At 41.8% G+C, this 57671-nt stretch carries 53 protein-coding genes and 1 other RNA gene (1 of these 54 cut by a window edge); 35 read left to right on the top strand and 19 right to left on the bottom strand.

The features are described from left to right. The 9 genes from DXA54_RS06860 to DXA54_RS06900 all read left to right on the top strand — a co-directional run. On the top strand, positions 1-402 hold the final stretch of the coding sequence (locus tag DXA54_RS06860) for a decaprenyl-phosphate phosphoribosyltransferase (RefSeq protein ID WP_008651477.1). It extends 474 nt beyond the left edge of the window; only the last 402 of its 876 coding nucleotides appear in the window; its start codon lies beyond the left edge, outside the window; it ends in the stop codon at positions 400-402. Next, a complete protein-coding gene (locus DXA54_RS06865; protein WP_371682934.1) occupies positions 402-1010 on the top strand; it encodes an HAD family hydrolase in 609 nt (202 codons plus the stop codon). The genes DXA54_RS06860 and DXA54_RS06865 overlap by 1 nt, the downstream gene beginning before the upstream one ends. A gap of 101 nt (positions 1011-1111) precedes the next feature. Beyond that, positions 1112-1468, top strand: a complete 357-nt coding sequence (locus tag DXA54_RS06870; RefSeq protein WP_008651478.1) for an SMR family transporter — start codon at positions 1112-1114, stop codon at positions 1466-1468. A 7-nt stretch (positions 1469-1475) separates the two neighbouring features. Beyond that, positions 1476-2444 carry an NAD-dependent epimerase/dehydratase family protein gene (locus tag DXA54_RS06875; RefSeq protein WP_008651479.1) on the top strand — a complete coding sequence of 323 codons (969 nt, stop codon included), beginning with the start codon at positions 1476-1478 and terminating at the stop codon, positions 2442-2444. Between the two features lie 18 nt (positions 2445-2462). Further along, positions 2463-3251 (top strand): glycosyltransferase family 2 protein, encoded by a 789-nt coding sequence (locus DXA54_RS06880; protein ID WP_008651480.1) that lies wholly within the window; start codon positions 2463-2465, stop codon positions 3249-3251. Between the two features lie 24 nt (positions 3252-3275). Continuing rightward, positions 3276-4346, top strand: a complete 1071-nt coding sequence (locus tag DXA54_RS06885; protein ID WP_120079129.1) for a glycosyltransferase family 4 protein — start codon at positions 3276-3278, stop codon at positions 4344-4346. Between the two features lie 21 nt (positions 4347-4367). Next, positions 4368-4910, top strand: a complete 543-nt coding sequence (locus DXA54_RS06890) for a glycosyltransferase (RefSeq protein WP_032852928.1) — start codon at positions 4368-4370, stop codon at positions 4908-4910. Then, a complete protein-coding gene (locus DXA54_RS06895) occupies positions 4907-5464 on the top strand; it encodes a glycosyltransferase family 4 protein (RefSeq protein ID WP_032852929.1) in 558 nt (185 codons plus the stop codon). Before DXA54_RS06890 ends, DXA54_RS06895 begins: the two co-directional genes overlap by 4 nt. Positions 5465-5901: 437 nt before the next feature. After that, positions 5902-6135, top strand: a complete 234-nt coding sequence (locus DXA54_RS06900) for a DUF4248 domain-containing protein (protein ID WP_004296628.1) — start codon at positions 5902-5904, stop codon at positions 6133-6135. A 59-nt stretch (positions 6136-6194) separates the two neighbouring features. Here the strand turns inward: DXA54_RS06900 and DXA54_RS06905 are convergent, their stop codons facing one another. From DXA54_RS06905 to DXA54_RS06915, 4 genes are all read right to left on the bottom strand, one after another. Beyond that, the gene (locus DXA54_RS06905; RefSeq protein WP_008020284.1) at positions 6195-6638 is read right to left on the bottom strand and encodes an N-acetylmuramoyl-L-alanine amidase; all 444 of its coding nucleotides are present in this window, start codon (positions 6636-6638) and stop codon (positions 6195-6197) included. Positions 6639-6654: 16 nt separating this feature from the next. Continuing rightward, on the bottom strand, positions 6655-6753 hold the full coding sequence (locus DXA54_RS28175; protein WP_004303901.1) for a smalltalk protein: 99 nt from the start codon (positions 6751-6753) through the stop codon (positions 6655-6657). Between the two features lie 70 nt (positions 6754-6823). Next, entirely contained in the window at positions 6824-7312 is a 489-nt protein-coding gene (locus DXA54_RS06910; protein ID WP_004296631.1) for an HU family DNA-binding protein, read from the bottom strand. 256 nt (positions 7313-7568) lie between these two features. Next, positions 7569-9896, bottom strand: a complete 2328-nt coding sequence (locus tag DXA54_RS06915; protein ID WP_120079130.1) for a DUF3987 domain-containing protein — start codon at positions 9894-9896, stop codon at positions 7569-7571. A 152-nt stretch (positions 9897-10048) separates the two neighbouring features. Between DXA54_RS06915 and DXA54_RS06920 the strand changes: the two genes are divergently transcribed. From DXA54_RS06920 to DXA54_RS06945, 6 genes are all read left to right on the top strand, one after another. Continuing rightward, complete coding sequence (locus tag DXA54_RS06920; RefSeq protein ID WP_004303898.1) at positions 10049-10408, top strand: hypothetical protein; 360 nt, start codon at positions 10049-10051, stop codon at positions 10406-10408. 137 nt (positions 10409-10545) lie between these two features. Further along, complete coding sequence (locus tag DXA54_RS06925; protein WP_004303897.1) at positions 10546-11052, top strand: DUF805 domain-containing protein; 507 nt, start codon at positions 10546-10548, stop codon at positions 11050-11052. A 126-nt stretch (positions 11053-11178) separates the two neighbouring features. Then, entirely contained in the window at positions 11179-13437 is a 2259-nt protein-coding gene (locus tag DXA54_RS06930; protein WP_120079131.1) for a hypothetical protein, read from the top strand. 4 nt (positions 13438-13441) lie between these two features. After that, a complete protein-coding gene (locus DXA54_RS06935; protein WP_008651496.1) occupies positions 13442-14014 on the top strand; it encodes a sigma-70 family RNA polymerase sigma factor in 573 nt (190 codons plus the stop codon). A gap of 4 nt (positions 14015-14018) precedes the next feature. Next, positions 14019-15086: a RyR domain-containing protein gene (locus DXA54_RS06940; RefSeq protein ID WP_004310255.1), complete on the top strand. Its 1068-nt coding sequence runs from the start codon at positions 14019-14021 to the stop codon at positions 15084-15086. Between the two features lie 22 nt (positions 15087-15108). After that, on the top strand, positions 15109-15402 hold the full coding sequence (locus DXA54_RS06945; protein WP_004303891.1) for a RyR domain-containing protein: 294 nt from the start codon (positions 15109-15111) through the stop codon (positions 15400-15402). On the opposite strand, the gene DXA54_RS06950 is transcribed toward DXA54_RS06945, so the two are convergent. The 3 genes from DXA54_RS06950 to DXA54_RS06960 are packed head-to-tail and all read right to left on the bottom strand — an operon-like array spanning position 15377 to position 20985. Then, entirely contained in the window at positions 15377-18658 is a 3282-nt protein-coding gene (locus DXA54_RS06950) for a CHAT domain-containing protein (protein ID WP_008651499.1), read from the bottom strand. The genes DXA54_RS06945 and DXA54_RS06950 overlap by 26 nt on opposite strands. A gap of 20 nt (positions 18659-18678) precedes the next feature. Beyond that, the gene (locus DXA54_RS06955; protein ID WP_004310258.1) at positions 18679-19347 is read right to left on the bottom strand and encodes a hypothetical protein; all 669 of its coding nucleotides are present in this window, start codon (positions 19345-19347) and stop codon (positions 18679-18681) included. Between the two features lie 21 nt (positions 19348-19368). Further along, positions 19369-20985 carry a formylglycine-generating enzyme family protein gene (locus tag DXA54_RS06960; protein ID WP_008651502.1) on the bottom strand — a complete coding sequence of 539 codons (1617 nt, stop codon included), beginning with the start codon at positions 20983-20985 and terminating at the stop codon, positions 19369-19371. Positions 20986-21080: 95 nt separating this feature from the next. Here DXA54_RS06960 and DXA54_RS06965 point away from each other — a divergent pair, with 95 nt between their 5' ends. Next, positions 21081-21455, top strand: coding sequence for a RidA family protein (locus DXA54_RS06965; RefSeq protein ID WP_004303886.1), 375 nt, complete (start codon positions 21081-21083; stop codon positions 21453-21455). Here the strand turns inward: DXA54_RS06965 and DXA54_RS06970 are convergent. Then, the gene (locus DXA54_RS06970; RefSeq protein WP_004303885.1) at positions 21423-22913 is read right to left on the bottom strand and encodes a bifunctional folylpolyglutamate synthase/dihydrofolate synthase; all 1491 of its coding nucleotides are present in this window, start codon (positions 22911-22913) and stop codon (positions 21423-21425) included. The genes DXA54_RS06965 and DXA54_RS06970 overlap by 33 nt on opposite strands. A 131-nt stretch (positions 22914-23044) precedes the next feature. On the opposite strand from DXA54_RS06970, the gene DXA54_RS06975 reads away from it, so the two are divergent. Further along, a complete protein-coding gene (locus DXA54_RS06975) occupies positions 23045-24370 on the top strand; it encodes a PhoH family protein (RefSeq protein WP_004296645.1) in 1326 nt (441 codons plus the stop codon). A gap of 119 nt (positions 24371-24489) precedes the next feature. Here the strand turns inward: DXA54_RS06975 and DXA54_RS06980 are convergent, their stop codons facing one another. The 4 genes from DXA54_RS06980 to DXA54_RS06995 all read right to left on the bottom strand — a co-directional run bounded on the left by DXA54_RS06980 (position 24490) and on the right by DXA54_RS06995 (position 27292). After that, positions 24490-25467, bottom strand: a complete 978-nt coding sequence (locus DXA54_RS06980; protein WP_004296646.1) for a dihydroorotate dehydrogenase-like protein — start codon at positions 25465-25467, stop codon at positions 24490-24492. Between the two features lie 23 nt (positions 25468-25490). After that, positions 25491-26159, bottom strand: coding sequence for a YggS family pyridoxal phosphate-dependent enzyme (locus tag DXA54_RS06985; RefSeq protein ID WP_004296647.1), 669 nt, complete (start codon positions 26157-26159; stop codon positions 25491-25493). Positions 26160-26165: 6 nt separating this feature from the next. Beyond that, on the bottom strand, positions 26166-26645 hold the full coding sequence (locus DXA54_RS06990; RefSeq protein ID WP_004296648.1) for a DUF4494 domain-containing protein: 480 nt from the start codon (positions 26643-26645) through the stop codon (positions 26166-26168). Positions 26646-26728: 83 nt separating this feature from the next. Continuing rightward, positions 26729-27292, bottom strand: a complete 564-nt coding sequence (locus DXA54_RS06995) for an HdeD family acid-resistance protein (RefSeq protein WP_004296649.1) — start codon at positions 27290-27292, stop codon at positions 26729-26731. 137 nt (positions 27293-27429) lie between these two features. On the opposite strand from DXA54_RS06995, the gene tpx reads away from it, so the two are divergent. Next, entirely contained in the window at positions 27430-27930 is a 501-nt protein-coding gene (gene tpx, locus DXA54_RS07000) for a thiol peroxidase (RefSeq protein ID WP_004296650.1), read from the top strand. Between the two features lie 198 nt (positions 27931-28128). After that, a complete protein-coding gene (locus DXA54_RS07005) occupies positions 28129-29013 on the top strand; it encodes a DUF3078 domain-containing protein (protein WP_004296651.1) in 885 nt (294 codons plus the stop codon). Between the two features lie 170 nt (positions 29014-29183). Here DXA54_RS07005 and DXA54_RS07010 read toward each other — a convergent pair whose 3' ends face one another. From DXA54_RS07010 to DXA54_RS07025, 4 genes are all read right to left on the bottom strand, one after another. Next, positions 29184-29828, bottom strand: a complete 645-nt coding sequence (locus DXA54_RS07010; RefSeq protein ID WP_004296652.1) for a DedA family protein — start codon at positions 29826-29828, stop codon at positions 29184-29186. A 30-nt stretch (positions 29829-29858) separates the two neighbouring features. Further along, positions 29859-31310, bottom strand: a complete 1452-nt coding sequence (locus DXA54_RS07015; RefSeq protein WP_004296653.1) for a tetratricopeptide repeat protein — start codon at positions 31308-31310, stop codon at positions 29859-29861. A gap of 102 nt (positions 31311-31412) precedes the next feature. Further along, complete coding sequence (locus DXA54_RS07020) at positions 31413-33152, bottom strand: glutamine--tRNA ligase/YqeY domain fusion protein (protein WP_004303881.1); 1740 nt, start codon at positions 33150-33152, stop codon at positions 31413-31415. Between the two features lie 48 nt (positions 33153-33200). After that, positions 33201-34013: a PstS family phosphate ABC transporter substrate-binding protein gene (locus DXA54_RS07025; RefSeq protein ID WP_004303880.1), complete on the bottom strand. Its 813-nt coding sequence runs from the start codon at positions 34011-34013 to the stop codon at positions 33201-33203. Between the two features lie 177 nt (positions 34014-34190). Between DXA54_RS07025 and pstC the strand changes: the two genes are divergently transcribed. From pstC to DXA54_RS07055, 6 genes are all read left to right on the top strand, one after another. Continuing rightward, positions 34191-35387 carry a phosphate ABC transporter permease subunit PstC gene (gene pstC / locus DXA54_RS07030; RefSeq protein WP_004303879.1) on the top strand — a complete coding sequence of 399 codons (1197 nt, stop codon included), beginning with the start codon at positions 34191-34193 and terminating at the stop codon, positions 35385-35387. Between the two features lies 1 nt (position 35388). Continuing rightward, positions 35389-36264 (top strand): phosphate ABC transporter permease PstA, encoded by an 876-nt coding sequence (gene pstA / locus DXA54_RS07035; protein WP_004303878.1) that lies wholly within the window; start codon positions 35389-35391, stop codon positions 36262-36264. Between the two features lie 8 nt (positions 36265-36272). Then, entirely contained in the window at positions 36273-37031 is a 759-nt protein-coding gene (gene pstB, locus DXA54_RS07040; RefSeq protein WP_004303877.1) for a phosphate ABC transporter ATP-binding protein PstB, read from the top strand. A 55-nt stretch (positions 37032-37086) separates the two neighbouring features. After that, positions 37087-37776: a phosphate signaling complex protein PhoU gene (phoU, locus tag DXA54_RS07045; RefSeq protein ID WP_004296659.1), complete on the top strand. Its 690-nt coding sequence runs from the start codon at positions 37087-37089 to the stop codon at positions 37774-37776. A 375-nt stretch (positions 37777-38151) separates the two neighbouring features. After that, on the top strand, positions 38152-38754 hold the full coding sequence (locus DXA54_RS07050) for a riboflavin synthase (RefSeq protein ID WP_004303876.1): 603 nt from the start codon (positions 38152-38154) through the stop codon (positions 38752-38754). Positions 38755-38786: 32 nt separating this feature from the next. Next, positions 38787-39332: a nitroreductase family protein gene (locus DXA54_RS07055; protein WP_032843709.1), complete on the top strand. Its 546-nt coding sequence runs from the start codon at positions 38787-38789 to the stop codon at positions 39330-39332. 213 nt (positions 39333-39545) lie between these two features. On the opposite strand, the gene DXA54_RS07060 is transcribed toward DXA54_RS07055, so the two are convergent. The 3 genes from DXA54_RS07060 to rnpB form a co-directional block, all read right to left on the bottom strand. After that, a complete protein-coding gene (locus DXA54_RS07060; protein WP_008651518.1) occupies positions 39546-42830 on the bottom strand; it encodes a S41 family peptidase in 3285 nt (1094 codons plus the stop codon). 51 nt (positions 42831-42881) lie between these two features. Continuing rightward, positions 42882-44201: a YihY/virulence factor BrkB family protein gene (locus tag DXA54_RS07065; protein ID WP_004296663.1), complete on the bottom strand. Its 1320-nt coding sequence runs from the start codon at positions 44199-44201 to the stop codon at positions 42882-42884. A 112-nt stretch (positions 44202-44313) separates the two neighbouring features. Beyond that, an RNA gene (rnpB, locus tag DXA54_RS07070) (RNase P RNA component class A) lies at positions 44314-44699 on the bottom strand. A 98-nt stretch (positions 44700-44797) separates the two neighbouring features. On the opposite strand from rnpB, the gene DXA54_RS07075 reads away from it, so the two are divergent. From DXA54_RS07075 to DXA54_RS07120, 10 genes are all read left to right on the top strand, one after another. Then, a complete protein-coding gene (locus DXA54_RS07075) occupies positions 44798-45778 on the top strand; it encodes an NlpC/P60 family protein (RefSeq protein WP_008651519.1) in 981 nt (326 codons plus the stop codon). Positions 45779-45782: 4 nt separating this feature from the next. Further along, positions 45783-46934 (top strand): dipeptide epimerase, encoded by a 1152-nt coding sequence (locus tag DXA54_RS07080; RefSeq protein WP_008651520.1) that lies wholly within the window; start codon positions 45783-45785, stop codon positions 46932-46934. Positions 46935-47153: 219 nt separating this feature from the next. Then, positions 47154-48689, top strand: a complete 1536-nt coding sequence (locus DXA54_RS07085) for a trypsin-like peptidase domain-containing protein (RefSeq protein WP_004296667.1) — start codon at positions 47154-47156, stop codon at positions 48687-48689. 184 nt (positions 48690-48873) lie between these two features. Next, entirely contained in the window at positions 48874-49734 is an 861-nt protein-coding gene (locus tag DXA54_RS07090; RefSeq protein ID WP_002561589.1) for an RNA polymerase sigma factor RpoD/SigA, read from the top strand. A 134-nt stretch (positions 49735-49868) separates the two neighbouring features. Beyond that, complete coding sequence (locus DXA54_RS07095) at positions 49869-50492, top strand: murein L,D-transpeptidase catalytic domain-containing protein (protein ID WP_008651521.1); 624 nt, start codon at positions 49869-49871, stop codon at positions 50490-50492. Between the two features lie 77 nt (positions 50493-50569). Further along, positions 50570-50971, top strand: coding sequence for a hypothetical protein (locus DXA54_RS07100; RefSeq protein WP_120079132.1), 402 nt, complete (start codon positions 50570-50572; stop codon positions 50969-50971). A gap of 90 nt (positions 50972-51061) precedes the next feature. Further along, positions 51062-52255 (top strand): clostripain-related cysteine peptidase, encoded by a 1194-nt coding sequence (locus tag DXA54_RS07105; protein ID WP_004310275.1) that lies wholly within the window; start codon positions 51062-51064, stop codon positions 52253-52255. 57 nt (positions 52256-52312) lie between these two features. Then, on the top strand, positions 52313-52858 hold the full coding sequence (locus tag DXA54_RS07110; RefSeq protein WP_120079133.1) for an RNA polymerase sigma factor: 546 nt from the start codon (positions 52313-52315) through the stop codon (positions 52856-52858). Between the two features lie 62 nt (positions 52859-52920). Beyond that, complete coding sequence (locus DXA54_RS07115) at positions 52921-54093, top strand: FecR family protein (protein ID WP_004310276.1); 1173 nt, start codon at positions 52921-52923, stop codon at positions 54091-54093. A gap of 148 nt (positions 54094-54241) precedes the next feature. After that, entirely contained in the window at positions 54242-57667 is a 3426-nt protein-coding gene (locus tag DXA54_RS07120) for a TonB-dependent receptor (protein WP_008025355.1), read from the top strand. Positions 57668-57671: the final 4 nt, after the last annotated feature.

Raw genomic sequence — 57671 nt, forward strand, 5'->3', positions numbered from 1 at the left:
TCTCAATGGATTGTGTTGATGACATTTCTTCTCGCTTTATTTCTTGCTTTTGCTAAACGTAGAGATGACGTTGTTATGTATGAGGAAAGTGGGGTAAAGGTCCGTTACAATATTAATCGATATAACTTGCAGTTTATGAATCAGGCAATTACAATAGTGTCGGCTGTTACAATGGTATGTTATATTATGTATACGGTATCACCTGAAGTACAGGAACGAATGCATACCTCTTATTTGTATGTAACATCAATATTTGTATTAATTGGATTATTACGTTATATGCAACTAACAATTGTGGATGTGAAAAGTGGGAGTCCTACCAAAATTCTAATGTATGATCGGTTTATTCAACTGTCTATCCTTGGCTGGCTTTTGACTTTTTTTGTCCTAATCTATTTGTGATGAGTATGCTAGAGGGAAAGAAAAATATTGCCGTATTTGATTTTGATGGTACAATTACAAATAAAGACACTTTACTGTATTTTATTCTTTTTACAAAAGGATATTGGGCTTTTATGGTGGGTTTCTTGTTGCACTCCCCTTTATTAATAGCATTTAAGTTAAGGTTGTATCCTAATTGGAAGGTCAAACAAGCTCTTTTCTCATATTTTTTTGGTGGCATGGATTATAAGGAATTCCAACGATGGGGAGAAATTTTTGCTGATGAAGTGGAAAAAATAGAGCGTGAATCGACTGTCGATAAATTAAAGAATCATTTGAAAAATGGTGATAAAGTGTATGTGATAAGTGCTAGCATAGATGATTGGGTCCGCCCATTCTGTTGCTCGCGTTTGGGAGTAACTGCTACTATAGGAACTAAAGTTGAAGTTGATCCTGGTGGAAAACTGACTGGGCGTTTCTTGACGAAAAATTGTTATGGTCCCGAGAAAGTAAATCGTTTATTGGAAATAGAACCTGATAGAAAAAATTATTTTTTATATGCTTATGGGGATAGTCGTGGCGACAAGGAAATTTTGGAGTTTGCTGATAGAGGCATAATGATACGATGAACATTTAAATAGTATTGTCTTATAAATGAAGTTTATGTCTAATAATGTCTATTGTTTAAATTTACTAAAACAAATTTATATCATTTATATATTATAATAATATGAATATCATACTGATTTTAGTCAGTGTTTTACTGAATTGTACTGCACAACTGTGCATTCGCAAAGGTATGTTGCTTGTGGGAGAAACGGGAATGAGTAATATGACTACAAATATAGGTGCGATGATAACAAATCTTTGGCTTTGGGGAGCTATGATTTGCTATGCACTTAGTATTTTTCTTTGGATGGCGGTTCTTTCAAAAGTAGAAGTTAGTTTTGCTTATCCATTCTTAAGTGTAGGATATGTTGTAGCGGCAGTGGTGGGATATTACTTCTTTGGTGAAGCACTCTCGGTAATTCGGATTGTTGGTATTGTAATTATTTGTATTGGTGTGTATTTAATTTCAAGAAGTTAAAATAGTAATGAAGTATTATATTTTTGGAGGAGATGGTTTCGTTGGGCGTTACTTGAGCAATGCGCTGATTGAGCGTGGGGAGAATGTGGTAGTTGGTGATATCCTTTCTACACTTGATGAACGTATTAATAAGAAAGCCAAGTTTATAAATGTAGACATTCGTGATAAGTCTGCTATACGTAAGATTGATATAATGCCCGATGATTTGGTAATCAATCTGGCGGCGAATCAGTATCACACTAAGGTTCCAAAAAATCGTAAAGAATATTTTTACAGTACTAATTATGTTGGTACTAAGAACATTCTAGAAGTGATGGAAGAAAAGAATTGTATGCGCTATTTGATGTTTACTACTGATATGACGTATGGTAGGCCACAATATCTTCCAGTGGATATAAAACACCCGCAAAATCCTTTTGGTCCTTATGGACAAAGTAAAAAAGCGTGTGAAGAAATCTGTCGGGAATATCGACAAAAAGGTATGAATATTACTATTTTCCGCCCTCGTATGATCAATGGACCAGGCCGCCTAGGTATTTTAGTAAAGTTATTTAAGTTAATTGATATGAATTTACCAGTACCAACAATTGGTAATGGCAAGAATCATTACCAAATGATTTCAGTATTTGATTGCGTTAGCGCTATTCTTTGCGCTATAGACAAAGGATTACCTAACAAAGAATATAACTTAGGCTCTAAGAATCCGCCTGATATTCGTACCCTATTGCAGGGGGTTGTTACGTCAGCGGATAAACATTCTATAGTAATTCCAACGTCTGGTAAACTCGTAAAGTTAGTGTTAGGATTATTAGATAAATATGGTTTTACATTAATGTATCCAGAACAGTTTATGATTGCGGACGAAGAGTATGTTCTGGATATTCAGGAAACTGAAAAAGATCTAGATTGGCATCCACAGTATAGTGATGAGGACATGCTGAAAGAGGCATATAAGATGTATAAAAAGAAGAAATAAGATTTTACATACTCAAATATGAATAATAACTTTCCTCGTGTCTCAATAATAACAGTTTGTTATAATGCTGTATCTGCCATACAAAGAACTATATTGTCTGTACTTAGTCAGACTTATGAAAATATAGAATATATAATTATAGATGGAAAAAGTACAGATGGTACCTTAGCAATTATAAAGAAATACGAAAGCAGGATATCTTTTTGGTTATCAGAGCCGGATAATGGTATATATGATGCTATGAATAAAGCTATCAATAATGCCACTGGAGAGTGGGTTCTTTTTATGAATGCGGACGATGAGTTTGTTGATAATAAAGTAGTAGAACGTTTTGTTTTTGTTGTAAAAACTCATAAAAATTATGCTGTCTATTATGGTGATACGATTCTCCGTTATGCCATAGGAGATAGACCAGTGAAAGCTTTGGGGTTGAAAAGTATGCGTTATATGATGGCTTTCTCACATCAAAGTGTGTTCATTCGAACTGATTTGATGAAGGGGAAAAAGTATTCTCTTAAATATAAGCTTGCGTCTGATTATGATTTTCTACTTTCAATTTATCTCGCAGGGGAACGATTTTATTATTTGAAATATTATGTTTCGAGAGTGAGGATTGATGCAGGTGCTAGTTTCTCACATTTTATAGAATCGAAGAAGGAAGTACTGCAGATTCATAAGACAAATGGATATGGAAGGTGGGAGGCTTATTGTTATTATTGGAAGGCGGTATTACGCTTTAGGTTAAGCAATATGCTAAAGAGCATAATCCCAAAAGGATTGATAAAATTGTTACTCAAGATTGAATAAATAATAAAAAGATTTGTAGTAGTGATGAGAATACTTGTTGTTTCTTTTTCTGTTAATGGTGCAATGGGGGATAATTTTTTCTTGCTAACAAAATTCTTTTCAAAAGAGCATGAAGTATTTGTTGTGACTAATAAAAATATTGGGTATGAACTATTAGGAACGAAGAATATATGCAACATCCCTTTTGATAGAAAAAAACCTTTAGATTTCGTAAATCCATTGTCATACTATTGTATTTATAAGTATGTTCATTCTCTCGATTTTGATGTGTGTTTCATTCATAGTCCGCATCCGGTTAACAGATTCATCTATAGAATAGTAGACCATAAAAAAATTATTTCTTTTGTTCATGATCATATTCTTCATTCGGGTGTTAGACAATTAGATGCTTATCTTTTGAAGGCTCAATACAAAGATTATTTTAAATATAGCGCAAAAATAATTGTATCATGTCATTTTATGAAAAATGATATACTGCGACTTGGGCTGATAAAGGATGAAAAAAAAATAGCAGTGAATTATTTGGGTTTAATTGAGAATTTGGTATATCCTAAAAATGAAAATAAGATTTTAGATATAGATGTGTTATTTTTCGGTAGAATAGAATATTATAAAGGTCTTGATATATTAGTAGAAGCGGGAAAGCAGATGAAGAATGTGAAATTCATGATTGCTGGAAAAGGGGATATAAGTCAAATTTTTGGAATAGATTCGCTGCCGTCAAACTTTGAACATGTTAATAAGTATGTGCCTGATAATGAGTTGGCAGGATTGATTCAACGAAGTAAAGTAATAGTATTACCTTATAGAGATGCCACAGGTACGCAGACGGTACAGAGTGTGTTCTATTATGAAAAGCCAGTGGTAGCAACAAATACAGGCTGTTTCCCTGAATATATAGAAGATGGAGTAGATGGTATTATTGTACCAGCTTTAGATATTGTGGCCTTACGGCAAGCTTTGGAGAAACTTTTAGGAAATGATGAGCTAAGAAAAACTATGGGGAAAAATGGTTTCAAAAAGCTTGCAGTGAAGTTCTCTAATGATGAAATTTACAAGAAATACATTTCGATATTTGGCTCGATTTGTAAATAAGAAACAGTTCGAAATAGAATTATGAAAATTTTGCATGTTGGTCAAATGATCGGTGGGCTTGATATTTATATCCGAAACTCTATTGTATATGCAGAAAGTGGTTATGAATATGTTATTGTTCATGGAGATAAGGATAATAACAAACCGATAGAGAAATATGGAAGAGAAATAAAGGAGTATAGAATAAAACTTTATCGGGATTTAAATTTGTGGAATGATTTAAAGGCTATTGTGCAGACTGTGAGAATCATAAAGAAAGAACGTCCTGACTTGATTCATTGTCATAGTGCTAAAGGTGGAATTGTTGGGCGGGCAGCTGGATTCTTGACTCATACGAGAACTTTTTATACACCTCATGCTTTTTCTTTTTTAAGTGCACAATCCGTGGTAAAAAGAAATATCTTTTTGTTTATTGAATGTATCACGAAGTTTAATGCTCGTCTTCTGGCTTGCTCAGAGTCTGAAAAAATAATGGGAGTGAATATGGTGCATTATAAAAAAGATAGGGCTTTTGTTTGGAATAATGCTGTGCCTGATGCTATAAATGAATTGAAAAAAAAATGAGACTGGACAAATATATTTGTTATATAGGGAGACCATCATATCAGAAGAATCCTATTTTTTTAGTAGAAGTGGTGAAAGAGGTTCATACTTTACATCCAGAGGTGGGATTCTGTTTATTGGGAGTAGGTTATTATTCACCAGATCTGGATAGGATGAAAGTAAAGATTGCTGAATATGGTTTGGATAAAGTAATAGAATTGTCTCCATGGCTTAGCCATAAGGAAACATTGGAATGCGTAAAGAACTCAATGTTTTACCTGACTGTAGCCCGATATGAAGGGTTACCTTTGGCAGTGATTGAAGCTATGTCTTTAGGGAAAGCAATAGTTGCATCTGATGTGGTTGGGAATAGAGATTGTGTAGAGGATGGGTATAATGGAAGATTACTTCCTTTTAAGAAAGAGTCTTTTTTGAAGGCCATATGTGAATTGGTAGAAGATAGACAGAAAAGAGACTGGTACGGAGAAAATTCACGAACTCTTTTTGAAAAGAAGTTTCTGATAACTAATAGAATTAAAGAATTAGAAGCTATTTATCAATCATTCTCTTTATAAAATTCTTCAATTATTGGGAACTACAAAATGTACAGTCCTATCATATAAAATATATTGTGATTATCATTAAAAATGAGTATCAAATGAATTAGTATATGAATGTTAGACAAGAATTAGGTATAAAATAAAATGTTGAGATGTAATAAACACGTGAGTGTTTCGTATGTGAGATGAAAAAAATGTAGGTCCCTAGCTTCATGCTGTAAACAGTATGATTCTCCTACATTGTGGATTGGAAATCGTACGACGGTACATTTCTGATCTACGCCCTGACATCGGAGGTTAAAGCCGATGTGAATTTCCCACTATATCAACTGTCTGTGAAGATCGTTGATATTTTTTTACTCTCATTATACTGGATAATAATATCAGTTTTCTTTGTTTATATGTTGAAATATTTGTAACTTTATAGCATAGAAAATAGTAATAAAGAAACGATGGAACATTCAGACTTTGTAGTGAAATGTTATAATAAACAAGAGTTAGCCCAGATGTATTTTCCTGATTTGACAATTCGTGCTTCGGTCAATAAACTTCGGAGGTGGATGAGGAGATGCAAGCCATTGATGAATGAGATACTGTCTACTGACTTTCATCCGAAGACAAAGGCATTTTCTGTGAGAGAAGTGCGGCTTATTACTTATTACTTGGGAAAGCCGGGAGAACTATAAATGATATAAACATAAAAAACTACGGGAGACTGCACTTTCGCGAGCTCCCGTAGTTCTTTTTATATATTCATATACTCTTTTCGACTGTCAAAACAGGGACAAGCCTTATGAATCGAAGCACTAAGTTGATAATGCCCCAGGATTTGCGCATCCGGATACTGATGTTTGAGAATCGTCAACAAGTCAAGTAGCGCGAAGCGCTGCGCCTGTGTTCTCGTATCCGCCGGACGACCTTCTTCATCCAACCCACCTTCATAGCAAATTCCAATACTATGCCGGTTGAAACCTCGCACATGCGCACCGGGCTCTGATACCGGGCGACAATGGTGAAGTTCCCCATTACGGGTGATGTAAAAATGATACCCTATGTCCTTGAAACCTCGTTGCAGGTGACATTGTCGAAGCTGCTCTACGGTGAAGGAAACATTGCAGCGCGTCGCGCTGCAATGAATCACCAACAACTTAATCTCACGTGGGAGATAGTTTTCTTCTGAATTTTCCATATCGGTCAGCAGGAGATTAATGTCCCACGCAGGACGTTACACCGATAGCCGAAATGATCGAAGTCGCGATAGTTACAATAAACTGGAGAATGTTTTTCCAAAGTTGCTTTTTCATATAAATTTGAATTAAAGAATAAATACTACTGATACATTATGAACTCAAGAACCAGTCAACAACCGGTTGATTAAGCTGCCGGGTCCGGAGCTTCCCCGCTGCCGGAACCTCCCTGATTATCATCACCGCCATCATCAGGAAGCGGATCTTTATCCGAATCAGTGGAAGAATCACTTTTATACAATGTATAATCCAATGTCTTACACAACTTGCGGAGATCACTACCCGGATAGAAGAGCACTTTGCCCTTATCAATGCATGATGCCTTGAATTCCTTTGCCGTATCGGTAGGAGTACCGGTCTTGATACTCATACGGAAATTACCCAGGTCACCCATCTGGACGATATTTCCTTCATCCAGTACATTGACGATTTCGAGCAAAAACTCACCGATACAACCTTCCAGTTCCCCTTTGGAATAAGAAGAGCGTTCAGTGATACGTTTACAAACTTCCTTGACCGTCACTTTACGACCGCTACGCGCCACTGCATAAAATTTCGGAGTTTCACTAGGTTTCAACAGGTTCTTACGAGCCATGAGAGTGTAATTCTGTGCCATAACTTTTAATTTTAAATCATTAATTTTTAATTGTTTAATTGCCTTGTAATCGATTACATGACAAAAGTACTACATCGGGAAAGCGGCATGACGCATAATGACGCACACAGGCGCACAGATAAAAAGAAAAAACATCGGGAGATTTGTATCGAAACTTCCCAATGTTTGATTTCAATCATTGAGATGTTTTTTTCAAATCTCCCGATGTTTTTCCGGACTCTTCAAAAGGACAAAAGGACAAAAAGGACAGATGTGACTATTGCTCATTCATCTTGGTATAGGAACCATGGGATATCTTATTGATCTTTACTCCATTAAGCGATTTTAGCAGACGTGTTACCTTACGATGGTTGAAATCGTATTTTGCGCCAATCTGAATCGCTTCATCTGTCGTGAAACTGTCGGGCAACTCTTGAACAAAATTACGAATAGTGTCCGGATTCTTCAGTGGACGGACCGAAGGAGACGGCATGGATGAGTGCAACAACCGGCTATGCTCGTAACAACATAGAACGATTTGAAGAGAACGCTCAAAATCAGCGTCCGTGCAATAAATCTCGGGAGAAAGATCGGTTGCTTCAAATTGCCGGATACGGGTCTGGATCATACTGATACGCATCACCAGAAAAGCATAGCGTTTCACTACGGCTTGGAGGTCATCGTTGCCTTCCAATGCCACCTCGGACAGCATACGTGAGAAAATCTCATTCAGACGGTTCCATTGCAGGCGGTTGAAATGAAAAAGAACCGGATGAGCCAGACAGAAGTGATATAATTCGGAGACACGATGCGCAATCGGTTTGAAAGAATCTTCCAGTGAGACGCAGTCGTCGCCCATTTCTTTCCAGTGCGGAGCTTCGCGGAAAGTGTAAATCAGGGTGCGGCTGGGCAATCCGTTTTCGTAGCTGCTCAATAGGCCGTCTATTTGTCCGGGAGTACCCGTCAGCAACAAAGCCAATTTGGGATGGCGTATATAGATCGGAATGAGGCCGTTGGCTTTGTAGGAAGAATCTATATTTTCGTGCTCAAAAGCCTTGCGGAGCATATCGTCGAAATTGCCACAATCCAGATGATTGGCTGTGGATAGCGTTTGTGCCTCCGTGTCGAAAATGATGCTTCCCTGTGGACCGTTGTCCTGCATCTGCATTTGCATGCGGGTATAGCTGGTAGTAGCAGGAATGAATAGCATTTTGAAAGGAGGTCGTTGCGGTTCTTCGGAGCATGCTTCTCCTTTCTTTTTCTGTTTTTGATATTCTGATTGCCAGTTATTATGTACAGTTTGGTAGTTTTTCATCATAGATTCACTGGTAGACAGGATTTCTGAATGTATTTCTTCCAACAGGTATCGTCCGGTTTGGGCGATACTTTTACCACTGGCGGCAGGCGAAAGTATGACACTGAATATATGCGTGGAGTATTTTTTATGATTATAAATTCCGAAAGTCTGCGGAAGTGCTGCGCTCAAGGCCGTGAGATCGGAAAGGAGAGCGACATCTTGTTCGCGTTCGCTTCCGTCTTCAATGATACAGTCATTTAATAGGTCGGGAAGATTATTGTACAAACTGCGGGGAAATAAAGGGGTTCCTTTTCGGAATTCTTCTCCCAGCCAATAGGCTTCGTCGTCGGTATCGGAATTTTCTGCAGTACTATATTGTCTTTTTGTCCTTATGTCCTTTTGAAAAGAAGGGTCGCTGGCCGGAGAGGAAGCGGGTGCATGTTCATTAACTTGTTTATATCCAGACGATAAAACCTTTGTTAGCTCTTCGGAACGAAAATCTGTGTGCTCGAAAAATAGAGAAAGTTCGCGTAATATGCTTTTCTGGGGATAGTGTCGGCGGCAGGCTTCGCAGGCAAGTTTGAAGACGTTGGAATGGCGCTGACCGGCTGTTAGCGGATGAAAGAAAATATAGGACGAAATAAATTGGGCGATTTCTTCTTCAGACACGTTTTCCGGAGTATTATCCTGAAGGGGAAAGGGAGGAAGCACTTCATTTTCAGAGAAAGTGTTTGTTTCTTCTTTTATAAGTGGCTCCAACACAAATGCCTGATAGAGCGCCGCAACATATCCGTTGGGGGAATAACTGAAATAACACAGGCGACTTTCGTCCTTGCATGCCGGGTCACTCTCCAATCCCAGCAGTTGATTGTAGTAGCGGCTCACTAGTTGCTGCCCTTCACGATGGCGGTTTTCGATACCTTCTACATAGGCGAAAACTTTCACTCCGTCGGTAGGGCTTTCTATTGCCGCTACTGTGTGGGGATCTGCCGCACAACGTTGGATGACTTGAAGACGATCTTTTACATGATCGTAATCAAGTCCGACAATATGGCTGGGGAGAAGAAAGTTTTTGATAGCGTGCGCTCCGTCGAATGTGCCTGCCGGAGTGAAGCAGGGGAGTTGGTTTTTCAGCTTCTGTGCCGCGGCATGGTCTCCTTCTGCATAGTACCGCCGAATAGCGTTTATGATGGAGGCATAGATCGGATGAATGCACATAATAATGACTTCAAGGAAAGACATGACTCGGGGCTTTTTTGAATACACATTTTCGTAAACCGAGACTTTGATTTCTTCTAAAACTTTCATATAAAATTGTTTTTGTAAGATTGAGCTACCTGACTATCAGATAACGGGAACAAAGGTCGGGATATTAAAAATAGGGTTGCTTCCCTATGTGGATAGCACTTGATAAAGCAAATAAAAAATGAAATATTATAATTTATTAATCATAGAATGACATGGCAAAAGAAAAACAGGAACCTTATGAGTTTTTAAGCAATTTGGTATTGGCTTTAATGGATATGGATCGTATTTTCAGTAACAGTTTTTTCATAAGCGAATTCGCTATCTCTCCTAAAACATTAGGGGAGATAAGGCGGGGAGAGGATATGTGCATTTATCAGTATGTACGGGTGATCCGGTGTATGACGAAATATCTTCATTTGATTATTCAGCTGGATATGTTGCTGAAGGAGTTAAGAATCGTACTGTCTTCCCATTGTGACTTGGTGGTCGCTACGGTTCCGCATCGTTCTTGCGGAACTTGTCAGCCGACAGAATGGGTGGCAGTGATGCATTGGGATGGAGTGAAATTGTGATTTCTACAGAAAATAGGGCATTTTTTCAATCTTTTTGCCCGATTTCTTTCTTTATTTAATTTTTTTTATATCTTTGCTTTCATATTGAGAAACACGGATAAAAACTCACTTATTTATTCATATAAATTTAATAAATTATGTTCAAAGCTCCTTTCTCATTTGACGGGCGTATTCGTAGAATTGAATATTTCCTGTCGGGCATTATCGGTGGTATAGTTTCCAGTATTGCATGGGCACTTGGTGTAGGTACATTTATTTTGGGTGCTGCCAGCGGATCGGCCGGTGGATCAGTATTTGGTTTATTGATCGGTCTTGCTGCTATGATTGCTTCCATTTGGTTCTCTTTGGCACAGGGTGTGAAACGTCTGCACGACTTAAACAAATCCGGTTGGCTGATTTTGTTGTGCTGTGTGCCTATCATTGGTTGGATTTTTGCATTGTATATGTTGTTTGCAGATGGTACGGTAGGTCCTAATCCTTACGGAGCAGATCCGAAAAACCGTATGCCATATCAGGCACAGCCTGCTTCTGTAAATGTGACTGTAAACGTTTCAAGAGAAGAGGTGAAAGTTGACAAGCCGGTGGAGGATGCTCCCGCACCTGCAGAAGCTCCAGCGGAGGAGAATAAAGAAAAAGCTGAATAATCTTATTAAAGAAGAAATAAGAAAGCCTCTTGCAAAATTCGTTTTGCAGGAGGTTTTTTGTTACTAATCTGTTTGTTATTCAATATTTTGTATAAATTTGTAGAATAAATAATCAATCTATCGAATATGTATATGTTAAGCACAGTAATCTCTCAAACTGGTGAATGCAATGCACAGCACGCGACAGACCCTTGTTTTTTAAATCAATGGGGATATTCTACCCTTTTGTTAATCATTATCGGGATAGGTTTAGTATACCTGCTTTTTAAGAAGCGGAAATTCTTAGTGGATAACCTGAAATGGATTGCAGGTACAGTATTTATTGCAGGTTTCCTGATATATTGGTACGCTTTTAATGAGGGAGGGAGTGACAGTAATTCGATAGCGTTGGCGTTTAGGTCTGCTCTGTCTTCTATGGAAATGTTCGCTTCGCATTCCGATCTTTTGGAGGTTCCTGAAGATCTGCATCATGATCCTTTCTACATGACGATATTTTCTGTGATACATTTCCTGGCCGTTATAGTGAGTGCGGTTTTTATCATCAAACTGTTAGGATTCAGATTCATCTCATGGGTGCGGTTATGTGCGGCGAATCTTTCAAGAAAGAAGAAATGCCGGCTGTTTATTTTCTGGGGTGTCAATGATAATGCGATACTGCTGGCTAACAGCATAAGAAAAAAAGCGGCAGAGCCCAAGGGGAAGAATGAAGAAGGTTGGGAGAATTGTAAATTCATTTTTGTGAGGTTGCTTTCTGCTAATGAAAGCAGTTCTCATGGCCGGTTCACATTCAGTCATTTCTTTAATTCGTCTCATGACGGAACTGAAAAATTCATAGAAAAGATAGAAGAGCTTGACGGCATACTGGTTAACTCTAAATTTGGAATCACAGGCCGGGTTATAGATAAAGTCAAATCGGAATTTGATTTATACAAATATCTCGGATTGAGGAGATTGGGAAATCTAATCAAGAAGTATCCGCAGGCAACTTTCTATTTTTTGTCTCCCAATGAAGAACTGAATCTGGAGGCGGTGTCTGTTTTTAAGGAAATAGCGAAATGTAAAGAAGATAGAGTCCATAATCTGGTTCAGATTTATTGCCATGCGCGTAAGAACAACCAGAACCAGAAGTTGGAAATATGTGATGGGTTGAAACATCAGATTCATATCATCGACTCGTCTAATCTTGCTGTATTGCAATTAAAAAAGAATGTGAGGAATCACCCCGTGAATTTTGTAGATGTCGATACATCGAAGGCTTGTGTAAAGAAACCTTTTACGTCGATGATTATTGGCTTTGGAGAAACCGGACGTGATGCATTTCGTTTTCTATATGAGTTTGGGGCATTGATCGATGTAAATGGCAATAGGAACCCTCAAAAAATATATGTGGTTGATGAACATATGGATGAATTGAAAGGTGATTTTTTAATGAAAGCACCTGCCTTGAAGGAGAGGAAAAATGAGTTGGAATGGTGTGAAGAAATGTCTATCCATTCCGAACGTTTTTGGGAAAAATTTTCTGAAATCATTCATGATCTAAACTATGTTGTAATTGCTATAGGAAATGATAATGAAGGGATGGCATTGGCGATTGATCTCTACGAATATGCCTATCGATATAGAAAGGATTGTTTCAATGATTTTAGGATTTATCTGCGCGTCAATGGAAGTTGCAACACCATTCAGCTGAAGCAAATAAAAGAGTATTTTAATATTTATGGCAATACCCGGGATGTAATCATAACTTTTGGAGCGCAGGAAGAAATATTCTCGTACGATGTGGTATCGACAGATGTGCTTGAAGTATTGGCAAAGGAATTTTATTATGCATATCAGAAAATTATGATTGACGCAATGCCTGAAACGAATGAGAAGGAAATTGAAGAGAAGAAGAAAGCGAAGGAAAGCCTGAAGCAAACAGCGGAAGAAGAATGGAATGCGCGTAGAGAGGCATTGCAGGACAAGCATAGCTTGAATGCACAAATTAAATTGGCTTATCAGGAAGAGCAGGATAGGGCTAATGTATGGCATATCGATACCAAAAAGTTTTTAGCCGGGGCCATGGGAGAGGATGGCAAAGATAATAAGGAAAGATTGAAAGAGATGGTTGAGCTGACGCAGCGTGATGCCCATACATTGAACTATTCTAAGGTTTGTGACGTTGTTTCCAGTACATTATTTGATAATTTGAGTAAGTGCGAACATTTGCGTTGGAATGCATGTATGGAACTGCAAGGATTTGTAACGTGTGACGGAGATAAAGACTTTCAGCAGAAGAAGCATAAATGCATCGTCGATAATGATATTTTAAGAAGTAAATATCCGGAAACCATCCCTTATGACCAGTGTGTGGTTGAGCTAAGTTTTAGATTGAAAAAGAACTAACTATATGACAGATCAGGAAATAGTCGACGGATTAATCAATCGGGATGAAAAAATCACCGATTGGTTTTTCAACATAAAATATCGTCCGTTGTTTATCAATGTAATTAAGCTGATATTTGATTACCAGGTTGATTACGATGAATGTATCAGCGAACTCTACCATCATCTAATGAAGAATGATGCTGCCGTTCTTCGTAATTTTGAGGGACGTAGCACCATTGGAACATGGATTAAGATTGTGGCAATTCGTTTTTTCTGTTCCCGGAAAAAACGTGAACAGATGATAGAAGACGAGAGTAAAGAGCCTCTTTATGAGCAGAATCATGAAGAAGAAATAGACGACTCTGAATCGAAAATAGCCGCAAAGATTGATTTGGAACGTTTGTTCGATCTGATGTCGAATAAGCGGTATGTGATGGTCATCAGGGAATTAGTACTCAAAGAGGTCGAACCTGAATTTTTAGCATTATCTATGGGAATAACTGTTGCTAATCTGTACAATATTAAAAAGCGTGCGCTGGCAGCATTGGCTCACTTAGCTATGAATGATAAGAAGAAGTATGAAAACAAAAGATAAAAATATGATAACCGAAGAATTGTTGGCTGCTTTTGAAGAAGGTAAGACGAATGCTGAAGAAACAGCTTTGGTACTTGAATATCTGGCGACTGATGAAAGTTTGCAAGAGGAATTTATCTTGTCTCAACAGTTGGATGCCATGATGGGAGCTGATGATGAAGAAACGGACTTCCTGCCAATGGCGCAGATGGCAGCCAAATCGGAAGGTAATCTTTGTGATTTCCAGTGTGAGCAGTTTATTTTGAAACGTAGAAAGATTGAATATAATTCGGATGAACTCTCGGAGGAGGCCAGGAATAACAGTTGGTTGAGGGAGAGGGGAACTCCTTTGCATAGTGTAGGCCGCCTGCTCGAACAACGCGGATTGATTGTGATGCGCAGTTATGGTTCCAGTATTGACAGTGTCATACGTGCCCTCAAGGCCGGACATGATGCGATTGTTGTGGTAAATAGTTGCCGGTTGCCGGGAAATAGTGAGGAGGAAATTGCTTATCATGCAGCAGTAGTGCTTGACGTAAATGAAGAGGAAGTGACGCTTTATGATCCTGCAACAGGAGAGGAAAGTACGGCCTATCCCAAGGATCACTTTATTGCGGCATGGAATGATGCAAAAGCGTATCTTGCGAGAGTGAAAGTGCCTGATCTGGATTATAATCCGCGGCCTATTGATCTGGAAGATGTTGAATTGAGCACTGATTTGATTGAATTGCGTGAAGCCATTGCTGAAAATGCGCACGAAATCTGGGCCGACCAGCGCCAGGAAGAGGGATGGACTTATGGACCGCAGAGGGATGACGAGAAGAAAGAGACTCCGGACATGGTGCCTTATTCCATGCTTCCTTATTCGGAAAAAGAATATGATCGACGTATGGCGTTTGATACGATCAAGCTGATGAAAAAGCTGGGGTATAGTATTATCAAACAGGGCGATACGGCTCTTCATAATGAGCTGATGAGAAAATTGAAGAATGAAGGTGATGCCAAAGTCTGTGAATGTGGTGCGTCTATTTTTATGGACCAAATCTATTGCAGTCATTGTGGTAAAAAGATAGATTGGAAATTGTTCCGCTAATATATAAATAATGAATCATAAAATGAAAGAGTATATTCCCAATCCGGTGGATACAGGACATATCCAACTCCCGAAGGAGTTGGAATATTTGGTAGAAGAGATGGCTAAGAATGTTCATGAAGTCTGGTCGAAAACCAGAATAGAACAAGGTTGGACGTATGGAAAAAAGCGGGATGATGTGTTGAAGCAGCATCCGTGCCTGGTTCCGTATGAAGAATTACCTGAAGAAGAAAAGGTGTACGACAGAAATTCTTCGGTGGAAACCTTGAAACTGATTATGAAACTAGGGTTCAAGATTTCGAAGGATGAGGAATAGGCGATTTGCCTGCATCCAACAAGATAAATGGTGCCCAATATTTACTGTCTGCATATCCGTTCTCACGAAGGTACTGTTGCGCTTTTATAAGAGCCTGTCGTTCGGATAACCCTGAAATGATGTTCTCATAGAATTTAGTCATGAGAAGCATGGAGGCCTGGTCGTCAACAGCTGAAAGTGTCATGAGGATGGTTTGTACTCCTGCATTCTTAAAGCCTCGTTGAAGACCGAAAAGACCATCCGCACCAAGAGTACCTTGACCGGTGTTGCAGGCAGAAAGAACAACCATACGACAACCGCGGAGGTTTAGTTTACTTATTTCATCTGCACGGAGCAGTCCGTCGTTATTCTCTTCCGTGGCATTGGCGCCGGACATAATCAGGAAGCAATGCTTCATCGCATCATCGGCTTCACGTTGCTTCAATTCTTTATAGTCTCCGTGAGTAGCTATGTGAATCAACGAAACAGCTTTGCCGTCGAGTGCCCGGAACTGCTTTTCCGTTCCGTTTTCACCTACGAATAGATTGGTTTTAATCTTCTTTTCTTTCAATAGGGAATTTACGTTATTTACTTCATTGAGCGTATATGGTAACTCATGATACCCATTCTGTCCGTTACGGAATTTCCCGGAGTTATGATCTGTAGAAACAATATTGCGAACTTTAGTTGAAGCCATTTCGTAGTCTAATCCTCCGAAAAGTGCGGCTGATGAGTAGTTCAGTGAAGCTTTGTCGAGTGCGATTTCTTTTGTTGACGATAAACGATAGACGGCTTTCTGGAATGCTAACGGCGGGTTACCCGCTCCATACGGAAGATATTCTACAGGTAACTGATGAAGTATCCCGTCAGGTGAAAAATAAATAGTATCCGCTTTGCTGATATATTCATCCAGCGCTTTCCAGAAATGTGCCCCGTTTTCGGTTGTGGTGAAAGCCGTAGGCGATTGCATCTCTTTCGATAGCAATTTCTGACTCATTAACTTGATTGCGGTGGGAGACGTGTCGCCCGGACGAAGTACGAAAGCGGCCAGGTGTTTGTCCGGAGCTAGTAGTTCATCGTCTATGAGAGCAAATTCTATGGCGATGGAGTTTCCATGTAGATGCTTTTGTACGTCTTGCCATTTGACAGAAAGATAACGGGTATAGTCGCCGAAATCAGTAGATTTTCGCATCAAGTCCAGTTGCAGCTGTTCATACTCCTCTTTCTGGCGGATGATATTTTTCCGTGCTTCCGTCTGATTGGTTGCATTCGGGAGTTCACTTTGCATGGATAAAATTTGTTCCGCCATAAGGGTAGCCTTGTTGTATTGGTCGAGCAGGGATTTATCTCCCGAAGCGCGGATCAGAGACTCCAGTTCAATAGACGAATTGAGCATAATACCTTTCGAAAACAATAATGCATCGTAACCTAACCGGGCAAAACGTTGTTTTTGTTCAGGTGTACCTGTTGCGGCGATATTGGCTGCACGGAGGGGAATACTGTCCAGTGAGGAACGGATATCCTTCCAGAATGCCAGGCGTTCATCGGCTTTCGAGAGACGGAAAAGATTACGCAGCGCGGTTGTTTCGCCGGAGAGGAAAGGTTCCATATAGGCTAATGCCTTGTCGGTCTGTCCTTGGGTATAGTAGATGTCAGCGATAGTCCCTAATGCGGAGACATACATCAAACCGTCTTCTCCCCATTGCAGGCGATAAGCGTCCAATTGTTCAAGATTCTCTTTCAATAGCCTGTTTAAAACCGCCATTCGTTGACGTTCGGCATCCTGTTCTGTCTGCCTGGCTGCTGTCTCATTGCCCATCATGGTGTGGCAACGATTCAGACTGCTAAGTACATCCTGATATTTTACATCACTGCCTGGAAGAACTTTGTAAATGTCTGCAGCTTGTTGGTAGTTTGCTGCTGCTTCTGCATATTGTTTTTGTCGGTATAAGATACTGCCTCTGGAACGCAGAATTTCCCCCATCTTATCTGACTTATCACCCGTCGGAAGCAGTTTTTCGGCTTTTGTGAGTATTTCGAGGGCTTTTCCGTACTCCTTGGTGAATTCGTAGTTACGGCACAATGCAATGGAGGCGTCTACATATTTGTCCAGTTTGTCCGGCAACATCTGTGCATAAACCGACAGTGCCTGGTTGAGCATACGATTGGAGGCCTCATACTTGGCGGCAATGCTATAATTGAGTCCGCCCAGATAAGATTCCAATGCAAATTTAGCCTGTTCGGCAGGATTGTTGCGAAGGATGTCTGCTGCCAGTTCGTAGTATTCGCCGGCAGATGCATGATCTTGTATTCCGGAGAGAAATTGCGCATAGTTGTGGCGTACTTTAAAAACGATCTCCTTATGGGTATTCACATCGCATTTCTTTAAAGCCTCCAGAAAATGTGCCCTTGCCTTGTCGTTGTCACCTATACTGGCGAAATACTGTGCACGCTCGGTCAGACAAACGGGCTCGTCGCAAGGCTTCTCCAATTCTTTTTTATTGTGAGCTTCTGCCAATTTCATGTATTCCAATACTTTCGGCTGATTGTTCAGCTCCAGGTAGATGGACGATATCCAATCGAGAAGTTGCTCGTATTCTTTTGAATCGTCAGGAAAGATGTTGAAGGCCTGCTCATAATAAGTTACCCCTACGTCTTTACGTTCCGACAGGTAGTACAACGAACCTATCTGCTGGAGTTGACGGGCAACTGAAAGGGACTTTTCGCCATACATCTTTTTACTGATGGCTATTTCCTCTTCTACGATGGCACTTGCTTTGTCCATTTCTCCTAAAGCTATGTAGCAGCGGGCGAGATTGATATGAAACATGAATGCCTGTTCGGGACGGGGTTGAATGCGACTGCACAATTCCCATGTCTTGCTGTGAATTTCTGCTGCTTTAGGATAGTCTTTTGCAACAGTCAGGTAGTAGAGTCCCGTGTTGTTCAGGGAGGAAATGTATTTGATATTTGTTTCGCCCAGTATGGTCTTGCGCATATCTGCTGCCATTTGTGTATAGGTTAGTCCTTCGGGACGTTCCAGATTCAGATAACAACGGCCGAGAATGTGCAGGCAGGTAGCGCGTTCCGCACTCTGTGTCTTTCCCGTTTTGACATATAATTCATCCGCTTGTTTCAGTTTGGTAATGGCAGTTGGGTAATCTTGTTTACTTTCTAGTTTTTGAGCTTCTTCAACCAGTAGGTCGGCTTGGCTTGCAGTCTGTGAGTAGGCTGTCAGACATAGACAGGCTAATAGAGATAGAATGAATTGTCGCATATAATAGAGATTTTAGTGGATTAAAATAAGATCAAGGCAAAGCTCCCGTCTCTCTTGCTTTTATTGGTGATCGAGACGATGATTTTATACCGTTCGTCCGAGCTAACCTTTTCTTTACGGAAAGGAAGACCTTTCCGGACACTGTCATTACATTTGTATTCCCGTTCACTTTTCGATTGATAACCGATTGTCTTTATTTTCCAACTGAAAGAGCGATTCACCTCTGCCACACAGCCTATCTGCGAGGTTCCCGAACAGCTCGGAATCTCGAAAGTACAGGTCTGACCGGCAGCCACCATTTTGGTATCTAATCTTACTTTGTTGGCGGAGTCCTTATCACCTCTCATCCTCGCTTCTGCTGCATACTTGTCCGCAATTTCATAGATTGTTTCATTATCAACGCAGGCTTGAATGAATTCGTAGTCAAATACCAGATGTCCTTTCAGGCTCAAGACATCGCCCTTGGTTTGTTTGACGGTTAATGGGATAGGGGCTGCATCACGCAGCGTTTTGCTTACTGCCAGCAGTTGTTCGCCACTGGCAAAGCCGCCGTCCAATGCTTCACATGCTTTCTTACAGGCGTCGAACACCGTTTCAAAGGGTGTCGTTGTCTGTGCATTGGCACTCATTTGCCCTCCGATGGAAAAAAACAGGAGGATGAATACTCTGAAAATAGTTTTCCTGCTCATTTTTATTCTGCATTCATAGTGTTATTGAATAGGATTAAGTACCACACGAAATCCGATATGTGGTTCTGATGTATCGTAAGTCTGTACGCTACGATGGCGAATGTCCATATCACGTTCGTTGGCCAGATAGCTGCCTCCTCTCACTATCTTTTTATGGTGTCCGGGATTCTCTGCCGGACCTTGGGGATCTGTGACCCGTGTATTTTCATACCGGATCATCCAGTCTGTACACCATTCGGCGGCGTTACCTGACATGTCGTATAAATCGAATCCGTTTTCGCGTTTCTCGCCAACGGGATGCAGGCGTTCATTAGCATTGGAGGCATAGTAAGCTACATCACGAATGTTGTCTGAACCAGCATAAGGATAGCTTTCGCCTCCGGCTGCTGCATATTCCCATTGCGCCTCCGTAGGGAGAGAAAAAGGTAAACCGGTGAGCTTGTTCAGCTTCTTGGTGAAGGCTTCTGCATCATTCCACGTTATATGTGTCATAGGCAGCATGCCTTCTTCCGTAACAATGGAGTCATTCATAATGGCATACCACAACGAACGTGTTACTTCGTATTTACACATATAATAATCGGAACTTAATACAACGGTGTGCTGCGGTGAGTCATATCCTTTTCCCATAGTTTTCCCCATGATGAATTCTTTGTTTTTGGCCGGAATCAGCAGCATATTATTCATCATGTCCACCAGGGAGCGGAGCTGGGGCAGTGTGATTGTGGGATTCCATTTTACGTCTACCCATTCTTTCTCTCTGTCTTTTATATCCCTGTTCCCGGTGTTGTTTACGGAAGCGCGTCCGTCATTCCGGAGTGCATTGAATTCATGCAGGATGGAGTCGCATGTAGATTTCAAAGAACTGTCCGGGTGTTTCTTTATGAAACTACTATAATCGTCATAAGTGCGGCAATCCTTGAATTCCAGTTTTTGTTCTGCCGTTCTTTGGATGGAAGTATAAGTTTTGCTTCCTGCTACTATTAATGATAGAGCAATGAAAGTCATCACAAGCCATTTGGCAGATACATAAGAAGGTTTTGATAACATTTGTTTCAGGAGGTCACCCTTTATATCTTTGAATCGGGCTACTCGTGAGTTACTGTAAAATACAGCTTGAAAATCTTTTAATCCGCTAATGTCCGGTGGTAGTTGCAGGGTGGCGAAATCATAGCTTTCACTTTCCTGCGGAGCAATCGGAATGATATTTATCTGTTTGGGGTTTCTACTCCGGCGGTGTAACGCACGGCCTAATTCTATCCGGACAAAATCGATTTCTCCGGTATGGCTGATCTGCTTAATTTCCGTTTCAAACTCTTCATAGGTCAAGGATGCCATCCGTTCGTAGAAAGCCACTTCTTCCATGTCCCATGTTGCTTTTTCGCCTGTCTCGACCGCTTCTTCATTGAGCGGGCGGATCGTTGTAAACGTCTCCGGCACCATAAACATAATGAAGTCTTTGCACTCATCAATACGGCGAATCAACTCAACATCAAACCGACCGTTTAAATTGTCTTTATCAAAGCTCACCCTTTTGCGGAATCCGGATTCTTCCAGCATCAGTTGTAGCATTTCAGGCTTGTCGCCCGAACATCTTTTACGGTAACTTATGAATATGTCGTAATTATGCTTGCTCATCAGCTGCTAAGATAATAAAAAGAAACAGATTTGTCAATCTTACTCGAAATTTATTTTTATCTTTGAAATTCGGTAAACAGAAAAAAGAAATATATATGAAAAAAGTAATTTGCAGTGAGAAAGCTCCGGGGGCTATCGGCCCTTATAGTCAGGCGATAGAAGCCAATGGTATGGTATTTGTGTCCGGTCAGTTGCCTATTGATGCCGCTACGGGACAGATGGCTGAAGGGATAGAAGGACAGGCTCGCCAGTCGTTGGAGAATATCAAACACATTCTTGAAGAAGCAGGATTGACAATGGGAAACATTGCCAAAACCACTGTCTTTCTTCAGGATATGTCCCTGTTTGCAGGGATGAACGGTGTGTATGCCACGTATTTTGACGGAGCCTTTCCGGCACGTTCGGCGGTTGCCGTAAAAGCTCTGCCAAAGGATGCGTTAGTAGAGATTGAGTGTATCGCGGTTCGCTAACAAATCTGCGACAATGAAACTGCTGCCTCCTACAAAGATCAGATCTTTGGGGGGGCAGTTCTTTTTTGCCGCCTGTACAGCTTCTACAACAGTGGGGTAGGTGGTACCTTTCAATCCGGCTTCTTCTGCCAATGCCAGTAGTTCATTTTCCGGAAGCGCGCGTTTAACGCTTGCTTTGGTAAAATAATAGGTGGCATATTTCGGCAATGCTCGCAGAACCCCCCGGATGTCTTTGTCATTGACCATGCCGAATACAATATGGATCTCCTGATCGAAGGTTTTGTGAATGGCATTGAGCTGTACATGGATATATTCGATTCCATCAACATTATGTCCCGTGTCACAGATAATATCCGGATAGCTGTGTACTTTCTGCCAACGCCCCATCAGACCGGTGAGCTGACATACGTTTGCAAGACCTGCGCGATAGTCCTGGGATCTGATGTTGTAGTTCAGACGGGTCAGTGTCGCAAGAGCTTTTAGGATGGTAAACATATTTTCGAATTGGTAAGCTCCGCTCAACTCTGTGAAAAGTCCGAAAGGAAACATCTCATTGTGGATTTTGATAGCATCTTTTCTTTTGTCGAGTATCTGGTCTAGCGTACGTAGACTGTCTGACAGGTCTAACATGAGTAATGCTTGCCGCATCTGGTTTGCCTCTTCTTCTGATTGTTCGTCCATTGCTTCGATCATTTCGTGCATGCTCTGAATTGTGTTGTCCATCATCGGTCTTATTTCTTGCAATTTCGAATAAGGAACTATTTCCATGTCCCAGTACCGGGCATTTTCACGGGCATATTCGATAGGCGCATTCTTTTCTTTAGCTTTCATGGTAAATACACGTTTCACTGCCCCTTGGGCTCTGCCGATAACGACCGGAACTCCTTCTTTGATAATTCCGGCTTTCTCTTTGGCAATCTTCGTCAGCGTGTCACCCAGATATTGGGTGTGGTCGAGGCCTATGTTGGTGATAACACACAAATCCGGATGGATGATATTCGTACAGTCCAATCTTCCGCCCATGCCTACTTCGATAACTGCTACATCTACTTTCTGGTCGGCAAAATAACGGAATGCCATAGCGGTGGTCAGTTCGAAGAATGAAGGGTGCAGCGGCTCGAAGAAAGAGCGATGCTCTTCTACGAAATTGACTACATACTCTTCCGGTATCATCTCACCGTTGATACGGATACGTTCGCGGAAGTCGATTAAATGAGGGGAGGTGAATAGTCCTACCCGGTAACCGGCGCACTGCAATACGGCTGCGATGGTATGTGAACAGGATCCTTTTCCATTGGTTCCGGCGATATGTATCGTCTTGAATTGTTGATGAGGATGCCCAAAATGTTCGTCCAATTTGTGTGTGGTCTCTAAACCCGGCTTATATGCTTTGCCTCCTATTTGTTGAAACATTGGCGCACTCTCATATAAGTACTTTAAAGTGTTCTGATAGTCCATGTTTTATAATATTTAACGTCGGGCAATCTTTATTGCCCACTAATTTGTTTATCTTTAGAACCGTCAATCTGACTATAAATGGGGGATTGGCGAATGAGATTGCAAATATCAACATTTAAATCTAAGAAATCATGGGAACTAAGAAAAATTTTGTGCTAGACACAAATGTTATTCTTCACGACTACAATTGCTTGAAGAATTTTCAGGAAAATGATATTTACCTCCCTCTTGTTGTACTCGAAGAACTGGATAAGTTCAAAAAAGGAAACGAGCAGATAAATTTCAATGCTCGTGAGTTCGTGCGCGAATTGGATGTGCTGACAAGCGATGAGCTTTTCTCCGACGGAGTGAAGCTTGGCGAAGGATTGGGACGTCTGTTTGTCGTGACAAGCAATGTGCCGGCTGCCAAAGTGTGGGAATCGTTTCCTATAAAGAAACCCGATCATTTGATTTTGGCGGCAACCGAATACCTGACCGACAAGTATCCGAAAATGAAATCTATCTTGGTGACCAAAGATGTGAATCTGCGCATGAAAGCCCGTTCAATCGGATTGCTTTGCGAAGATTATATTACGGATAAGGTGGTAAATGTAGATGTGTTCGAGAAATCTAATGAGATTTTTGAAAATGTAGATCCGGCATTGATCGACCGTATTTATTCTTCAAAGGAAGGCATTGACTTGAGTGAATTTGACTTTAAGGATTTGATTCATCCCAATGAATGTTTTGTATTGAAGAGTGACCGGAATAGTGTATTGGCACGCTACAATCCTTTTACCCATTCTATTATCCGTGTGATGAAGGGTAAGAATTATGGAATCGAACCACGGAATGCGGAACAGAGTTTTGCTTTTGAGATTCTGAATGACCCGAACATCAAACTGGTGGCTCTGACAGGAAAAGCAGGAACAGGTAAGACTTTGCTGGCTTTGGCTGCTGCTTTGGGCAAGCTGACGGATTACAAACAGATTTTGCTGGCACGTCCCGTTGTGGCGCTTTCCAATAAGGATATCGGTTTCCTTCCGGGAGACGCACAGGAAAAAGTAGCTCCTTATATGCAGCCGTTGTTTGATAACCTGAACGTCATAAAACGTCAGTTTGCTACAAACTCTACCGAAGTGAAGCGCATAGAAGATATGCAGAAAAGCGAGCAGCTGGTGATTGAAGCTCTGGCATTTATCCGTGGTCGTAGTTTGAGCGAAATGTATTGCATCATTGACGAAGCGCAGAATCTGACCCCGAATGAAATAAAGACAATCATCACCCGTGCAGGAGAAGGTACGAAGATGGTATTTACGGGAGATATCCAGCAGATTGACCAACCTTATCTGGATAGTCAGTCCAATGGCTTGGTATATATGATTGATCGTATGAAAGACCAGAATATCTTTGCACACGTCAATTTGCTGAAAGGTGAACGAAGTGAATTGAGTGAACTGGCAAGCAACCTGTTATAACAGATTTCTCTGCTAAGCGAGATAAATTAATAAGTGATTAAAAAAGAAAACGGTGAACATCCTGTTGCAAATAGCACAATTTGTTCACCGTTTCTTTATTGATTGAGTATACTTTTTCCTTATTCTTTCTTTCCGAAATATTTCAGGAACTGTGTACGTTCGAATGTATTAACACCCTGAACATCCTTAATATTCAGTTTGCCTTTGAATTGAGCTATATTCCTGAATCCTTTGCGTTCCATCCATGCAGAGAGGAAGCGATTGGCTTCTCCGATGAATGCATTTGTATTTAGATAGACTGCGCTACAAACTTCTACAGCCGAAGCACCGGCAAGGATAGCTTTCACTACTGATTCTGCATTGGCAACACCACCGGAAGCTGCATAGTCGATCTTGTCTACTACTGCAGACGCAATTCCGATCCAACGAAGCGGAATGGCGAGGTCGGAAGCATTGCTGAATATTTCGCCTGAAATATGCTCCATCTTTTCGATATTGATGTCCGGCTGATAGAAACGGTTGAAGAGAACAACTGCTGCTGCACCGTTGGCATACAACTGATCGATTAATGCCACAGGATTTGTCAGGTTATCACCCAGTTTCATGATTACAGGTATCTTGATTGTTTTTTTAATGTGGCGGAGAATATCGATGTGGCGTTGTTCGAATGAACCGTATGTATATTGCACTTCCGATTGCAGGGCAAGGATATTGATTTCCAATGCGTCGGCACCGGCTTCTTCAATCATCTTTGCAAAGTCAATCCATTCGGAATCAGTGTAGCAGTTGATGCTGGCAATGATAGGAATGGGGCATACCTTCTTACTTTCTTTTATTAAAGTCAGGTATTCGGATAGCTTGTGCTCACGGATATATTCTTCCAGATAGTCACTGGCTTCCGGATAGAAAGCCGGATCTTTCAGTTGGTCTGCTTCCAGCATGATCTGTTCCTCAAACAGTGATTTCAGAACAATTGCACCGGCACCATCTTCGGCCAATTTTTTGTTTTTGCCGGCACTGTTGGTCAGCCCCGAGCTACTGATAATGATAGGGTTTCTAAGGGAAAGCCCTGCGAAAGTAGTTTTTAAATCGGTCATAGCAATATGTTTTTTACTCCTGATTAATAAATTCGTTCTCCGAAAATCTTGCTTCCTACCCGTACCAGCGTACTTCCTGCGGCAATGGCTTCGTGGTAGTCATGTGACATTCCCATCGACAGCTCGCAGAAAGTATCGGAGTGGATGAACCAAGTTGTTTTTATCTCGTTAAAGAGCCTATTTAGTAAACCAAATTCCCGGTTGATTTGTTCAATGCAATCGGTGTTGCTGGCCATCCCCATTAATCCGCAGATGCGTACATGAGTCAGCTCTTTCCATTCTCCGGCATTCAACATCTCCTTACATTCTTCGGGACTGAAACCAAATTTGGTTTCTTCCTGCGCAACGTGAATCTGCAACAGGCAGTTCACTGTACGTCCCGCTTTGACAGCTTGTTTGTTGACTTCGGCCAGCAGTTTATAACTATCAATTCCATGAATCATCGCTACGTATGGTATCATGTATTTGATTTTGTTCGTCTGCAGGTGTCCGATGAAATGCCATTCAATGTCTTTGGGCAAACTTTCGTATTTAGCTGTCATTTCCTGCACTTTGCTTTCTCCAAAAATACGCTGTCCCGCCTGATATGCTTCTTCTATCGCTTCATTGGGATGGAATTTTGAGACAGCAACCAGCCGGACTCCTTGAGGGAGTTCGGCCAGCACTTGCTTTAAATTGTCAGCAATACTCATTGTTATTTATGCTTTTGATGGATCAAACTCCGGTTTGTCATTCGGTTCGGCGCTGTAAGGATATACATCCATGAGCGGAGTCTCGGATACCATACCGATCTGATAATCTGCCATGGTTCCTTTCATTCCTTCATCCAGCTTCTTGACTGCGTCGCGCAAGTCGGCAGCTTGTACCAGTACTTGGGTAGAAGTCTTTTTTTCAGCACCGCTTTTTTCATCCAGAGTGATGAAAATAAGTTTGCATTTGAACCAGCGGTCGGCACTTTCTTCGTCGCTGGGGAAAAGTTCGCTATAGTTGGCACGTTTAATATCCGAAACGGTAAATTCTCCGGAGATAAACGGAGTCATTTCTTCAATAATCCGTGCTTCTGCTTCTGTAAAACTGAGTGCGTCAACAAGATAAGGTTCAGTTACTTTCTTCTGCATTCCGTTTTCCATTACTTTTTCATAACGGATCTTGCACTCAAACCATGTATGCATTGCCATAATTTTCTTCCTTTTTAATTAATTGATTTATGTAAATTGCCTACAAAGATAAACAAAATCCCAAAGTAAGTGCCGAAAGCTTTTTATTTTCTTTTATGCAGATTCTTTAATTCAAATGAAAGCATGACACGGAAAAGTCCGATGATGAGGAAAGCAAAAGAAATCATATACACTGCGTAGAGCGCTCCTATGGCGGGTTGCCATAATATTAAAAGAGAGCACAGGATGGCAAGAATACCGAAAGCCATGTACCAGCCCCAGTCGCGGGTTCCGTAACGTTTCAGGTCGATGGAATAGCCGGTGGAGGAGAAGCCTCGGAACATAAGCCAGAAGGCTATGATGAAAGGAATAACTTCCATGCTGACCATCGGATAGGCAATCAGGTAAATACCCAGAACGAGGTCGATGAGTCCTCCTACGATATACCATCCCCAGCTCGGGACACCTTTCCGGTTGCTAAGAGCAAAGATGATTTCCAGAATACCGCTTATCAGCATCGATACACTGAAAATGATACTTAGAGCTACATAGGTGCTTACGGGTGAGAACATGAGCCAAAGGGCTACAATGATATACACGATTCCCAAAAGAAGAGAAGTCCACCAATTTTTTACTGAATGTTGAATCTCATTGAATACAGTTTCCATACATTTTATATTTTAAATTGAACACTAGAGTGATTTCGTTGAGGAATAACAAATTGAATTTAGAAAAGGTTTTCCGTGAACATATTTGGGGGAATAGTTGTTTCCTATATAAAGTAATTTTTAAATATATATGCATTATGGCAACAACAAATTTCAAAGGACAACCGGTGAAACTGATCGGTGAATTTATACAAGTAGGTAAGGTAGCTCCTGACTTCGAGCTGGTAAAAACAGATTTATCTTCTTTCTCTCTGAAAGATTTAAATGGTAAAAATGTGATTTTAAATATTTTCCCTAGTCTGGATACCAGCGTATGTGCAACTTCTGTACGTAAGTTTAATAAAATGGCTGCCGGATTGAAAGATACGGTAGTATTGGCTATTTCTAAGGATCTTCCTTTTGCACACGGCCGTTTCTGTACGACAGAAGGTATTGAAAATGTAATTCCATTGTCTGATTTCCGCTTCTCTGATTTCGACGAAAGTTACGGAGTGCGTATGGCAGATGGTCCGTTAGCAGGACTTTTGGCGCGTGCGGTAGTTGTGATTGGTAAAGATGGCAAAATTGCATATACGGAACTTGTTCCTGAAATCACCCAGGAGCCTGATTATGACAAAGCCTTAGCTGCTGTAAAGTAATATAGAATATGGAGTATTAAGTATTAGGTATTAACTATTAGTTGCAGCTAATAAACGAATATGGCTAATACTTAATACTTAAGCCTGCTACTTATCTTAAAGATTTTGACCTAATGGGAACTGGTAAAAAGGCTTGGTAAACTGCCAAGGCTCCGTTCTTGTTAGGTTGTGTTTTTTCTACACTAAACCTCAACTATCATGAACAAAATGAAAACTCTATTCATCGCCCTGTTATGTATGGGCGTTGGAACCTTGTCGGCCCAAACTGCCGATAGTACACAAATTTCTCCCTGGACAAAAGAAGGATTTGCCGGACTGAAACTAACGCAAGTGAGCCTCACTAATTGGGCTGCCGGAGGTGATAACTCCGTTGCCTTTGACTTGCAGGGCACTTATCAGATTAATTATAAGAAAGGAAAACATCTGTGGAATAATCGTATCGAACTGGCTTATGGATTAAATAAGACCGGTGACGACGGAACCAGGAAAGCAAATGATAAAATCTATTTGAATACGAATTATGGCTATGCTATTGCCAAAAGTTGGTATGCCAGTGCGTTCGCCACTTTCCAGACACAGTTTTCTCCAGGATATGACTACTCCGTCAATAAAGACATTGCTATCTCCGAATTTATGGCTCCTGCCTATTTGACTACCGGTTTGGGCTTTACGTATGATCCGGGTAAGATATTTACCGTTGTATTGTCTCCTGCTGCGTGGCGCGGAACATTTGTACTCAATGACCGTCTCTCTGACGAAGGAGCTTATGGAGTGGATCCGGGCAAACATCTATTATCCAGCTTCGGTGCTAACTTGAAAGGAGAAGCCAAATATGAATTCTTGAAAAATATGACGGTATATTCACGTTTGGATCTATATTCCGATTATCTGCATAAGCCGCTGAATATAGATGTGAACTGGGAAGTACAAGTAAATATGATTATCAATAAATGGTTCTCAACCACACTTACTACTAACCTTATGTATGACGATGATGTGAAAATCGTGCAAAAGGATGGTACAAAAGGTGCTCGTGTGCAATTTAAAGAGATATTGGGAGTAGGAGTTCAGTTTAATTTCTAATTAGCTCTTATCTACCACAAAAAAATAAACCACAGAGGACGTAGAATACACAAAGAAGTAAGAATTTAACGGGTAATAGCCGATTTACAATAATGGATGCCCCGGTAACTCTATGTTCTTGCTTTGTGTTCTCTGCGTCCTCTGTGGCTTTGCAATGAGTATTTTACTACTTATTTTCTTTTTTTCAGCCCTTTATAAGCCAAAAAAACGATTACAATTACCACCACTGCTATAATGACATAGCCGATTTCGTGACTGTATTCGGTGGCCATTACATAGACATCGTTAGTCGTTTTGAGGTCTGTAAAACGGTAAATCAGGTATCCGAGCAAAGCTAATATGCTGTTCCATATAGCAGCGCCGAGAGTTGTATAAAGCAGGAAAGGACCTATTTTCATGCCGGCTAACCCTGCGGGAATACTGATAAGTTGGCGTACAGCCGGAATAAGACGGCCAAAGAAAGTAGAGGCTGCACCGTGCTTTCTGAAATATTCTTCTGCATGGTGTATTTTCTCTTCGTCAATAAGGCACATGTGCCCTAAACGGCTGTTAGCGAATTTATAGATAATAGGACGACCCAACCAACGTGCCAGGTAATAATTAACTAATGCACCGATATCTGCTCCTATAGTTGCAAATAGGACAACGAGAAAGATATTCATACTGTCGTCTGCCATAGCTTTCCATGCGGCAGGGGGTACTACGGCTTCCGAGGGGAAGGGAATAAAAGAGCTTTCGATAGCCATAAAAATAGTGACTACCCAATAGTTCAAGTTTTCTAATACCCATTTAAGAAGTTCTGCTACTGATTCCATGTTTTTTGAGGATAGAATTTATAAATTGATTTATTTTTTTCCTTTTGTTTTTTTCTTATTCTCTTTTTTCATGCGTTCCCACACTTCTTTGAGAGTTCTTTCGTCTTCTTCTCTGTGTTCGGGACTGTTCAACAGATCCAGGATCATGTCTTCTTCCAGTGGATGTTCACATTCCTTGTTATATTTAAAGAAGTTGTCGATTTCACCGTGCATGAGGCAAAGAACACTCAATTTCTCCGTCACATCTTCGTATTTCGGATTTATCTGGTACACTTTTTCAAAGTATTCTTTCGCTTCGATCAGATAGTCACTTTCCGAATAAGCAGAGGCAATCATATACCACATTTCTATGTTCGGATTGATCTCTATCGCTTTTTCGAAAGAGATGGCAGCTTCGTCTTCCAGTTCCTCTGCCAGGTATAGTTTTCCTTCTGTCAGATAAATCAATCCCTCGTTCGGGTTTATCTCTTTGGCTTTCTCGCATAACTCATGCGCCTCTTTATACCTTTCCAGGTGAGAGAGGGCGAATGCTTTGCTGGTATAGGTGTCTATCAATAAAATAGACTGCTTGTCTCCGTCTTCTTCAAAACGTTCGATCACTTTGTCGTAATAGTCATCGGCTTTTTGCCATTCTTCTTTATTACCGTAGGATATTCCCATAAACATGTAACCCAGTTCGGGGGGAATGGCTTTGAGCTCAATCGCCTTTTGGTAATTCTCGATGGCATCATCCGAATTGTTCAGATAGAAGAAACAATGTGCCTTGTAGGCATAAGCTTCCCCGTACTGATCGTCGGCTGCCAATGCGAAATCACAGGCTTCGATGGCTTTGTCTATTTGTTCCTGGACAAAGTAACATTTCACCAGTCCCATCCAGTAGGAAGGGTTGAATGGAGATTTGTCAATGAGTTTATTGTAATAGATGATGGCTGATTCTACCTGATGGGTCGATGCCAGATAATCGGCTGTGAGAGCCATGTATTCTTCATCTTCGGTATAACGGGATTTACCTCTGTCGAGCCATTCTTTGGCTGCGTCCGGGTATCCCATGTCCAGATAGAGAAATACAACATCAATGATTGTTTCCAGCTCGTCGGCATCCGCTATTGTGCTTAACAGCCATTGAGCTTCCTCCAGTTTTCCTCCATTCAGCAATAGTTCGGCTTTCAGCAGTTTCACTTCGGAATCAAATTCTTCGGTAATCGAATCCGCTACTTTTTTTGCTTTTTGCAGCTTTTGGGTATCCAGGTAAAGATATGCTTGTTCTATAAGCAAATCTGTGTTTCCCGGATGTATTTTAAGTCCATAAGTGATTACTTCTTGTGCTTCTTCAAATTTTCGTTCGGAGGCATACCAGTCGGCGATGTCGGCCAATTGGTCAGCATCCAGATAAAGTTGTCGGTTTTCTGCTTTTGCTTCTTCGTAGTTTGTGATTAGTGTGACTAGTTCCTTTTTTGCTGATGGCGAATTTTTTCTACCCATTTTACTTTTAGATTTTTAATTGCTAAGATGGGGCTGTTGCAAAAGTTCAGATGATGATCCTTTTGACACAGCCCCATTGTAAAGTTAAGCTTGAAAGCTTAGTTATTTATTGATCTTACCCCATGTGTCTTTCAACCCTACTGTACGGTTGAAGATTAGTTTATCCGGGGTTGATTCTTTGTCGATATTAAAGTAACCGATCCGTTGGAACTGCAGATAGGAGAGTGGAGGCAAGGTAGCTGCGAACTTCTCTATGTAGCAGTTGGGCAGAACTTTCAATGAATCCGGATTAATGATTTCTTTCATGGCTTCCAGTGCTTCGCATTTTTTTGCTTCGCGGATGGCAGCCAGTTCGTCACGTGGATTTTCCACTTTCCACAAACGGTCGTACAAACGTACTTCTGCTTGCAGGCAGTGGTTGCAGCTTACCCAATGGAGCGTACCTTTCACCTTGCGGTTCGCATCCGGCATGCCGCTACGGGTATTTGCGTCATATTCGCAATATACTTCTGTGATTACACCGTTTTCGTCTTTCTTGCAACCGGTGCATTTCACGATATAAGCATTTTTGAGACGTACTTCTTGTCCCGGTGTCATGCGGAAATATTTCTTGGGAGCGTCTTCCATGAAGTCTTCGCGCTCCATCCACAATTCGCGGCTGAACTCGATCAGGTGACTTCCTGCTTCCGGATCTTCCGGATTGTTGATTGCTTCCAGTTCTTCAACCTGTCCTTCCGGATAGTTGGTGATAATCAATTTAACCGGGTTGATTACTGCAGATATACGGGTAGCACGGCTGTTCAAATCATCCCGGACAGAGCTTTCCAACAGGGCGATGTCGTTCAGGGCATCGTAAGTGGTATATCCGATTTTATCGATAAACTTATGAATGGACTCCGGTGAATAACCGCGACGGCGGAAACCGCAGATAGTCGGCATACGGGGGTCGTCCCATCCGTTTACCAATCCTTCTTTCACCAGTGTGAGCAGGTTGCGTTTGCTCATCAGGGTGTAGCTTAGGTTCAGTTTGTTGAATTCGGTCTGACGGGGACGGTTGTCGTTCAGGTCTTTTCCTTCTTTCAACCAATCGATGAAGAGGTCGTAAAGCGGACGGTGTACCACAAATTCAAGTGTACACAGAGAATGAGTCACTCCTTCGAAGAAGTCACTCTGTCCGTGGGCGAAGTCATACATCGGATAAGCTTTCCAGGTAGTACCCGTACGGTGGTGCGGGTGTTTCACTACACGGTAAATAATCGGATCGCGGAAGTGCATATTCGGATTAGCCATGTCAATCTTGGCACGGAGCACCATGGCGCCTTCTTCGATCTCACCGCTATTCATTTTCTTAAAAAGTTCGAGGCTCTCTTCGATGGGACGGTTCCGGTAAGGGCTTTCCACACCCGGTTGGGTAGGAGTACCTTTCTGCTGTGCAATCAGTTCCGAACTCTGTTCGTCGATATATGCTTTTCCCTCCTGAATCAGGCGGATAGCGAAGTCCCATAATTGTTGGAAGTAGTCGGAAGCGTAGTATTCGTTTCCCCACTGGTAGCCTAGCCATTGGATATCTTCTTTGATAGCTTCTACATATTCCACATCTTCCTTGGTAGGGTTAGTGTCGTCGAAACGAAGGTTACATACACCGCCGTGTTTTTCTGCGATGCCGAAATCAAGGCAAATAGCTTTGGCATGGCCGATGTGAAGATAGCCGTTGGGCTCGGGCGGGAAACGCGTCTGCACTTTTCCACCATTTTTACCTTCTTTCAAGTCTTTCTCTACTGCCTGTTCAATAAAGTTCAAGCTTTTCTTTTCGCCTGCTTCTTCGTTTTTAATATCTGTCATAACGGTTAATGTTATCTGTATTTAGGCTACAAAAGTAGGACATTTTTTTTATTTAACCGGAATATAACCGCTCTTTTTTATAATGTCCTGTCCGTCGGATGAAAGAATAAACTGAATCAGGGGGTTAACTTGTTCCTTATTTTTTACATTGTAATAGTAGTAAAGCGGCCGGACGATAGGGTAGGTTTTGTTGGTGGCATTCTCTATCGTAGGGGTGGCGTAGTAGCTTCCGTCATAAGACACGGAAAGCGTTTTGACACGGGGAGACACGTAGGCCAGTCCTACATATCCGATGGCTCCTTTGGTCTGGCTGACAGACTGGATAATAGCACCTGTTGCCGGCATGGAAAGGCTGCTTGCCATGTAGTTTTTATTTTTCAGTACGCTCTCTTTGAAAAATTCGTAAGTACCGGACGATGTTTCACGCGAGTAGACTACTATTTTTCGGTTGTCTCCGCCTACCTGTTTCCAGTTGGTTATCTTCCCCCGGAAAATATCCTCCAGTTGTTGGCGGGTCAGCTGTTTCACCGGATTAGAGGGATGCACCACCACGGCGAGGGCGTCGTAGGCAACAATCACTTCGTTTACTTCTTCTCCTGCCGCTTTAATTTTCATCTTCTCGCTGAACTTGATCGGGCGGGAAGCCATTGCAATGTCCGTTGTATTATCCATTAAAGCGGAGATACCCACACCGGTTCCGCCACCGGTTACAGTGACACGGGCATCCGGATGCTGGTTCATAAACCGCTCTGCTGTCTGTTGTGCGACAGGCAGTACCGTGTCGCTACCTTTTATACGTTGTGCGTTGGCACCGAGCGAGAGTAAGGAAAGGGCGATTAATAAGTTTCTTCTCACTTTCATATTTCTTCTTTTTATTGACTTTGCAAATTAAGCAATCGGATATTACATTTCCATTTCATCCGGAATGGAAATGATACTTGTAACACAAACGTAACATGATTGAAACATTTCCTTCAAACGTTAGTCACACCTCCTTAATAAAGAGACGCTTTCTTTGCATCAGAAATCATAGTAGGTATGAAAAAGGTATTTGAAAGGATTATAGAAGGAATGTTGACTTGTAGCGGTTTCGTGACAAGTATTACTATTCTGCTGATTGTGCTCTTCCTTTTCACGGAAGCTTTCGGGTTGTTCAAGAGTAAGGTGATAGAAGAGGGATATGTGTTGGCGCTGAATAAGAGTAACAAAGTTAGTGTGTTGAGCCCTGCACAGATAAAGGATGTTTTTGATGAGGAGATTACAAACTGGAAGGAACTCGGTGGGGAAGATCTCCCTATCCGGGTTTTTCGTTTGGAGGATATAACGCAATATTGTACGGAAGAGGAGTTGGGACCTGCTTATGAATATGCAGGCGACAAGATTACGGAACTGGTAGAGAAAACACCGGGTATCGTAGCTTTTGTTCCGCAGAAGTTTATTGTTCATCCGGACGCGGTGCATTTCATAGAGGATAACACCATTTCCGTGAAAGATGTATTTGCGGGTGCCGAATGGTTTCCTACGGCCACTCCGGCAGCTCAATTCGGCTTCCTGCCGTTGATTACCGGTACGTTGTGGGTGAGTCTGTTCGCCATCCTTTTTGCTTTGCCGTTCGGGCTTTCGGTTTCTATCTATATGTCTGAAGTGGCAAACCCGAAAGTACGGAACTGGCTGAAACCGATTATCGAACTGTTGAGTGGTATTCCTTCCGTGGTTTATGGCTTTTTCGGGTTGATTGTCATCGTTCCGTTGATTCAGAAGTTGTTTAATCTTCCGGTGGGAGAGAGCGGCCTGGCAGGGAGTATCGTACTGGCCATTATGGCATTGCCTACCATCATAACGGTGACGGAAGATGCGATGCGTAACTGTCCGCGTGCAATGCGGGAAGCGAGTCTGGCATTGGGGGCTTCTCAATGGCAGACGATATATAAGGTAGTAATTCCTTATTCTATTTCGGGTATTACATCTGGTGTGGTACTTGGCATCGGACGTGCTATCGGGGAGACGATGGCAGTATTGATGGTGACAGGTAATGCGGCTGTGATTCCGACAACGATCCTTGAGCCTTTGCGTACCATTCCGGCTACGATTGCCGCCGAACTGGGAGAGGCTCCTGCGGGTGGTCCGCACTATCAGGCATTGTTCCTGTTGGGTGTCGTACTGTTCTTCATAACATTGATTATCAACTTTAGTGTGGAATATATTTCTTCTAAAGGATTAAAACGTAGCAAATAAGATGGAAATACGGAGTAATAATAAAGCTAAACACCGTTCGCAGAAACTCGCTTTCGGGATTTTCCGGTTGTTAAGTCTTTGCATTGTACTGATATTGTTTGCGATTCTGGGATTTATCGTTTATAAAGGAATCGGTGCTATCAGTTGGGATTTTATCACTTCGGCTCCTACGGATGGAATGACAGGTGGCGGTATCTGGCCGGCTATTGTCGGTACTTTCTACCTGATGGTGGGAAGTGCGCTATTTGCATTTCCGATAGGGGTGATGAGTGGGATTTATATGAATGAGTATGCGCCGAAAGGCAGGTTGGTACGCTTTATCCGGGTGATGACCAATAACTTGAGCGGTATTCCTTCCATCGTATTCGGATTGTTCGGTATGGCGCTGTTTGTCAATTATATGGGGTTTGGTGATAGTATTCTGGCAGGTTCTTTGACATTAGGTTTGCTTTGCGTACCTTTGGTCATCCGGACAACGGAGGAAGCCTTGAAAGCCATTCCCGACAGTATGCGTGAAGGTAGCCGGGCATTGGGAGCGACGAAGTTGCAGACGATATGGCATGTTATTTTGCCGATGGGTATGCCGAACATTATCACTGGGTTGATTCTCGCCTTGGGACGTGTTTCGGGAGAGACGGCGCCGATTCTGTTTACTTGTGCCGCATATTTCCTGCCGCAACTTCCTACCGGCATTTTGGATCAGTGTATGGCCTTGCCTTATCATTTGTATGTGATTTCCACCAGTGGAACGGATATGGAGGCACAACTGCCGCTGGCTTATGGCACGGCATTGGTATTGATTATGATTATCCTGTTGGTGAATCTGCTGGCTAATGCCTTGAGAAAGTATTTTGAGAAAAGAGTAAAAACGAACTAAATTAGTATATGGATACAGTGAAAATAGATGTGCGTGATGTGAACTTCTGGTATGGGGACTTTCATGCATTGAAGGGCATCAGCATGCAGATTGAGGAAAAATCGGTTGTTGCTTTTATCGGACCGTCCGGTTGTGGCAAATCTACTTTCCTCCGGCTTTTCAACCGGATGAATGATTTGATTCCTGCTACCCGTCTGGAGGGAGAAATCCGTATCGACGGACATAATATCTATGCGAAAGGCGTGGAAGTGGACGAACTCCGCAAGAATGTGGGAATGGTGTTCCAGCGTCCCAATCCTTTCCCGAAAAGCATATTCGAGAATGTGGCTTACGGACTTCGTGTGAACGGAATAAAAGATAATGCTTTCATTCGCCAGCGTGTGGAGGAAACATTGAAAGGAGCGGCTCTTTGGGATGAGGTGAAAGATAAGTTGAAGGAATCGGCTTATGCATTGTCCGGCGGACAGCAGCAGCGTCTTTGTATCGCCCGTGCGATGGCTGTCTCTCCTTCGGTATTGCTGATGGATGAACCTGCGTCTGCGCTCGATCCTATTTCTACGGCGAAAGTGGAGGAGTTGATTCATGAACTGAAGAAGGATTATACGATTGTAATCGTTACGCATAATATGCAGCAGGCGGCCCGTGTCAGTGATAAGACGGCGTTTTTCTATATGGGAGAAATGGTGGAGTTCGATCAGACGAAAAAGATATTCACCAATCCGGAGAAAGAGGCTACCCAGAATTACATAACGGGACGTTTTGGGTAATCCGGGTATCTGGAACCCAATTGATAGAATATTAATCATTTATATATAATAGACTATGGTAAAGTTTATAGAATCGGAACTCATCCTATTGAAGAAGGAAATTGATGAAATGTGGACCTTGGTGTACAACCAGCTTGACCGTGCCGGAGAGGCTGTGTTGACCCTTGACAAGGAGCTGGCTCAACAGGTGATGGTTCGCGAGCGCAGGGTGAATGCTTTTGAATTGAAGATAGATAGTGATGTGGAAGATATTATCGCATTGTATAATCCGGTGGCGATTGATCTTCGTTTTGTGTTGGCTATGTTGAAGATTAACACAAATCTGGAACGTTTGGGTGACTTTGCGGAAGGGATCGCCCGTTTTGTACTTCGTTGCAAAGAACCGGTATTGGATGCGGAGCTGTTGTCTCGTCTTCGCCTGGCAGAGATGCAGGCAGAGGTGTTGTCGATGCTGGAACTGGCAAAACGTGCCTTGAATGAAGAGAGTAATGATTTGGCGGCAGGAGTGTTTGCTAAGGATAATTTGCTAGATGAAATCAATGCGGATGCAACAGGGATTCTTTCAGACTATATTATCGAACATCCGGAAGCTGTACATACTTGCGTAGATTTAGTCAGCGTGTTCCGTAAACTGGAACGTTCGGGAGATCATATTACCAACATTGCCGAGGAGATTGTATTCTTCATTGATGCCAAAGTGTTAAAACATCGTGGAAAAACCGATGAAAATTACCCGGAAAAGTAATTTTCTGCCGATTTTTAAACAGAAATTAGGGCTCCTTAAAAAAATATCTTATATTTGTCTCCTGTAACGGACAAGTTACAGGAGATTTTGCTTCAAATGATAATAAATCCAAAGAATTTTCAAAAAGATGTTATATGACATGTTTTATAATTTGGATAGTATCGGTAAAACCGCCTATATTTGCACCGTTATCCTGAAAACAATCTTTTTACCTTAAAAAAAAACTAATACCTATTGAAAACTGAAAAATGGAGCTTTGTGAAAAGCCCCATTTTTTTTTGCTCTTATTTTCTAAGCTGCTTCCTTATTCGTATCTTTGACCCTTGCATTAAGAGAGTACTTTCAATTGTAAAATCGTAAATAGTAAATAGAATTATGTTTTCTGGAATCGTAGAAGAATATGCTACTTTGGTAGCACTGGTGAAAGACCAGGAGAATATACACTTTACATTTAAGTGTTCGTTTGTGAATGAGTTGAAAATCGACCAGAGTATTTCTCACAATGGTGTATGCCTGACGGTAGTGACTCTGACGGATGATACGTATACGGTGACTGCCATGAAAGAAACATTGGAGCGTTCTAACCTCGGTTTGTTGAAAGTGGGGGATAAGGTGAACGTTGAACGTAGCATGATGATGAACGGTCGGTTGGACGGACATATCGTTCAGGGACATGTGGATCAGACTGCTACTTGTATCGATATTAAGGATGCGGAAGGCAGCTGGTATTTTACATTCCGATATGCGTTTGACAAGGAGATGGCGAAACGCGGATATATCACCGTGGATAAAGGTTCGGTGACTGTGAACGGTGTTAGCCTGACGGTATGTAATCCGACGGATGATACTTTCCAGGTGGCTATCATTCCTTATACATACGAGCATACGAACTTCCATACGTTTGAGATTGGCAGTGTGGTAAATATCGAATTCGATATTATCGGCAAGTATATCAGCCGGATGATTCAATATAAATAAGAAAATATAAATAAGTGACCGGAGGATTGGAAATGGCATATACTGATTTTCTTCAATTGGTGCAGGCTCGTCAAAGTGACCGTTCGTATGATAAGGAACGTCCGGTGGAGCCGGAAAAGTTGGAACGGGTACTTGAAGCTGCACGTTTGGCTCCTTCGGCCTGCAACGCACAACCTTGGAGGTTTGTGGTCATCACAGACAAGGAACTGGCTCAAAAAGCCGGGAAAGCTGCTGCTGGCTTGGGAATGAATAAGTTTGCCAAAGATGCTCCCGTGCATATTCTGGTTGTAGAAGAATCTGCTAATATAACCTCCCTGCTTGGCGGAAAGGTAAAAGGCAAGCATTTTCCGTTGATCGACATTGGAATAGTGGCTGCTCATATTTCTCTGGCAGCTGAAGCCGAAGGTTTGGGTTCTTGTATTCTGGGTTGGTTCGATGAAAAAGAGCTGAAACAGCTTGTCGGTATTCCTGCTTCGAAACGTTTATTGCTGGATATTGTCATTGGCTATCCGGCAAAGGAAAAACGTAAGAAGATAAGGAAGCCGAAAGAAAAGGTGATTTCATACAATCGTTATTGATTGAAAAATAATTATATTCTTAGCCCTTTAGGATAAGCATATAACAGAAAGCATCGTTGGTTTTAAAGGAAGGGGACGTTCCTTTTAAACCAACGATGCTTTCCTTTTAAAGGAACGACCTGTTTCTTTAAAACCAATAAATGGCTTTTTTAAGGTGTTGATAGTTAGCGTGTTATTGATGCCGCTTTTCCGGCGGCATCAATAATGCTATATTTATTTCTTTTTTGACAAATCTTTCAATAGGTAGTCTACTGCTGCTTTCAGTTGTGCATCTTCTCCTTTCAGGCTGGCTGCCGGTTCGTTATAAACTAGAATATCAGGTTGCAAGGTCTGATTTTCGAGATAGTTGCCTTGCATATCCATGCAACCCACCTGCGGGATACCGAATACAATAGACGGATCTATCTGGCGTTCCCACCACACGGCGGTCATCGTGCCTGCCACCGGGGCGCCTACCAGTTTACCAATGCCTAGAGTCTTATATACGTAAGGAGTGCCATGAGCATTGCTGTAATTGTCTTCGCAAGTTAGCATGCATGAGGCTTTCAGCCATTTGTTGAATGGATCGCTGCCGATATATTGTCCGCGTGGCACGAAACGTTGATATTCTTTTCCACTAAGTAAGGTGACTACATCATCGTGTAGCCATCCGCCGCCATTATGACGGGTATCTACCACTACGGCTTCTTTATTGCGATAACGGCCGAGCAGTTCGGAATAGATCTTGCGGAAGCTGGGGCTGTCCATACCTTTAATATGTACATAAGCAATGCGTCCGCCGGAAAGCTCTTCCACTTTCTTGGTGCAGCGCTCTACCCAACGTTTGTAAAGCAGCTCGCTTTGAGTTCCATAGCTGATTGCCTTTACTGTTTCTTCAAAACGTTTTTTAGTAGAAGGATCGTATACGGTAAGTACTACTTTGCGTCCGACTTTGCCTTCAAATAACGGGAAGTAATCAGCACCGGCTTCAATCGTTGTGCCGTCTACTTTTTCAATGATGCAACCTGCCTTCACTTCTGTCTTTTTCTGCGTGAAAGGACTTTGCTTCATGATTTCCTTGATCTTTAACCCGGCACCGTCGTATGACTCATCGTAAAAGACTCCCAGAGTAGCGGTAGGCATTGCGCTGCCTCCTGCTGCAAACCGGGCTCCGGTATGGGAACCATTCAATTCGCCAAGCAATTCACTCAACATTTCCGTGAAGTCATAATTGTTGCTGATGTGGGGCAAGAAGCGTTCGTATGCTTTTTTATATCCTTTCCAGTCCACTCCATGCAAGTCGGCAGTATAGAATTTGTCATTTACTTGTTGGCAAACGTGGTCGAAGATGTATGCGCGTTCATCATAAGGACGGTAATCGAAGAATGCTTCAAATTCTATCGGTGTAATTTTGCTACCGGCAATCTCTATTTTCTTCAATCGGCCGCCTGTGCACATAAAGATATTCTTTCCTTCTTTATCCGGTATGAGTGAGCCGCCACCAACTCCTTTCAATAATATTTTAGTCGTATTTTCTTTCAGTTTATGCTCCCAAAGGTCGTAGTCTCCTTCAAAAGCTGCCAGGTAATAAAGAATATCACCTTTCGGACTCATGACAGCGTCACCCAGGCGGGAAGAATTTACAGTTAGACGGACGATGCGGTCAAAACGATTCTCCAAATCGAATGTAAGAGGCTTTATCTCTGTACTGTCTTTTTTCGCATTCTCATTCTGGTTCGTTTTCTTCTTACTGTCTTTAGTGTCTTCTTTCTTCTCTGCCTTTTCTTTCTTGTTTTTTTCTTTTTCTGCTTTCTCTGCCTTTTCCGCTTCTTCAAGTAAGGCAATATCTTCTTTGCTCATCAGGAAGCGGTTGTAGGCATCGACGTCGAAAAACATAATATAGGTGTCGTCTTCACTTCCCCAGCTACCATGGCTACGGTATCCGGCACGGTCACTGTTCCATATCATTGCTTTCCCGCCCAACACCCATTTGGCGTTGCTGTCGCTGTATCCGCTTTCGGTAAGATTGACCATTTCGCCTTTTCCGTCGGCTTTCAGCAAAACAACGTCTTTATTGTTCCAGCCTCCTATGCCAATGAAGTCTGATAGAATCCATTGGCTGTCGGGGCTCCATTGGAACCATTGGTCACCGTCGGCATAAGAATATTGATATTTGGCATCCATCACTGTGCGCACAGCCTTGTTTTTTAGATTGATGACACGGATAGCGGTACGGTTCTCGAGGAAAGCAACCTCTTTACCGTCAGGACTGAATTGTGGTTGGAAAGAAGCGACTTTGGAGTTTGTCAAACGTTCTTCTTTCAATTCTGTGGCATAGGTGAATTGTTTCTCCTCTTTGCGTACGATGGTGGAAGTGTAAAGCTGCCACAATCCATCGCGTTCTGAAGAGTAGACGAGTGTGCGTCCGTCGGGAGCGAAACTGATGTTACGTTCCTGATCGGGTGTGTTGGTAATTTGTTTGGTTGTTTTGTAGTCAATGGAGGTTACGTAAACATCACCGCGCATAATGAATGCGACCTCTTTTCCTTTGGGAGATACAGCGATGTCGGTAGCCCCGTTGGATTTGATTTGGCGGATAATATCTTTGTCATTCTTGTCTGCCAGGATACTTATATTTACCTTTTGGGGTTGTTTGCCCGGAGTAAGTGTATAAATTTCGCCGTCATAACCATAACAGAGTGTGCCGGTGGTTGAAATGCTTAGAAAACGTACGGGATGCTTTGTATGGAAAGTGATTTGTTGGGAAGTGGTGGTTCCGGGAGTACGTTGGAATATATTGAAGGAACCTTTCTCTTCACTTAGATAATAGAATGATTTACCATCAGGACTCCATACCGGTTCGCGGTCTTCACCTCCGAAAGTAGTTTGTTTTTGATAAACAGGTTTTTTCCCGGGAGTGTATGTCCAGATGTCACGGGCAATAGGGGATACCTGATGCTTGCGCCAATAGTCTTCGTATCCTTTCTTGTCCTGATAGAGCATCACTCCCTCCTTATTAATAGAGATGCACTCCATTGGCATGGATGAGAACATAGCGGGGCGTCCTCCCGTCACGGCTACCTCGTACACTTGCTGGAACTGGCCGGAAGGAAACCCGGCATCTTCGGCAGAGGGAGCAATGTTGGCTGTGAATAAAATGTGTTTGTTGTCTTTGTAGGCAACAGGTTTCTCACTGCCTGAATGAGTGGTCAGTCGCTGGGGTGCTCCTCCTTCACTGGATACGACGAAAACGTCGAGACTTCCCATGCGATCCGATGCAAAGGCAATTTGTTTACTGTCGGGACTCCATACCGGTTCCGTATCAAAAGCCGGATTGGTGGTGATTTGTGTGGCACGTCCGCCGGTTGACGGTACCGTGTAGATGTCTCCTTTGTAGGTAAATGCAATGGTGGTTCCGTCTGGAGAAAGAGCGCAGTGGCGCATCCATAAAGGAGATTCTTGTGCAATGCTTGTCCCTGCTAGACAGATGACAAATGCACTTAGCAGTAGCTTTTTCATTTTTTCTAATATTGTGTTAAGTTCATTCTCGCGATTTAAGGTTTGACTTTCCTACAAATCCTTCAGTAATACTTTACTTGCTTTTTTATAGTATTCTTCTCTGGATTCGGTCAGCACCTTCCATTCGTCGTTGAATTCTTCGTCTTTGTCTATTTTGAAATTCTCGGAGCCGTATGTGTCCAAACGGTCCAGCAGGACAGCCACATTCAGTTGATTGATATCCATTGAAGGCTGGTAACCGATTTCTTCGCTTTTTTCGTCGGTAACAACCTCGTGAATCAATTCTATTTCCTGTAACTGATAAAGTACCTGATTTGTCAGTCGGATGGGGATCTGATGCTCCTCCGATATTTCTGCAGCCGTATAGGGCGGTTCGTTCTTTTCGAATCGTTTGGCTATGAGTGACATAATCAGGATGGATATAAAATCCCGGTATCGTCTGCTGATGTTCCGGGTGTCCTGGTCAAAGCTAAAGCTGCGGATATTCTGTCCGGCATACGTCAGTTCGGCTCCAAACAAACAGATTGTCCAGGATATCTGCAACCAAAGCAGGAATAAGGGAAGTGCGGCAAAACTACCATAAATGGCATTGTACTTTGACACCCACAACTGGCTGTTGATGTACAGGAACTGAAAAGCCTGATAAGCAGACCCTGCCAGAATACCTGCAATGAGAGCGTGTTTGAATTTCACTTTCGTGTTCGGCATGAAGATGTACAGCCCGGTGAACATCAGCCATGTCAGGACAAAAGGAATAAGCCGTATCATGAATTTCATAACAGGAGCGAGCAGGACGAAATCATCCATCTGCTTGAGAATGGTGCTCATAAACAGAGAAAGTCCTCCGGATACCACGATCAGAATCGGCATCAGCAGGAACATGGAGAAATAGTCCGTAATCTTGCGATACATGGATCGTGCTTTTTTCACTTCCCAGATACGGTTGAAGGTGATTTCAATATTACTGACCAGATTGATAACCGTCCATAACAACATTACCAAACCAACTCCAATGAAAATACCTCCTTTGGTCTGTGAAAGATAGGAATTGACAAATGAGAGAATGGCCTCCGTTGTTTCTGTATTTCCTCCAAAACCGTTGCGGAACTGATGTTCCATCAGGTTGTCGAACCCGAAACCACGCGCTACGGCAAACAGGATGGCAAGTATCGGTACAATGGCAAGCAATGTGCTATAAGTAAGTGCAGAAGCTTTATTGGCCATCCGGTCTTTGGTAAACCGATTGATACAAAGATAGACGGTCTTTATAATATTGTAGAGTGAGAACTTGGTTCGGGTCACTTCGTCTTCCGTAATGCGCCAGATGTCATACGTAAGAAACTTCCATATATCGGTGATTTTCTTCTTCATAGTTCTTCGCTAATTACTAATTGCAAGCAACTAATTACTGATTACAACAGACTTGCTCGAACAGTCGATCCTCATCCATTAGTCATTTGTAATTAAATGGATAATTAAAAGAAAAAGCAGTCAGCCTATAAGCCGAGTTCTGTACCCATATAATTTCCAATTATTAATCTTTAATTATATCAGGTGCCTGTCATTTATCTGAGTGGCGTGTCACCACGACACTTTAGCGGTCTACCCTCCGACATGGAGCGAGCAACTCTCATAACGCCGGTTTACATGACCTTACAACTCCTAAGACGTACAGCCCGCATGTCGCCATGCGACTGGTGGGCTCTTACCCCACCTTCTCACCCTTACCTCTCCCCGAAAGGAGCGGCGGTTATTTTCTTCTACGTTACTCTACCCTCGCGGACAGCTTTCTGTTAGGAAGTAGGATGCTCTATGTTGCCCGGACTTTCCTCCTGCACGAAACATGCACGCGACAGACCGGCCAACTGCTTTAGACTGCAAAAATACGTCATTTATTTTGTTTTAGCCAAAGAAAGTATCACAAATAGAAATAATTTCTAACTTTGCTATCATTAAAATGGATTTTAATGAAGAAGAATATCCTCCTTTTCTATTGTTTCCTGGCGATGATGGCAGCTAGCCTGAAAGCACAGGAAATACGTCCCATGCCTGCCGATTCGGCTTATGGGGTAGTACATATTTCAGTTTGCAATTTGCGCGAGGAAGGCAAATTTACTTCCGGCATGAGTACGCAGGCATTGTTGGGAATGCCGGTCAAGGTGCTTCAGTATAACGGTTGGTACGAGATACAAACACCGGATGATTATACCGGATGGGTGCACCGGATGGTAATTACCCCCATGTCGAAAGAACGGTATGATGAATGGAATCGGGCAGAAAAGATAGTGGTTACCTCGCACTACGGATTTGCGTATGAGAAACCGGATGAGAGTTCCCAACCCGTATCCGATGTTGTTGCGGGCAATCGTTTGAAGTGGGAGGGGAGCAAAGGACATTTCTATCAAGTGTCTTATCCCGACGGACGGAAAGCATATCTTTCGAAATCCATTTCCCAACCGGAAGCGGAATGGCGAGCTTCACTGAAACAAGATGTTGAAAGTATCATTGAAACAGCTTACTCGATGATGGGAATTCCTTATCTATGGGCAGGAACCTCTTCCAAGGGAGTGGATTGTAGCGGACTGGTACGGACCGTACTTTTTATGCATGACATTATTATCCCGAGAGATGCCTCTCAACAGGCCTATGTGGGCGAACATATCGATATTGCTCCTGACTTCTCTAATGTCAAACGGGGAGATCTGGTGTTTTTCGGCCGGAAAGCGACTGCGGAACGTAAAGAAGGTATTTCTCACGTCGGCATTTACCTCGGAAACAAGCAGTTTATCCACGCATTGGGAGATGTGCACGTCAGCAGCATGAATCCTTCGGATCAAAACTATGATGAATTCAACACGAAGCGTTTACTTTTTGCTGTCCGTTTCTTACCTTATATAAATAAGGAGAAAGGAATGAATACCACAAATAAGAACCCCTTTTATCAATAAAAGAATGCAGAACAGGAGAGATTTTTTGAAAACGGCAGCTTTGGCTGCTTTCAGTTCGGGGTTAGTAGCCCGTCAGGCACTAGCCGGAGAATCGTTGCTTTCTACCATTCATATAAATAAGCTCGGTTTGGGAGGGAAGATGAAAATGACTTTTTTCCCTTATGAATTGAAGTTGAGGCACGTGTTTACAGTTGCCACTTATTCGCGTACAACAACTCCCGATGTGCAGGTAGAAATAGAATATGAAGGCGTGACGGGATATGGAGAAGCCTCTATGCCTCCTTATTTGGGAGAAACAGTAGAGTCTGTGATGAATTTCCTTGGGAAAGTGAATCTGGAACAGTTTAGTGATCCTTTTCAGCTAGATGACATTTTGTCATACGTTGACAGCCTCTCGCCAAAGGATACGGCAGCGAAAGCTGCGGTAGATATCGCCCTTCATGATCTGGTAGGGAAACTATTAGGCGCTCCCTGGTATAAGATATGGGGATTGAACAAAGAAAAGACACCTTCCACTACCTTTACGATAGGCATCGATGCGCCGGATGTAGTGCGGGCGAAAACAAAAGAGTGTGCCGATCAGTTTAATATATTAAAGGTGAAACTGGGACGGGACAATGATAAGGAGATGATTGAAACCATTCGTTCGGTAACAGACCTTCCGATAGCGATAGATGCCAATCAAGGATGGGCAGACCGCCAATACGCGCTCGATATGATTCATTGGCTGAAAGAAAAAGGCGTTGTGATGATAGAACAGCCCATGCCTAAGGAGAAGCTAGAGGATATTGCCTGGATAACACAACAGAGCCCGCTACCGATATTTGCGGATGAATCCTTGCAGCGTCTGGGAGATGTAGCCGCTTTAAAAGGCGCTTTCACGGGAATCAATATAAAGCTGATGAAGTGTACCGGTATGCGTGAAGCATGGAAGATGGTGACATTGGCTCATGCACTCGGCATGCGTGTCATGGTGGGCTGTATGACAGAGACTTCCTGTGCTATTTCTGCAGCTTCACAGTTCTCGCCATTAGTGGATTTTGCCGACCTGGATGGCAACCTGCTTATCTCTAATGATCGCTTTAAAGGGGTGGAAGTGGTGAAAGGAAAGATCACTCTGAATGACTTACCTGGAATCGGTGTCATGAAAATCTGACTTTACTGAATGAATGTCAGAGTGTTAAAGCCATCTGACATACAACGAATGTAAATTTGTCAGGTGTTGTCGTTAACCGCTGTTAAGCTCCAAATATTCTCTGTTAAAAGTGGACAAAAAAGAGTGACAAGTAGAATAAGTGAACGATATTTGTTATTATTTTAACGTCGTAAAAGTTAAAACAATGTCGAATATTAACAATTTAAAGAATTATAAATCATGAAACAGACAACAAAGAACATTCTGGGAGTAGGAGCAATCATTCTTCTTAGCTCAGGAGTTGCAGGATTGACAACTTACAAATTGTTGCAATCTAACGAATCTGCAAAAGAAACATCTTTTAATGAGATGTTCAAGCAGAATCCCAATGTCAAATTGGCTGCTTTTGACGCTGTGAACGCTCAACCTGTTGATTTGACACAGGCTGCCGAGAATTCACTTCATGCTGTCGTACATATAAGGTCTACTCAAGAAGCTAAAACAAGAACTGTTCAGCAAGCGCCGGACATTTTCGATTTCTTTTTTGGTGATGGACGCGGACAGCAACGTCAGGTACAGTCTCAACCTCGTGTAGGTTTTGGTTCGGGAGTAATCATCTCGAAGGATGGATATATCGTAACGAATAATCATGTGATTGAAGGTGCGGATGAAATCAGTGTGAAACTGAATGATAACCGTGAATTTAAAGGACGCGTGATTGGCACTGACCCCAGCACCGACCTTGCGCTGGTGAAAATTGAGGGTGATGATTTCCCGACTATTCCGGTGGGAGATTCCGAAGCGTTGAAAGTAGGAGAGTGGGTATTGGCAGTAGGTAACCCGTTCAATTTGAACTCTACTGTAACTGCCGGCATCGTAAGTGCAAAAGCCCGTTCTCTGGGAGTATATAATGGTGGTATAGAATCATTCATCCAGACGGATGCTGCCATCAACCAGGGTAACAGTGGTGGTGCACTGGTAAATGCCAAAGGTGAATTGGTTGGTATCAATTCAGTGCTTTCTTCTCCGACAGGTGCTTATGCAGGATACGGTTTTGCTATCCCGACCAGCATTATGACGAAAGTAATTGCCGACTTGAAACAATATGGAACAGTACAACGTGCATTGCTCGGTATTCGTGGTGGCTCTATCGGTAGCAGTTTGATGGACGACCGTCAACCGATTGACAAATCCGGTAAGACATTGGCAGATAAAGCTAAAGAACTGGGTGTTGTAGAAGGAGTATGGGTTTCTGAAATCGTAGAGAATGGTTCTGCTGCCGGAGCTGATATCAAAGTCGATGACGTAATTATCGGTGTGGATAATAAGAAAGTATCCAATATGGCTGACTTGCAGGAAGCACTTGCTAAACATCGTCCGGGTGATAAGGTGAAAGTAAAACTGATGCGCGATAAGAAGGAAAAGACCGTTGAAGTAACGTTGAAGAACGAGCAAGGTACTACCAAGATCGTGAAGGATGCAGGCATGGAAATCCTGGGAGCTGCTTTCAAAGAGTTGCCGGATGACTTGAAGAAGCAATTGAATCTAGGTTACGGTCTGCAAGTGACAGGAGTTTCTTCCGGTAAGATGTCAGATGCAGGAGTTCGTAAAGGCTTCATTATCCTGAAAGCTAATGACCAGCCGATGCGCAAAGTCAGCGATCTGGAAGAAGTAATGAAAGCTGCTGTTAAGTCTCCGAACCAGGTATTATTCCTGACCGGTGTGTTCCCATCAGGTAAACGCGGATATTTCGCTGTCGATCTGACTCAAGAGTAATATATAAAAATAAGGTAAGAAGATTGCAGGATAAGCTAATGAAATAGAAAAAGGATGCCGCCAATCAACTTGTCGGCATCTCTTTTTGTTTTATTAGATGAAAAATATAGTGTAAAAGTTACTTAATTTTGTATGTTAACAAATTATTTGTCGTAACTTTGCACTCCAAATCTGTTTTTAAAGAATGAGACAACTAAAGATTACCAAAAGTATCACTAACAGAGAGAGCGCTTCTCTTGATAAGTATTTGCAGGAAATCGGCCGTGAAGACCTGATTACTGTTGAGGAAGAAGTGGAACTCGCTCAACGCATTCGTAAGGGTGACCGTGTAGCATTGGAAAAATTGACACGTGCCAATCTTCGTTTCGTCGTATCTGTGGCTAAACAGTACCAGAACCAAGGTTTGAGTTTGCCTGACTTGATTAATGAAGGCAATTTAGGACTGATTAAGGCTGCCGAGAAATTTGATGAAACACGTGGATTTAAGTTCATTAGCTACGCTGTATGGTGGATTCGCCAGTCTATTCTGCAAGCATTGGCAGAGCAGTCGCGTATTGTTCGTCTCCCGTTGAATCAGGTAGGTTCGCTGAATAAGATCAGCAAAGCCTTCTCGAAGTTTGAACAGGAAAACGAGCGGCGTCCGTCTCCCGAGGAGTTGGCAGACGAACTGGAAATTCCGGTTGATAAAATCTCTGATACGCTGAAGGTATCCGGCCGTCATATTTCGGTGGATGCGCCTTTTGTGGAAGGGGAGGATAACAGCCTGTTGGATGTGTTGGTTAACGATGATTCGCCAATGGCGGACCGCTCTCTGGTTAATGAGTCTCTTGCGAGGGAAATTGATAGAGCTCTTTCTACGTTAACCGATAGAGAAAAAGAAATCATTCAGATGTTTTTCGGTATCGGACAGCAAGAAATGACATTGGAAGAAATCGGCGATAAATTTGGCCTCACACGTGAGCGCGTTCGTCAGATTAAAGAAAAAGCAATTAGAAGACTTAGACAAAGTAATCGTAGTAAATTGCTCAAATCTTACTTGGGATAAGTAAGGAATATCAGTTTCTGAAAGAAAAAAGAATTTGAGTCGCATAAGTCGCACTTTTCATATAGAAGAATGTACTTATGCGACTTTTTACATAAGCCCCATTCTATAATTCAATCTTATACTATGTGAGTTTTATGAAAAAGTCAGTTTTAATATCATTGGTTCTTATTGCTTTGGGAGCAGGGATGGTGGCGTATGCAAGATGTGCGGCATCCTCTTCTGATTCGGTGCCTGTTAAAGTAGAGCAGCGTTTGCGGGAAAAAGCACAGGCAGGAAAGGCTTATTGTGATAAGAACGGATATAATACGAATTATTGCTTTCTGGTAGATTTCAGTATTCATTCTGGTAAAAGGCGTTTCTTTGTATGGGATTTCAAAGGAGATTCCGTGAAGTATGCCAGTCTCTGTGCTCATGGATATGGGAAAAATAGCACTGTGTCCAAGCCTGTATTCAGCAATGTGGAAGGTAGTTATTGCTCTTCTTTGGGGAAATACAAGGTGGGTATCCGGTCGTATAGCAAGTGGGGAATCAATATTCATTATAAATTACATGGATTGGAAGCGACGAATGATAATGCTTTCAAGCGGTATATCGTGTTGCATTCTTATACTCCGTTGCCGGAAACAGAGGTGTATCCTTTGCATCTTCCGTTAGGAATCAGTCAAGGGTGTCCTGTAATATCCGATGAAGTGATGAGGAAAGTTGACGGGTTGCTCAAAGCGGAAAAGAAACCAGTCCTGCTATGGGTCTATGACTAAGAAATGCTATTTATTTGAGATAAATAGAGGTAATCTCCTCTTTTTTGTTACCTTTGCAAGGTTAAAAATTATATGATATGAAATACGTAAAAATACTATTTGCAATTGCACTTGTGTTTACCATGTGCTCTGCTTTTTCCTTGAAAAAAGACCGCTCTAAACCGGTTTATGCTTTTGGAATTTCTGCCTCATTTACGGATACAGTAGTCTATTTCACGGACATTCAGATATTAGATAGTGCGAAGGTTAGCAAGGAAGGCTTCTTGTCTCACCGTGAGTTGTATAGTTATCAGTTGAAGAATTATCTGGAGGATAACCAGTTGCAACAGAATAGTACATGTATGATTTACTTCTCGGAAAACAAGAAGAAATTAGAAAAAGAAGCAACGAAGATTCTGAATAAATACAAGAAAAATAATAGAATGACGGTGTCGCGGATTGATTCTGATAAATTCCACTTTACGAAACCGGAAGAATAATAAGCAATAGTTAAATTGTTAATATAATAAGAGATGCAGCTTTGCATCTCTTATTTTTTTATCTTTGCCTCGTAATAAACTTGAAATCTAATGAAAAAGATAAAAATATTCTCCTTGTTTGTGTGTTTGGCTATGCTGGTAATCGCTTGTCATAATGACGATGATGAAAGAGGAGTCCAGATGCGTACAGTTCTTGTTTATATAGCAGGTGACAATTCTCTTCGCAGCTTTGCCACAGAGGATTTGGCGGAAATGACAGAGGGAATGCAGTCTGTAGATGATAACTCTTATAACCTACTCGTATACATTGATACCGGATCAAGTCCTAAACTAATTCGATTGAAGAAGGATAAAAAGAAGAATGTCGTACAGGAGGAGCTAATCGCTACGTATGAAGGACGAAACTCTGTAGATGTCTCTAAGATGAAGGAGGTTATCAACACGGCATTTTCTGAATATCCGGCACAGAGTTATGGGTTGGTTTTGTGGTCTCATGGAGAAGGATGGTTGGCAAAATCGCAGAATAAAACCCGTTGGTGGGGACAGGATGGTGGTTCAAATTACATGGATATTTCCGAGTTAAAAGATGTTCTGCGTAATGCGCCTCATTTGAGTTTTCTTCTTTTCGATGCATGCTTTATGCAATCTGTTGAGGTGGTCTATGAATTGAAGGAACATGCGGATTACATAATAGGCTCTCCGACAGAGATACCCGCACCGGGTGCTCCATATCAGAAAGTAGTTCCGGCTATGTTTGCCAATAATGCATCGGCTACGGACATAGCAAAGGCATATTTTGAATTTTATGCAGATGAAAATCTTTATACTGGCAAATTGCCATATAATTGGGGCTTAGGTGATCCCTGGACGGCAGGAGTCTCTGTTTCTGTAGTGAACACTTCCATGTTGGAACAACTGGCTAAAAGCAGTAGTGAGATTATTCTGAAATATATTAAGGGCAGACAAGCGATAGCCACATCGGGCATACTCTGTTATGATTGTCGGTCCAGTAAGTATTATTATGATTTTGATGGATTAATACGTTCTTTAGGTAGTGAGACTAGCGAATATGAGGCTTGGAAAGCTGCTTATGATGCTGCTGTGGTTTATTGGAAGACTACTCCTAATAATTACTCCAGTTATGGCGGTAGTTTCTCGATGAATGGCTCTGCAGGACTTTCTACTTATATATTTCGTCAGTCGTATGAAGAGGAGATAAATCCTTTTTATCGTCAGTCGATACAATGGTACTCCGCTGCCGGATGGGATGAGACAGGCTGGTGATAATTACCATTTCAATATTCTTTAGAAGATAGGATTCTAACTTTTTGTGAAGATAGTGTGAAGAATAAGCAATCCTTATATAAGTGGTTATATGAGACGTATGAGAACGATTTGTTTTCATACGGCATTGCTTTTGGCATTAGTAAAGAACTTTTAGAAGATGCCATTCACGATGTTTTTTTGCATTTATATGAGCGTGAGCACAAACTTTGGGAAAGTCAGAATATGAAGTTCTATCTGTTGAACTGTTTGAAGAACCGGATTCGGACCATTAAGAAAAAAGAAATGAATACCGAATTTCTGGAAGAAGGTTCTGATAACTATAGTTTCCTTGTTGAAGTGAACGGCTTTGAACTCATAGATGAAGAAAAAGAAAGAGCCGCTATGCAAAAACAGCTGAAAAAGATGCTGGATAGCCTTACAGACCGGCAACGGGAGGCTGTATATCTTCGTTATACCCAAGGACTTAGCTATGAGGAAATCGGGAAATTGATGGGAATACAACCTAAAGCAGCACAGAAATTAGTGTATCGGGCTATCGAACAAATGCGTAAAATTCAGCCTCAAATTATTTATTTTTTCCTTTTCGGTTATTTTCTTTAATTTTCGTGGGGGTATTTTTGTTCTTTGCGTGTTTTTAAAGTGAAACCGTAAAAAGAACGAGTATGCATTCAGATCGAATACCCGAATCGACAAAACAATGGCTACAAAATGAAGACTTCATATTGTGGTGTCTGGCTCCTACCCAGGAATCGGAAGAATGGTGGGTTAATTATCAAAAAGAGCATCCCGAAGATCAAGCATCCCTACAGGAGGCCCGCAAAATCATATTATCTGCCCGGCTGAATCCGGTTCAGCGCTTACCCGAAGAATCAGAAAGATTGTGGGCACGTATAGAGACAAGCATGGAGCGTCGTGATAAGAGACATCGTTTTATCTTATTTACCCGTTATGCTGCCGCCTGTGTACTAATATTAGGTATTGTTTCTTTCTGGTTGATTCATTCTTTTCAGACGTCCGGAACTGCTGATGATCTGCTTGTCAATGTGAAAGCAGATACTCTGTATCAGAAAGTAATGCTGATAAGAGATGATGCGGAAGCGATTCAGATAGAGAATAATGCCGTCATTACTTATGATAGCAATATTACTATTCAATCCGATGGTAAGGAAACAGAGATAATCAAAGAGGGAGCGGTTCAACCCGGAAAACAAAATACACTGATAGTTCCTTATGGTAGCCATTCATCCATTGTATTGGCAGACGGATCGAAAGTATGGATTAATTCCGGAAGTAAATTACGTTTCCCTTCCTCTTTTGGTCCGGGCGAACGCAGGATAAAAGTAGAAGGAGAGATTTATATAGAAGTTGCCAAAGATACTTCCCGGCCTTTTTATGTAGAGACACCCCAACTGACAGTTAATGTATTGGGAACAAAGTTTAATGTGTCTGCCTATGCTGATGATGCATTGCAATCCGTGGTGTTGGTAGAAGGAAAAGTAAATGTAAAAGCAAACTCCAATGAAGATTTTGTCCTTTTGCCTAATCAGCGTTTTAAGTTGAGTGATGGGATATCCGGCATCGACGAAGTTAATGCTTACGATTATATTTCATGGAAAGATGGCGTACTTCAGTTCCGGGGTGAGACAATGAAAGATATTATCCAACGGCTAAGTCGCTACTATAATGTATCTATCACATGTACGCCGGAAGTTGCGCAAAAGTGTACAATGGGAAAACTTATCTTATTTGATGATATAGAACAAGTCATGAAAACCTTCTCGTTGCTGTACGATGTCCAGTGTACAATTGAAGCGGGAAGTATAAAAATCGAGTAATAACCCTAAAAATTTAATGCCTATGAATAAACCACAGAAATGAAGCCTTTGTAAAAAAGAAGTTCGGAAGAGAGGCAACTCTTCCGAACCCGTGAGATTTAAATTTTTCAATTACTTATGAAAAACCTAAAAATTGATACGCAAAAATATGGAAAATTCCTATTACAATCATGCAAATAGGGCATATTTTCTTTGTAAATCATATCTGTTTGTGAAATTTTTTGTTATTTTTCTATTTATAGCGAATGTAACTCTCGCTAATGGAAATGGAACGAGCGAACTCTATGATATAAAGAAAGGGACTCTACTGGAATATTTTAAAGATATAGAGAAAGAAACAGGCTACGTTTTCATCTATTCGAAAGATATCCGACCTAGTTTAAATCAAGTTGTCAGTGTAGATCTATCTAGGAAGAAGACAATCACAGAAAAATTGTCAGCCTTGTTTGAAAAGACAAATCTGGTATATGAAATAAATGGAAAACAGATTGTTGTAAAGAGAAAAACGGCAGTGAAAAAGAATCTTTCTTCACAGCCACAGGAACCTCGGAGAATAACCGGTACTATTACCGATACAAAAGGAGAACCGATTATCGGTGCCAATATCAAGGAAGTCGGTACATTTAACGGCATAATTTCCGATATAAACGGGCGCTTTGCCTTATCTGTAAATCCGAATGCAGTTTTGGAAATCAGTTATATCGGTTATGTCACGACGACAGTACCTGTAAAAGACAATAAAGTGCTTTCTATTGAAATAAAAGAAGCCGAGCAAAGTCTGGAGGAAGTCGTTGTTGTCGGCTACGGAAAGCAGAAGAAAGAAAGTGTGACAGCATCTATCGCTTCTATTTCGAGGAAAGAACTGGTACAGACACAACAATCCAATATTAGTAACATGCTGGTAGGACGAATGCCGGGATTGATTGCTTTTCAAAGAAGTGGTGCTCCCGGCGAAGACGCTTCCAGTCTGTTAATCAGAGGTGTCAGTACATTTACAGACAACACGGCTCCTTTAATAATGATCGATGGCATCGAACGAACTAATTTTGACGGCATAGATCCGAATGAAGTTGAATCATTGAATATACTTAAAGATGCTTCGGCAACAGCGATCTATGGAGTAAAGGGAGCTAACGGCGTAGTATTAATTACTACCCGTAAAGGGGAAAGAGGGCGTCCCCGGTTGAGCTATTCGGGTAATTTTGCTTTGCAGCAATCTACCCAGCTCCCCAGTTATCTGAATAGTGCGGATTATGCAACTTTATACAATGAAGCTTTAGAAAATGACTCCCGGGTTTCGGGTTCTACCTACCAACCGAAATTCACGGATAAAGATATTGAATTGTACAGAAATGGCTTTGATCCGATTTTGCATCCGAACACTAACTGGATAGACGATTTTCTTAGAAAGTTTTCTACCCGCACTCAACATAACATCAACCTTTCGGGTGGTACAGAACGTGTGAAATACTTTATATCGGGAAGTTATTTCGATCAGACCGGTATCTATAAACATACCAAGATAGATTCGGATCATGATGTAAATCCCCGTAACACCCGTTATAACTTCAGAACTAATTTCGATTTTCAGATAACGCGGGACTTTTCGGCAACTGTTCAAATGGCCGCCCAGATAGGCAGAGTGATTACTCCGGGCTCCGGTAACAGTGGAATCTGGCAAGCTATTTCTTTTGCCAATCCCTTGAGCTCTCCGGGATTGGTGGACAATAAAATTGTCCGCATACAGGATGGATTGGGAAGCGTCAATCCCTGGCAAACCTTATTAAGCAACGGTTATCAGAAAGATAATAGAAATAACATCAATACAACATTACGTCTGAATTATGATTTATCATCTTTGCTGACCAAAGGTTTGTCCGTACACGGGAGTATCGCGTATGATAGCTATTATTACAGCCGTAAGAAATATTCGAAAACCTTTCCTTATTATCTTGCGCGCCGTGATGCGGAAGATCCGGATTACATCTATCTGATCCCCCAATCAGAAGAGAGTATCTGGTCTGTAAGTACCGGATGGGATAAGAACCGGAAAGTATATATGGAGTTTGGAATTGATTATAATAGAACTTTCGGGCTTCATAAAACGACAGCACTTATTCTGTATAATCAGAGTAAATACTATTCCCCCTCCCTTCAATATTATGTACCTAATGCTTATCAGGGATTGGTAGGACGATTGACCTATGAATATGCCTCCCGTTATTTGGCAGAATTCAATATGGGATACAACGGAACCGAGAATTTTGCCAAAGGCAAACGGTTCGGATTTTTTCCTGCTGTTTCATTAGGTTGGGTCATCAGTGAAGAAAAGTTTTTTCCGAAAAACAATATCGTTAAATATCTAAAGGTGAGAGGGTCCTACGGAGAGGTAGGAAACGATCAGATAGGTGGTGATCGATTTTTGTATCTGCCGTCTTCTTATGGAGCAGCGAGCGATTCGGGTGTGAACAAGTATAATTTCGGTTTGGCTTCCAATCCGTATACTTCACTGATGATTGTTGAAAATAAAATCGGTAATCCTGATTTGACTTGGGAAAAGGCGAAAAAGATGAATGTCGGTGTAGATATTAATCTGTTCAATAATTGTCTGACTGCTTCATTTGATATATTCAAAGAAAAACGAAATAACATATTAGCCAACAGATCAACATCCCCCATGATTATAGGTGCTAATCTTCCTGCATATAATTTTGGAGAAATGGAAAATCGCGGTTGGGAAATGGACCTTAATTTTAGACATCATATACAAGATTTCCATTATTGGGCACGCTTCAATTATTCATTTGCGAGGAATGAAATCATCTACATGGATGAAGTGCAGAAGAGATATGATTATCAGATGACTACCGGAAGAAGAAAGAATCAGTTTTTCGGACTGATCTTTGACGGATACTATAACTCGTGGGAAGAAATCAATGCATTAGACCGTCCTAAAAGTTCATGGAGCGGGAATCAGTTGCAACCGGGAGACGTCAAGTATGTAGACGTCAATCAGGATGGAGTGATTGATGATTACGACATGGTTCCGATAGGATACACCCCCGTACCGGAGATTATTTACGGTTTCTCATTCGGAGCGCAATATAAAGGATTTGATTTCTCCATCTTATTTCAGGGAGCCGACAATGTATCCATTAAATATTTCGGACGGTCGATGTGGCCTTTCGCGAAAGGAGAAGAGAGTGCGAAATCTCTGATAAAAGAACGTTGGACACAGGAACGGTATGAGGCAGGAGAAAAGATCACCTTTCCCCGTTTGTCTCTGAATCCCAACGGAGAAACCGATCACAACTATCGTCCTTCTACTCTTTGGATACGGGATGCCAGTTATTTGCGATTGAAAAACCTCGAAGTAGGATATACATTTACCGGAGGTTTTGTCAAACGGCTTAACCTGAATAGTGTAAGATTATATTTCAACGGTTCCAATTTATTCACGTGGACAGATGTGGTAGATCTGGACCCGGAAGCACCTTCGAGAAGTGGAAATGTTGAAATCAATACATATCCGTTGCAGAAAGTATATAATATTGGTCTTAATATAAATTTTTGATAAT

The organism is Bacteroides sp. OF03-11BH, from assembly GCF_003604005.1.
Taxonomy (GTDB): domain Bacteria; phylum Bacteroidota; class Bacteroidia; order Bacteroidales; family Bacteroidaceae; genus Bacteroides; species Bacteroides ovatus.

Bases quoted from the DNA above. Each gene is read 5' to 3' on its own strand.
- DXA54_RS06865 (WP_371682934.1), top strand. From the start codon at position 402: ATGAGTATGCTAGAGGGAAAGAAAAATATTGCCGTATTTGATTTTGAT.
- DXA54_RS06870 (WP_008651478.1), top strand. From the start codon at position 1,112: ATGAATATCATACTGATTTTAGTCAGTGTTTTACTGAATTGTACTGCA.
- DXA54_RS06875 (WP_008651479.1), top strand. From the start codon at position 1,476: ATGAAGTATTATATTTTTGGAGGAGATGGTTTCGTTGGGCGTTACTTG.
- DXA54_RS06880 (WP_008651480.1), top strand. From the start codon at position 2,463: ATGAATAATAACTTTCCTCGTGTCTCAATAATAACAGTTTGTTATAAT.
- DXA54_RS06885 (WP_120079129.1), top strand. From the start codon at position 3,276: ATGAGAATACTTGTTGTTTCTTTTTCTGTTAATGGTGCAATGGGGGAT.
- DXA54_RS06890 (WP_032852928.1), top strand. From the start codon at position 4,368: ATGAAAATTTTGCATGTTGGTCAAATGATCGGTGGGCTTGATATTTAT.
- DXA54_RS06895 (WP_032852929.1), top strand. From the start codon at position 4,907: ATGAGACTGGACAAATATATTTGTTATATAGGGAGACCATCATATCAG.
- DXA54_RS06900 (WP_004296628.1), top strand. From the start codon at position 5,902: ATGGAACATTCAGACTTTGTAGTGAAATGTTATAATAAACAAGAGTTA.
- DXA54_RS06905 (WP_008020284.1), bottom strand. From the start codon at position 6,638: ATGGAAAATTCAGAAGAAAACTATCTCCCACGTGAGATTAAGTTGTTG.
- DXA54_RS28175 (WP_004303901.1), bottom strand. From the start codon at position 6,753: ATGAAAAAGCAACTTTGGAAAAACATTCTCCAGTTTATTGTAACTATC.
- DXA54_RS06910 (WP_004296631.1), bottom strand. From the start codon at position 7,312: ATGGCACAGAATTACACTCTCATGGCTCGTAAGAACCTGTTGAAACCT.
- DXA54_RS06915 (WP_120079130.1), bottom strand. From the start codon at position 9,896: ATGAAAGTTTTAGAAGAAATCAAAGTCTCGGTTTACGAAAATGTGTAT.
- DXA54_RS06920 (WP_004303898.1), top strand. From the start codon at position 10,049: ATGGCAAAAGAAAAACAGGAACCTTATGAGTTTTTAAGCAATTTGGTA.
- DXA54_RS06925 (WP_004303897.1), top strand. From the start codon at position 10,546: ATGTTCAAAGCTCCTTTCTCATTTGACGGGCGTATTCGTAGAATTGAA.
- DXA54_RS06930 (WP_120079131.1), top strand. From the start codon at position 11,179: ATGTATATGTTAAGCACAGTAATCTCTCAAACTGGTGAATGCAATGCA.
- DXA54_RS06935 (WP_008651496.1), top strand. From the start codon at position 13,442: ATGACAGATCAGGAAATAGTCGACGGATTAATCAATCGGGATGAAAAA.
- DXA54_RS06940 (WP_004310255.1), top strand. From the start codon at position 14,019: ATGATAACCGAAGAATTGTTGGCTGCTTTTGAAGAAGGTAAGACGAAT.
- DXA54_RS06945 (WP_004303891.1), top strand. From the start codon at position 15,109: ATGAAAGAGTATATTCCCAATCCGGTGGATACAGGACATATCCAACTC.
- DXA54_RS06950 (WP_008651499.1), bottom strand. From the start codon at position 18,658: ATGCGACAATTCATTCTATCTCTATTAGCCTGTCTATGTCTGACAGCC.
- DXA54_RS06955 (WP_004310258.1), bottom strand. From the start codon at position 19,347: ATGAGCAGGAAAACTATTTTCAGAGTATTCATCCTCCTGTTTTTTTCC.
- DXA54_RS06960 (WP_008651502.1), bottom strand. From the start codon at position 20,985: ATGAGCAAGCATAATTACGACATATTCATAAGTTACCGTAAAAGATGT.
- DXA54_RS06965 (WP_004303886.1), top strand. From the start codon at position 21,081: ATGAAAAAAGTAATTTGCAGTGAGAAAGCTCCGGGGGCTATCGGCCCT.
- DXA54_RS06970 (WP_004303885.1), bottom strand. From the start codon at position 22,913: ATGGACTATCAGAACACTTTAAAGTACTTATATGAGAGTGCGCCAATG.
- DXA54_RS06975 (WP_004296645.1), top strand. From the start codon at position 23,045: ATGGGAACTAAGAAAAATTTTGTGCTAGACACAAATGTTATTCTTCAC.
- DXA54_RS06980 (WP_004296646.1), bottom strand. From the start codon at position 25,467: ATGACCGATTTAAAAACTACTTTCGCAGGGCTTTCCCTTAGAAACCCT.
- DXA54_RS06985 (WP_004296647.1), bottom strand. From the start codon at position 26,159: ATGAGTATTGCTGACAATTTAAAGCAAGTGCTGGCCGAACTCCCTCAA.
- DXA54_RS06990 (WP_004296648.1), bottom strand. From the start codon at position 26,645: ATGGCAATGCATACATGGTTTGAGTGCAAGATCCGTTATGAAAAAGTA.
- DXA54_RS06995 (WP_004296649.1), bottom strand. From the start codon at position 27,292: ATGGAAACTGTATTCAATGAGATTCAACATTCAGTAAAAAATTGGTGG.
- tpx (WP_004296650.1), top strand. From the start codon at position 27,430: ATGGCAACAACAAATTTCAAAGGACAACCGGTGAAACTGATCGGTGAA.
- DXA54_RS07005 (WP_004296651.1), top strand. From the start codon at position 28,129: ATGAACAAAATGAAAACTCTATTCATCGCCCTGTTATGTATGGGCGTT.
- DXA54_RS07010 (WP_004296652.1), bottom strand. From the start codon at position 29,828: ATGGAATCAGTAGCAGAACTTCTTAAATGGGTATTAGAAAACTTGAAC.
- DXA54_RS07015 (WP_004296653.1), bottom strand. From the start codon at position 31,310: ATGGGTAGAAAAAATTCGCCATCAGCAAAAAAGGAACTAGTCACACTA.
- DXA54_RS07020 (WP_004303881.1), bottom strand. From the start codon at position 33,152: ATGACAGATATTAAAAACGAAGAAGCAGGCGAAAAGAAAAGCTTGAAC.
- DXA54_RS07025 (WP_004303880.1), bottom strand. From the start codon at position 34,013: ATGAAAGTGAGAAGAAACTTATTAATCGCCCTTTCCTTACTCTCGCTC.
- pstC (WP_004303879.1), top strand. From the start codon at position 34,191: ATGAAAAAGGTATTTGAAAGGATTATAGAAGGAATGTTGACTTGTAGC.
- pstA (WP_004303878.1), top strand. From the start codon at position 35,389: ATGGAAATACGGAGTAATAATAAAGCTAAACACCGTTCGCAGAAACTC.
- pstB (WP_004303877.1), top strand. From the start codon at position 36,273: ATGGATACAGTGAAAATAGATGTGCGTGATGTGAACTTCTGGTATGGG.
- phoU (WP_004296659.1), top strand. From the start codon at position 37,087: ATGGTAAAGTTTATAGAATCGGAACTCATCCTATTGAAGAAGGAAATT.
- DXA54_RS07050 (WP_004303876.1), top strand. From the start codon at position 38,152: ATGTTTTCTGGAATCGTAGAAGAATATGCTACTTTGGTAGCACTGGTG.
- DXA54_RS07055 (WP_032843709.1), top strand. From the start codon at position 38,787: ATGGCATATACTGATTTTCTTCAATTGGTGCAGGCTCGTCAAAGTGAC.
- DXA54_RS07060 (WP_008651518.1), bottom strand. From the start codon at position 42,830: ATGAAAAAGCTACTGCTAAGTGCATTTGTCATCTGTCTAGCAGGGACA.
- DXA54_RS07065 (WP_004296663.1), bottom strand. From the start codon at position 44,201: ATGAAGAAGAAAATCACCGATATATGGAAGTTTCTTACGTATGACATC.
- DXA54_RS07075 (WP_008651519.1), top strand. From the start codon at position 44,798: ATGAAGAAGAATATCCTCCTTTTCTATTGTTTCCTGGCGATGATGGCA.
- DXA54_RS07080 (WP_008651520.1), top strand. From the start codon at position 45,783: ATGCAGAACAGGAGAGATTTTTTGAAAACGGCAGCTTTGGCTGCTTTC.
- DXA54_RS07085 (WP_004296667.1), top strand. From the start codon at position 47,154: ATGAAACAGACAACAAAGAACATTCTGGGAGTAGGAGCAATCATTCTT.
- DXA54_RS07090 (WP_002561589.1), top strand. From the start codon at position 48,874: ATGAGACAACTAAAGATTACCAAAAGTATCACTAACAGAGAGAGCGCT.
- DXA54_RS07095 (WP_008651521.1), top strand. From the start codon at position 49,869: ATGAAAAAGTCAGTTTTAATATCATTGGTTCTTATTGCTTTGGGAGCA.
- DXA54_RS07100 (WP_120079132.1), top strand. From the start codon at position 50,570: ATGAAATACGTAAAAATACTATTTGCAATTGCACTTGTGTTTACCATG.
- DXA54_RS07105 (WP_004310275.1), top strand. From the start codon at position 51,062: ATGAAAAAGATAAAAATATTCTCCTTGTTTGTGTGTTTGGCTATGCTG.
- DXA54_RS07115 (WP_004310276.1), top strand. From the start codon at position 52,921: ATGCATTCAGATCGAATACCCGAATCGACAAAACAATGGCTACAAAAT.
- DXA54_RS07120 (WP_008025355.1), top strand. From the start codon at position 54,242: ATGGAAAATTCCTATTACAATCATGCAAATAGGGCATATTTTCTTTGT.